Below are 56,702 nucleotides of genomic sequence, written 5' to 3' on the forward strand. Positions count from 1 at the left end.
GTTCCCGAAACAGCTCCGTCACGAAACCGTTCCCGCCGATCCACCCCCATTAGTCTTTTTGGTGGTCGGGCGCTCCGGAAGGACTCACGAGCGGCGGAGCCGCCTTCGGTTTCGGATGGAGTCCAACGACGAAGCGATGATCGCGTCCAGCGGGCGCGGTTTCGCTGTGGTACTTGGCAACAAGGGTCTTGACGGAGTCGCCGAGTTCTTGCGCGAATGCCGCACGGTCGGCGGCGGTGGCGAACCGGATCTCGCTGTCGATCGCGAACGTCGCCAGAGGTTTTTGGGCGGCAGCGGCGCCGGTGATGAGATCGCCGACCTCACGAACAAGTCGGGCGGCGAGTGCGAGCAGCCATCGTGCCGACAACTGGTCGGGTGCGCGGCCGGGGTCGGGTGCGACGGCGGAGAGTGCGGTCGGGGAGATGACGTACGACGCGGCAGTAGCCTGCAGCACCCGCTCGACGACGTTGCCCTTCTTGCGTTCCTCGACAAGCTCGACGAGTCCGTGCGTTTCGAGGGCGCGCAGGTGGTAGTTGACCTTCTGGCGCGTGAGGCCGATCTGGGCGGCAAGTGTTGTTGCAGAACCCGGTTCGGCGAGCGCGGCAAGGAGTTCGGCGCGGATCGGATCGAGCGTGACCTCGGCGGCAGCCGGGTCGTTGATCACTTCGATGTCGTGCATGCGAATACGATCGCACCGAAAGTATTAGTTGTCAAGAAAAGAAAAGTTGTCGGAAAGGCGGCAAGGCTCGTGAGTCTTTTCGGAGGGTGGGCCCTCCGAAAAGACTCACGAGCGACGAAGTCGCCTAGCCTTTTCCGTGCAGCAGCGATGCGAGGGTGACCACTGCCTTGTCGTTCTTCGCCGTCCTCGAGAAGCTCATCAGATTCATCAGACCCGGCATCCTGCGGCTCGCAACCGCTTTCGCATAGGTGAACTCACGCAGGCCGTCGGCGCCATGGATGCGGCCGAAGCCCGAATCTCCTATGCCACCGAACGGCAGCGTCGGGATCGCGGCGAACGAGATGACCGAGTTGACGGCCGTCATGCCCGACCTGATGCGGTGCGCGATCGCCTTGCCGTTCTTCTTCGCGAACACCGTCGAGCCGAGTCCGTACTTGGACGCATTCGTCAGCGCAACCGCCTCGTCCATGTCGCGAACCTTCGCGACAGTCATTGTGGGACCGAAGGTTTCCTCCGTGTTGGCAAGCGAGTCCTCTGGCACGTCGACGAGGATCGTCGGTTGCACGAAACGCTCGCCGACCGCTCCGAGTCCGCCAACGACCGCACGGCCACCGCGCGCCAGTGCATCGGCGATATGGCTGCGGACCACACCGGGCTGCGACGGCATCGTCATCGGTCCGAGCTTGGCCTCGGAATCCGCGCCCGACCGCAGTCCGCTCGCGAGTTCGGTTACAGCACTGACAAATTCGTCGTAGACCTGCTCGTGCACGTAGACCCGCTCGACGCCGACGCACGTCTGACCGGCGTTTGCCAGACCGCCCCAGACCGCGGCGTCCGCAGCCTTCGCAACATCGGCATCGGCGTCGACGATCAGTGCATCCTTGCCGCCACCCTCGATGACGACGGGGGTCAGGGTGTCGGCGCAGGCATGCATGACGCGGCGGCCGGTGCCCGGCGAACCCGTGAACGCGATCTTGTCGACGCCGGACCGGCAGAGTGCTTCACCGGTAGCGCCGAGCCCGGTGACCAGTTGCAGCACAGACGCTTCGGGAACGACCTGAGCGAACGCGTCGACGAGCCACGCGCCGACGCCGGGGGTGTACTCACTCGGCTTGAAGACGACGGTGTTGCCGGCGGCGAGGGCGTAGGTGATCGACCCGAGCGGGGTGAACACGGGGTAGTTCCACGGTCCGATCACGCCGACCACACCCATCGGCAGGTACTCGAGGGTGGCCGAATGGTCGGACATGACGAGACCGGTCGAAACGCCCTTGCGACCGAGGACCTTCTTGGCATTCTTTGCGGCCCAGGCGATATGGTCGAGAACGAGGGCGACCTCCAGCGTCGCGTCGGAGGTCGGCTTGCCTGTCTCGGCGTGCACGACTTCGGCGAGCTGAGCGATGCGGCGGGTGAGGACGCCACCCCACGCCTTCAGTCGGTCGCCGCGCTCGTTGAACGTCAGGCCCGACCACCATTCGGCCGCGACCTTGGCTTTCGCCACGGCCTCGTTGACCTGCTCGGCGGTGTGGATGGGGTAGGTGCCGAGCACGTCGCCGGTGGCGGGATCGAGCGAATCGAACGTCTCGGTGGTCGTGACGTCGCTTGTTGTGGTCATGTCGTACTCCTGAATCGGGTGTCGAGGTCTAGGCGGTCGGTGCGGTGCGGGCAAGGATCAGGTCGGCGGCCTTCTCCGCGACCATGACGGTCGGAGCGTTGGTGTTGCCGCGTGGAACTTCGGGCATGACGGACGCGTCGACGACGCGAAGCGAGTCGACCCCGCGGACCCGTAGCTGGGGATCGACGACGGAGTCTTCGCTGTCGCCCATCGCGCAGGTCCCGACGGGGTGGTACAGCGTCTGCGACCAGGTGCGGACGTGCTCGGCGAGTTCTGTGTCGGTGACGCCGTCGACCTTCGCGGGAATGAACGGCTTGTCGAGAAAGCGCCCGATCGCTGATTCTTTCGCGATGTCGAACGTCCTGCGAATGCCTGCCACGGCCGCGTCCATGTCGATCGGATCGGCGAAGTAGGCGGGATCCATGTCCGGCTTCCACGCCGGATTCGCCGACCGCAGGCGCAGGCGACCTCGGCTGGCCACGTTGACCAAAGTAACTCCGGCGGTGAACATCTGACCGATCGGCTCGCGGAAACCGTTGTCGTAGAAGCCGGTCGGCGCGACGTGGATCTGGATGTCGGGTGCGTCGAGACCCTCCTTGGACGCGAAGAAGGCGCCGCCCTCGCCGACGTTGCTCGCGAGGGGCCCACGGCCGGTGACCTGCCACTGGATCAATCGCTTCGGATTGACGAAGTCGCTGAGGTCGCTGGTGCCCTTCGTGTAGGTCAGGACCGGAACCACCGGATGGTCGTGCAGGTTTTCGCCGACACCGGCGGAGTCGACGACGACGTCGATGCCGTGCTCGCGCAGATGAGCGGCCGGACCGATGCCGGAGAGCATCAGCAGCTGGGGCGAGTTGATGGCGCCACCGGAAAGGATGACCTCCTTGCCTGCATGTGCGACGAGATCGTTGCCGCCGCGCGAATACGCGACGCCGGTCGCTCGGGTGCCGTCGAGGACGACCTTCGTGACCATCGCATTCGTGCGCACGGTCAGGTTCGGCCGATCGAGCGCGGACCGCAGGTAGCCGTCCGCAGTGGACCAACGATGGCCCTTCTTGCAGGTGACCTGATAGAGCCCAGCGCCTTCTTGGCTCTCGCCGTTGAAGTCGTCGTTTCGCTTCAGCCCGTTGGCTACGGCGGCGTCGACCCAGGCGTTGGTGAGCTCGTGGGTGTAGCGCCTGTCCTCGACGTGGAGCGGGCCCGAGGATCCGTGGTACTTGTCGTGCACGCCGGTATTCGTCTCTGCGCGGGCGAAATACGGCAGGACGTCGGAGTAACCCCAACCGGTTGCGCCGTGATGATCGCGCCAGTCGTCGTAGTCGAGGGCGTTGCCGCGGATGTAGATCATCGCGTTCATCGACGAGCAGCCGCCGAGGCCCTTCATACGCGGCCAGTAGGCCTTGCGTCCGCCCATGTGCTTCTGTTCGGACGTCTCGTAGTTCCAGTCCCACTTGGTCTTGAACAGCGACGAAAACGCGGCCGGAATGTGGATTTCGTCGGCGTCGTCCTCTCCGCCTGCCTCGAGTAGGAGCACCGACGTACTCGCATCTTCGGTCAATCGATTCGCCAGCACGCAACCCGCGCTGCCTGCACCGACAATCACGTAGTCGAATGAATCCTGCTCGGTCAACTGCACTCCTCGTCGAATGGTTCACCCGTGACCTGCATCACGTGCCTACTACCAACCTACGAGCTTCCGACGCGAAACCACAGGCGGTTGGCGGACAAAAAATTGATAGATTTGGCCAAACCTGACAGTTTGCGCCCCGGCCTGCGGAGAGGAGCCTCGTGACATCTGCGACAGCCGCTGTGACGGGCACCCGTCGGGCGCCGAGTCTGCGCCTGATCGTCGAGTTCGCCGCCACGCGCGGCATCGCGATCGACGTTTGTCTTCGCGGATCGGGGATCGATACCGAAGACCTGGCCGCGCCCGACCTCCACGTCACCCCCGAGCAAGAGCTTGTCGTCGTTGCCAACATCGTGTCGGCGATCGGTGACGAACCTGGCCTCGGCATCGCCGCCGGAGTTCGCTATCACGTCACGACGCACGGCATCTGGGGTTATGCGCTGATGAGCAGCCCGACGCTGCGCCACGCGATCGACCTCGGTCTGCGCTATCTGGACCTGACGTTCTCCTACTGCGACATCGTCGCGCACGAGGAAGGTGGCCTGCTAACTCTGGTCGTCGACCCGATGCCCGCACCGCTGGCACTGCGGCGGTTCATCGCCGAGCGCGACATCGGCATCATCGATGCACTGCAACGGGAGTTGGTGGGAACGCCGCGCCCCCTTCGTGCGGTGCAGTTGCCCTACGCCGAGCCCTCGCCACAGATACGGACCGAGCTGCGACGCCTACTCGGGGTGGCACCGGAATTCGACGCGGATCGCTACGCGGTCTGCTTCGACCTGTCCAGGGTCAACGATCCATTGCCGCTCGCCGAGCCTCTCACTGCTGCCATGGCCGAGGAGCAGTGTCGCGAGCTGCTCGAACGTAGCGTCCCAACGGGGTTGTCCGGGCAAGTGCGAAGCCTGCTGCTCGGCAACCCGGCCAGACCGCTGACATCGGAGCAGGTTTCCGCTGCGCTGTTCATGACGCCACGGACGCTGCGTCGCCGCTTGTTGGAGGAAGGTGCGACGTACCGGAGTCTGCTGGAGAACGTGCGAAGGCAGGTCGCCGAAGAACTGCTCGGTGAGACCGCGCTGTCGGTTGCCGAGATCGCGCAGCGGCTCGGCTATTCCGAAACGGCGAGCTTTACCCACGCCTTTCGGCGGTGGACGGGATCGTCACCACGCTCGCATCGAGTTCGCGGCGGCTCTCGAAGCGGCGGCGCACACCGCTGATCGGATCGTCGAACTCGATCGATTTGGCAAGAAGGCGAAGAGGATTCGAGTAATCGTCCGAGGCGACCTCGTACAGGTCCGGATAGAAGTTATCGCCGACGATCGGGATGCCGAGCGCGCTCAGGTGCACACGAAGTTGATGCATCTTCCCCGTTCGGGGGAGGAGCCGGTAGCGGGCGTGGTCGCCGAGTATTTCGAGCAGTTCGATCCGAGTCTCCGCATTGGGTTCGCCCGCGACCTCCTGAGCTTGTAATACATTGCGATCCTTGTGTATTCGACTGCTCCGAACGTGGGGTAGCGGCAGCGCGGGATCGAACCCGGCAATCGCTTCGTAGGTCTTGGTCACGGTGCGCTCCGCGAACATCGTCTGGTACGCGCGCCGTAATTCGGGTCGAATCGTGAAAACGAGGACCCCCGCGGTGCCGCGGTCGAGGCGGTGCGCGGGACTCAGTTCCGGCAGATCGAACTGTCGTCGCAGCCGAACGAGTGCCGACTCGACGATGTAGGCACCGCGTGGTGTGCTTGCCAGGAAGTGTGGCTTGTCGACGACAAGTAGATCGTCGTCGTGATGGATGATCTCGATCTCGAACGGCACCCGGGTCTCGACGGGTGGGTCGCGGTAGAGAAACACGAAACGGTTTGGCGCATAATCGGTTTCCGGGGTGATGGGTTCGCCGCGGTCGTCGACGACCTCTCCCGCGGTGACCTTCTCCTCCAGTCGGACGGCGTCGTGGGGAAACCTGGCAAGCAGGTAGGACAGCACGGTCGGCCAGTCGCCGACCGGCATGCGTAAACGCGTGGGGTTGAGCCCGTTTCGTACAGGAAGCACGCGTCAGGCCCGAGGCCAGTCGACAAGTGTGTCGAGGAACAACTGCCTGACGGCGGCGACGCGATCGTTCAAATCGTCTGCGGACCAGTCGCTCACGTCGATCGGATCGAGCACGGCGACCTCGACGGTCCCTGATCGAATTGCGGTGCCGTTGCGCCACCTGAGTTCGCCCGCGTTGCGGATCACGACGGGGATGATCGGTACGCCTGCTTGCATCGCGATGTGGAACGCACCCTTCTTGAACTCGCCGAGCGACGGTGTGATCGAACGTGTGCCCTCTGGAGCGATGACTATCGAAAGGCCGCCACGGAGCGTATCGACGACAGGGCGGAGGGCTTCCTTCGCGGCTGCCGTGTTGCTGCGATCGACGAATGTCGCTCCCATATAACGCAATACAGGTCCGAGTAGCGGATTGCTTGCCAACTCCTTCTTCGTGATCCCGGTGAATCCGTCGCGCAACACTTTCGCAAGGACGAACATGTCGAGTTCGCTTTGATGATTGAACGCGAATACGGCCGGTCGTGGCTCGCGCGCGTTGTGTTCGCCGACGACCCGTACATCGATACCCGCCATGGCTAAGGTGTAGTCCCCGGTATGGGCGATGACGCGGTCGCGGCCACGGGTCGAATCGCGGCTGATCACACCGGTTCCAGCCCCGACTATGACTGCTCCGGCGAACCCGCCGATCGCGCCTATCGTTCGCGCTGCCGTCACCGGTCCCGGGGATCGGCGCGGTTTGAATCGCAGAATCGGCCACCCGCGCATCTTGGCTTCGCCTGCCAGGTTCGAGTCCGGATTGACTGCGACGGGGCGATCGACAAGCGACAGGAATTCCACGTCTTCGCCACCGTTGGAGTAGGTGTGGCTCCGGGGGAGGTCGATACCGTGAGCCTCGGCGAATTCTTTTGTCGCGACAGCCTTTCCATGGCGCCACAGGGCGCTACCATCGACCTTGCCGGTGAGTACGCCGTCGACGACTTCCAGTGGGGTGCAAAGGATCTTGGCGATGCCGAGCGCACGAGCCGCCGGTTCGATCTGGAATCGTGTCGCCGACGACGCGATGACGAGGGTGTGACCTGCTGCCTCGTGCGCACGGATCAGTCGCCACGCTTCCGGGTAGAGGTGACCGGCGATCCGCTTCTGGAACAGCTGATTACCGATGGTCTCCAACTCGGCTTCCGTGTGGCCTGCCCAGCCCGAGAGCGCGAGATCGATGAAGCGAGCGAAGTCCTGTTCCGACTTGCCGCCGCGGATGCCCGACAGCATCGTGCCGGCGATCTCGCGAGGCGTCAGCCTGCCCGCGCGCACGAAATGCCGGAAGAACGGTACACCCGAAAAACCATGGACGAGGGTGCCGTCGAAGTCGAAGAACGCACCGATCTTCGGTCCGCTCGGCCCTGTGCGGATCGTGTCGACGACTTCGTCGAGATCCATCAGGGCAGCAACTTCCTGTTGGATGCGTCGAGCTGTTCGGCCCGATCGATCCGATCGCCGAGCGCTCGCAACTCGGTGGCGAAATCCTCTCGCTCCTTGCGCAACTCGGGACCTCCCGGACCGATCAGATTGCGGTTGTCGGCCAGCTTGTACGCCGAGGCGAACAGTTCCGACGACACCGATTCCGGGCTGTGCAGACGGGTTTGCAGCAGCATCTGCTGGCCCACTCGGACGCACTCGCTCAGCAGCTGATCGCGGTCGACCTTCGACTCGGGGTCGCGCAGGGCCAGCCGTTCGGCGACGACGAGCTGGGCGCCGAGGAACGACCGCAACGTGCGGTGCGCCATCATAAATCCGCTGCCTGCGAGCTTGTCGAGAAGTTCGGTCGGGGTCGGTTTACGGGTGCGCCATTCCGGATCGACAAGCAGCACTTCGGCTTCCATTTCCGTCTCGAAGCCGCGCCGATCGGGGAAGAAGAACTCGAACTTGAGCAGATCTCGCAACCGCATCGCTTCGGCCCACCCCGCTTCGAGGGGGTTCGCGGAGTGACTGTCGAATGCGGTGAGTGCCGCGAGTTCGAGCAGTGACCGATTGACGAACCAGTGAATTGCGCTGTTGCGGTAGAACGCGGCGACCAGGTGCTGGCCGGGTTCGATCGAGTAGACGGGCTCCTCGCCTGCGGTGTAGCCGGTGACCACCTTGGCGTCGGACAACCGATCGAGCACGCCCGCAAGGCCCTTTCGTTCGCGAAGCACCTGCAGTTCGCCCTGCGGAATCTTGCGTTCGTCGATGTAGGCGAGCACCGGGTCGAGGATCGACTGGATCTCCGGAATCGTCAGCGCGCGACCACGAACACCGAGCAGTGCCAGCGTGACGAGGGCGTTGGTTGCGATCGGCGTGATTCGATTGATTCCGACCGCAACCTCGAACGCGAGCTTCTGCACTGCGAGGCGGGCTCTGGCCTCGTCCGGTGGTGCATCGGCACCCATGACGTCGCCGTGTGCGGTGAGCCGATCGCGAGCCGAGAGTGGATCGCCGAACCGGATGTAGACGTGACCGGCCGAATTCTGTTGGCTACGAATGTAGTTGGCCATCCAAGCGAGACCTTCGGCCTTCTTCTTGCCGCCGAGTTGTTCGTCGGAGATGGCACCGAGTTCGTTGAGGCGCTCGTAGGTGATGGACACCGGAATGAGCAGGGCGTCCTCCGCCCTGCCGGTGCGCACCGCCATCGCGAGATAGTTGAGCAGGCCGTAGCGCGGCGGCCGAAGCTTGCCGGTCCGCGTGCGACCGCCCTCGAAATACCACTCCATGTTGAAGCGCTTGGCGAGCAGGTAGCCGAAATACTCCTCGACGACGGCCTTGTAGATTTCGTCTTCGCCGAAGCTGCGCCGGATGAAGACGGTTCCGGTGCGTCGAGCGATCGGTCCGATGGGCCAGAAGTTCAAGTTGGCCCCGCCGATCAGGTGATTCGGCGGAAAGTCGTTCTGCGCGAGTACATCTCCGAGAACGAAGGCGTCGGCGTAGGAACGATGCGACGGCAGGAACACAAGCGGATAGCGACGGTTGTACTTTCGTAGCTCCGCCATACCCGTCTCGTCGGCGTGAACGGTCCACGCGCGCTTGTGAATCGGTGCCATCGCCTGGCTGAAGAGGTCGGAGACCAAGCGACTCTGCGCTGCGACGAGCTCACGGAGCGCGGCGTCTGCACGTTCGAACGCTTCCTCGCGAGGTATGCCGGTTCGCGCGGCGATATCGTCGAGTTGCCTGCGAAAGCGGGGGTCGTCGAGGATCTCCTCGGCGACGAGCCGGGGCACCTTGTAGCGGTCGCCGATCACGGTTCGCTCGGCGCGAGCCAACGTGACGACTGCGCTGCGCACGATGTATCTGGCGAGCGAACGAGGGGTGTCGTTGCCCGTGGATTCCGTGTGGCGGGTGCGCAACTCGCTCAACAATGCCGGTTCGCCCGTGAGGACGCGATGGCGGTCCGGTGCGTTGCGAACGATCCACTTCTGCGCGAGGCGGTGCGGATTTCGTGGGTTGGAGAAGGTGGCGATGTCGGAGACATGTGCGCGTCGTGATCCGTCCCGCTCCTTCGGCAGCCACAGCACTCGAACCGGGACGACCATCGGGTCGTCACCGCGCGCGAGCAGTTTGTTCACGATCTGTTCGGTGTCGAGGGCGATCTGAATCGGCGACGGTGCGCTCGATCCGCGCTCGAGTCCGTCTGCCGCCACCCATCGCGATATGACGTCGCGTTCGACAGCCGTTGCGGCCTCGACGAGGACTACGGCTGCTGTGGCTGCTGTCGGCTTGCTGTCGCTCATGGCGTCCCTTCACATGCGGTGCTCGACCGTCGATCCCGGTGGGGACCTGTTCGAACTGTCTCGACGACAGTGTCGACGAAGATTCCTGCGGAGTGCTCATTCTCCCGTCGCGTCGCCGTTCGTGCCGAGGGTTTGTCATATCCGACGTTAGGCTTCGATGATGGATTGGGCACTGCGCTCGTGCGCGTGGCGTGGTCACGAAACCTACGCGCCCGACGAGGAGTCGTTGCGGGCACGGCTGGCTGTCGACACTGCCGTTGGCCAGGCCTGGCGATGTCTGCGGTGTGGCAATTTCGTACCGGGCGAGCCGCGTCGTAGCGGTCCGGCTGATCAGGCTCCCGAGGTTCCGCACGGCAGGTTGTTGCGCGACCGCATGCTGATGCGGCTGCTTGCTGCCGAACGGGTTGTTCGGGCACTTGTGCTGTTGATCGTTGCCGTCGCCATCTTCAAGTTCCGCGGTGCCAAAGGCACGGTAAGGGAGGCGTTCGACGCGGAGCTGCCGCTGCTGAGACCGTTGGCCGATCAGATCGGCTGGAACATCGACGATTCGAAGATCGTGCACGGGATCGATCGTGCGTTCTCGTTGTCGGACACGACGCTGTTCTGGTTAGGCGTCGGAGTCTGCGTCTACGCGGGTTTGCAAATCGCTGAGGCCGTCGGTCTGTGGCTGGTGAAACGCTGGGGCGAATACCTCGCGGTGATCGCGACGAGCATTTTCCTGCCCATCGAGATCTACGAATTGCTCGAGCGGGTAACGGTCCTGCGGCTCGGCGCGCTGTTGATCAACATTGCGGCGATCGTCTGGTTGGTCTGGAGCAAGCGGCTCTTCGGTCTTCGTGGCGGTGGCGCTGCTTATCACGCGGAGCACTCGGCCGAAAGTCTGCTCACCGTGGAACGGGCTGCAGCGGCGAAGGCTGCCTGACCGGCCTGCAGGTCCACATTGCGTGACGAGAGCCATACCGCGGTATGTAAAGGCAATGCTAACCTTCCTTCAGTTAATTAGGTGAGCCTTTCCAAACTGGAGGAACGTTGTCGACCACCGATGAGTACGTGCGCATCGACGCCGCAGTCGACCCCCTCGCCGCAGTCACACGCTTGGCCGCGTCCGGCCGTTTCGAAGAGTACGTGGTCTACGAGCGCCCGGGTGAATGGATTTTCGCAGGCGAAAGCCTTGGCAAAATCGAGCTCGATACTCACGAACTTCGCGTCACCTGGGACGGAGCGACCCGCACAGGTGAGTGGAGCGGTCGACCGATGGCTGTGCTCGAGGAAGCTCTGCAGTCGCTGCCACTCGGTCCAAGACGGGCTTTCGGCTGGGTCGGCTTCGAGTGCTGTGCCTATACCTTCGGTGCGGAGGCACACCTGCAGGGTGGGATCGAACTCGCGCATCTGATGATCCCGCGCGTCGAGGTCACGGTGTCGGAGTCCGGTGCGACGATCGTCGGCGGCGACAGTTCCGATCACGACGCCATCCGTGACCTGCTGACCGCTCCGGATGCTGCGGTCCGCACCGCAGCCCCGACCGATATCGGCACCGATGCGACGGGCTATCGCGATCGTGTCGCTGCGGCTGTCGACGAAATCAAGCAGGGTCGGTATCAGAAGGTCATCCTGTCGCGGAAGGTCGAGCTGGGATTCGAGGTAGACGTTCCCGAGTCGTATCGGCTCGGTCGCGAAAACAACACGCCAGCAAGGTCTTTCCTGCTACGGCTCGGCGGTCTCGAAGCCGCGGGTTTCAGTCCCGAGTTGGTCGCATCGGTCGACGAGCTCGGTGTCGTCACCACGGAACCGCTGGCAGGCACGCGAGCGTTCGGCCGCGGTGACGCCGAGGACCTCGCGGCTCGGATGGACCTCGAGTCCGATCCCAAAGAAATTGTCGAACATGCAGTTTCGGTACGGACGTCGATGGCCGAGATCGAATCGGTTGCCGAGGCTGGCACCTCGCACGTCTCGGACTTCATGTCGGTCCGTGAGCGCGGCAGTGTTCAGCATCTGGCATCCACGGTCCGTGGTCAGCTCGCATCGAACCACTCGCACTGGGATGCTCTGGAAGCTCTGTCCCCGTCTGTGACCGCGTCGGGAATCCCGAAGGACGCGAGTATCGACACGATCTTCAGGCTCGATGGTGCTCCCCGCGGGCTGTATTCGGGTGCAGTGCTTGTGGTTTCGCCCGGCGGGAATCTCGAAGCGACGCTCGTACTTCGCGCGGTCTACCAGGCGGGCGGCCAGGCTTGGCTGCGCGCGGGCGCCGGGGTCATCGGGCAGTCCTCACCGGACCGGGAATTCGAAGAGACGTGTGAAAAGCTCGGCAGCGTCGCGCCATACGTGGTGGCGGCTGCGAGGAGCTGAATCGATCTACGCGCGACCGACGCGCGCTCAGCCGGCAATCTGTGCGGCGAGCGCGCGTTTGTCGATTTTGCCGACTGCGGTGATCGGTAGGGATTCCAGCCGGTACAGGCTGTCGGGAAGTTTGTAAGGCGCAAGTCCGCGATCGGTCAGGAAGGACTTGAACTCGGCGAGTGACGGCATGGCATCCACGACAACCAATGCGGCACAGACTTTTTCACCAAGCGAGTCGTCCGGAATCCCGACCGCCGCGGCGTGCCGGACGGCCGGGTGAGCGAGCAGGTGCTCTTCGAGTTCGTCGCACGACACGTTCTCGCCGCCGCGATTGATGACGTCCTTGATCCGGCCGGTCACCATCAGGTGTCCGCTCGGCAGTTGGGTTACGAGGTCGCCACTGCGGTAGAAGCCGTCGGAGGTGATCGCTCTGACGTTGTGTTCCTCGGCGCGGTAGTAACCGCGAATCGTGTACGGACCGCGTGTCGTCAACTCACCCTCGGTGCCTGCCGGAACGGGGTTTCCGTCCGCATCGACGACCCGAACCTCGTCGCCGGGGGAGAGTGGACGACCCTGCGTGGTCGCAACGACGTCATCGGAGTCGTCGAGTCGGGTGTAGTTGAGCAGCCCCTCGGCCATACCGAAAACCTGCTGCAACGTCGCACCCAACTGCGGCCGGACTTCCCGCGCGTTCGACTCGGCCAACTTCGCGCCACCCACCTGCAGCAGGCGTAGCGTCTCGAGGTTCGCGTCCTCCCAATCCGTTGCCGCACACCACAGTTGCGCAAGCGGAGGGACGACAGCCGTCACTGTGACGCCGTGCCGCTCGATGGCGGCAAAGGCACTTTCCGGGCTGGGATCGGCCACGAACGTGACGGCACCACCCACGCTCAGGGTGCCGAGGATGCCCGGGCAGGCGAGTGGGAAGTTGTGTGCCGCAGGAAGAGTGACGAGGTAGACGTCGTCGTTCGTCAACTCGCACACCCCTGCGCTTGCCGTTGCGTTGTAGACGTAGTCGTCGTGCGTGCGTGGGATCAGCTTGGGAACACCGGTCGTCCCACCCGAAACCAGCAGCAGCGCAATGTCGGACGGGTCCAGGTCCGGCAGCGTGGTCGGTTCGCGGTGGACCGTGTCGAGTGCGGTGAACGGTCCGGGCTCGCCGAGGACGAGGACGTGCGCTAGCGAGGGCACTCGCGCGCGAACGGTCTCGGCCAGTTCTCGGTAGTCGAATCCTGCTGCTGAGTCTGGAATTACGTAGCCGACCGCACCCGAAAGCTCGGCGAGGTGGCCGATTTCGAGCGCTCTGTGCGCAGGTAGGCACAGGACGGGTATGGCACCGGCGCGCAACAGTCCGAAGAGTGTCGGAACGAACTCCGTGGTGTTCGGTAGCTGAACGACGACGCGGTCGCCGGGTTCGATGCCGAGTGCGATCAGACCCGATGCCATCCGGTCGGCGGCCTCGTCGACCTCGCGGTAGGTGAGGTCGACGTCGTCGGACTTGATCGCGGTGCTCGCCGGCCACTGTGCGGCGGCATCGCGCAGGACGGCACCGAGGGTCCGGCCCTGCCAGAAGCCGGCTTTTCGGTAGGTCGCCGCCAGGTCGTCACTGAAACCGACGAAGCCGTCTTTGTGGTTCATGTCATCCTTCGATCTGAAACCAAGGTAAGGCAACCCTACGACATTCGGTTAGGATTGCCGCTGGTGCCCTGTGGTCGTGGTGCCGGACCGGTCCTCTACGGACCAGGATTGTCGAGGAGTGTGTGGTGGCTGAATCAGGCAGAGCCGGGATCGATCGAGAAAGCATTCGCGACGAGGTCGCCAAGCAACTCGGCGAACCGGCGCACACCATCGCCACTGCGGACGACCTCATCCAGCTCGGGCTCGACTCGATCCGCATGATGAAACTCGCAGGTGGGTGGCGCAAGCGTGGGCTCGACGTCAACTTTGCCCAGCTCGCGGCCGCACCGACCGTCGATGCGTGGTACGCACTTCTTGCCGGTGACGTAGCCGAACCGGTGAGCGAGCCGGAAGCGGTCGAGCCGGTCGTCGCCCCCGAAGCCGACGCCGAGCCGTTCGCGCTGGCGCAGATGCAACACGCCTTCTGGATCGGCAGAACCGACAGCCAAGCGCTCGGTGGTGTGGCCGCCCATCTCTACGTCGAGTTCGACGGCGGCGGTGTGGACGCGGCTGCCTTGGAGCGAGCGGTATCCGAGTTGGTCGCACTCCATCCGATGCTGCGGGCTCAGTTCCTTCCCAACGGCACGCAACAGATCCTCGCGGTGCCCGGTCGACCCGTGTTCGCCGTCGTCGATCTGCGCGACCTCGCGGCCGACGAGGTTGCCGCGCAGCTCGCGGAGCTTCGCGACGAGAAGTCGCATCAACGGCTCGCCGTCGAGGACGGCCAGGTGCTCGACTTGACGCTTACCCTGCTCCCGGACGGCAAGACTCGCCTGCACCTCGACGTCGACATGCTTGCAGCCGACGCGATGAGCTACCGCCTACTCGTTGCGGACCTCGCCGAGCTGTATGCCGGCCGCCAGGTTGCGGCAAGTGGATACACGTATCGGCAGTACCTCGCAGCAAAGGCCGAGAATCCGGCGCCCGCTCGCGAGCGGGACAGGCAGTGGTGGCAGAGCAGACTTTCCGAACTGCCTGCCGCGCCTGCGCTCCCGGTCGTCCCCGAGGCCGACCGGACCGACCCGAACAAGACGGTCCGCTACCACCATTGGTTGGCACCCGAGGCCAAGCATGCCCTGTTGGCCGCAGCGCACGATCGCGGCGTCACACCCGCGATGGCGCTGGCATCGGTCTTCGCCGAAACGATCGGTCGCTGGTCTGCCGAACCGCGATTCCTGCTCAATCTTCCACTCTTCCAACGTGAGTCGCTGCATCCCGATGTCGACAGAATCGTCGGCGACTTCACCTCGTCGATCATGGTCGACGTCGATGTTTCCGCCGAATGCAGTGTGCTCGAGCGGGCCCGCGAACTGCAGAAGACGATGCATACCAACGGTTCCCACGCTGCCTACTCAGGCCTCGACGTATTGCGGGATCTCGGCAGACATCGCGGCGAACAGGTGCTCGCTCCGATCGTCTACACCAGTGCGCTGAATCTCGGTGAACTGTTCGCGGATTCGGTCGCCGACACTTTCGGTGAGCCGGTCTGGATCGTGTCGCAGGGTCCCCAGGTGCTGCTCGATGCGCAGGTGACGGAGGTCCGCGGTGGGCTGCTGCTCAACTGGGACGTTCGCGAATCCGCCTTCCCCGCAGGTGTTGTCGACTCGATGTTCGCGCAGTACACAACCGCGATCGATCGGCTCGCGAACGGTGCTGCCGGGTGGACCGCGCAAGCGACCCCGTCGTTGCCGCTCGATCAGTTCGCGGTCAGGCGTCGGGTCAACGACACGGCGGCACCGGTAACCGGACGAGCACTGCACGAAGGCTTCTTCGCCAACGCTGCGGCGAATCCCGATGCGCCCGCGCTGCTGTGGGGCGAGACCGGCGGAAAGACCTACGGAGCCCTCGCTGCCGAAGCGCTCGCAATCGCAGGCGCATTGCAGGCCGACGGTGTCGGCGTCGGCGATGCTGTTGCGGTGCAGGTGCCGAAAGGTCCCGGGCAGATCGTCGCGGTACTCGGCGTGCTCGCCTCAGGTGCGGCCTACGTTCCGATCGGTTTCGACCAGCCCGTCGCGCGACGGACCCAGATACTCGAGACGGGTCGCGTCATCGCGGCCATCTGCCACGACAGTGAGCAGTTCCGCGGCGTCGGCATTCCAGCGCTACCCCTCGCGACTGCGGTGACATACCCGGAGCCGTTGGCACAACCGGTAATTCCCGACACCGAGAGCGTCGCCTACGTGCTGTTCACGTCAGGGTCGACGGGCACTCCCAAGGGTGTCGACGTCCCGCACCGCGCGGCGATGAACACGATCGACGACTGCAACCGCCGCTTCGACGTCGGCCCGGCCGATCGTTCACTCGAACTGGCGGCCCTCGAGTTCGACGCTTCGGTCTACGACATCTTCGGATTGCTGTCCGCGGGTGGTGCTGTCGTCGCGATGGATGAGGCGACGCGCGAAAACCCCTACGAATGGGTCGCTCTCGTCAACCGATACCGCGTCAGCATCCTCAACTGCGTACCGAGCATGCTGAACATGCTGCTGACGGTCGGCAGCAGTGCCGGACTCGAACGCGGACTCGGCGATTCGCTTCGTGCGGTGCTGCTCGGCGGCGACTGGGTCGGCGTCGATCTGCCGGGCCGGTTGGAGCAGCAGGTGCCGACCTGCAGGTTCGCCGGTCTGGGTGGTGCGACGGAGACGGCCATTCACTTCTCGGTCTGTGAGGTTGCAGGCGCTGCCGGGGTCGATCCGCACTGGATCGCGGTGCCGTTCGGTACTCCGCTCGACAATGTGGCCTGCCGCGTCGTCGGTCCGACCGGTCACGACTGTCCTGACTGGGTCGCGGGTGAACTGTGGGTCGGTGGCTCGGGCGTCGCGCTCGGATATCGCAACGATCCGGAACGCTCGGCAGCGAAGTTTCTCACCCATCAAGGTCAGAACTGGTATCGCACAGGAGATCTCGCCAGATATCTCCCGGACGGCACCCTCGAATTCCTCGGGCGTGCGGACCATCAGGTCAAGATTCGTGGCTACCGGATCGAACTCGGCGAGATCGAGGGCGCGTTGCGGTCAATCGACGGCGTTGGCCTCGCCGTAGCGGTCGTCGTAGGTAAAGCTGCGCCGAAATTGGCGGCAGCGGTCACAACGGACGGGTCCGTCACTTCGGACGAGATCAGTGCAGCACTCGGAGATCTGCTGCCGCGCTACATGATTCCCGGTCGCATCGAGATTCTCGACGTGTTCCCGTTGACATCGAACGGCAAGCTCGACCGCCGAGCGGTCACGGCTCTCTTCACCGCCGAGGACGATGCCAACAGCTTTGTCGCCCCACGAACCGAGCTGGAGCGTGCGCTCGCAGCAATCGTCAGCGAGGTGCTCGGCGGGACGAAAGTCGGCGTCGACGACGACTTCTTCGCACTCGGCGGCGACTCCGTCCTTGCGACGACTATCATTGCGCGGATCCGGGATTGGCTCGACGCATCTAACGCCGTCGTGTCGGACATCTTCGCCGCCCGAACGGTTGCGGCACTGGCAACCCGACTGATCGCGAGCGACGTGGCGGCAGGGGAAAGCCCAACCAGACTCGAACAGGTCGCGCAGATCTATCTCGAGATCGCGGCCATGGACACTCACGAACTCGAGACCGTCGACGCGGCGGGCGGGCAGCGCTGATGGACACCCTTCTCGTTGTCGGTGCCGGACCGAAAGCGCTTGCGGTAGCGGCGAAGGCGTCGGTTCTCGAGGAGCTCGGTTATCCAGCGCCACGTGTGGTCGCGATCGAGCAACACGCGGTCGGCGGCAACTGGCTGCCGGGCGGTGGGTGGACCGACGGCAACCATCGCCTCGGCACAAGCCCGGAGAAGGACATCGGGTTCCCGTACCGCTCGAATCTCGTTCAGGGCCACAACCGCGAGATCAACGAGAAGATGCTGACGTTCAGCTGGACGTCCTTTCTCGTCGATCACGGCGGCTTCACCGAGTGGATCGACCGCGGCCGACCTAGTCCGCAGCATCACATGTGGGCGAAGTACCTGCAGTGGGTCGCGAAGAAGGCTCAGTTGGAGTTGGTCGTCGGCTCGGTCAGGTCGATGTCGTGCGATACCGGCGAGTGGTCGCTCACGGTCGAGGGACCCAACGGGCAGACCATCCAGTGCGAGGGTGATGCGCTGATGATCACCGGTCCCGGCAGCAGCAAGAGCGCACTCTACAAACATCCTCGGATGCTGAGCGTCGCGGAGTTCTGGGATCTGGCAGGCCGCAGGCAACTGCCGCTCTCGTCGCGCGCAGCCGTCATCGGTGGCGGTGAAACCGCAGGTTCGGTGCTCGACGAACTGGCACGGCACGACGCGATGAGCATCTCGGTTGTCTCGCCGATGGCGACCCTCTATACGCGTGGCGAAAGCTATTTCGAGAACTCGCTGTACAGCGACCCGACGAAGTGGATCGCGCTGACCAACGAAGAGAAACGGGACGTCATCCGGCGGACCGATCGGGGAGTCTTCTCGGTCCGCGTTCAGGAAACGCTGCTAGGCGACAACAGGGTCTCGCATCTGCAGGGCCGGGTCGTACGCGCGAAGTCCGACGGCGACCTGCTCGCGTTGACGTTGAACAACGGCACGCGTGGGGATCGCACGCACACCTTCGATCTGGTGGTCGACGCCACCGGCGGTCAGCCGCTGTGGTTCGTCGACCTCATGGATCAGGACGCCGCCGATGTACTCGAACTGTCGGTCGGCAGCGAGATCACCCAGGAGCGCATCGAGGCGTCCATCGGCTACGACCTTTCCGTCGAGTCCATGACGCCGAAGTTGTTCCTGCCGAACCTCGCCGGTGTGTCCCAAGGTCCGGGATTTCCGAATCTGAGTTGCCTCGGCATGTTGTCGGACCGAGTGCTACGCAGCGATGTCGTCGAAGGGTCGACGCGCTCGCGAAAAGCAGCGCGGGCGCTGCGTGACGCCTGACTATTTGGCGGCGTTGGCCAGGCCGGCTTCGAGACGATCGAGGACGTACGGAATCGACAGCGGCGAAGGCTGATTGAGTCCTGTTCCGGCGGCGACGTCGAGGTAGACGATGCTGTCCTTCTGGACGGACGGCAGTGTGTCGTACCCCGGTAGGGCCTTGAAAAGGTCGGTCATCTCGGGGGTCGACGTGGCGACCAGCAGGTCGGTGTTCAGGTCGACGAGTCGTTCGGGTGGCAACGCTGCGCGACCCGTCGGGCCGACTTGGGTGACAAGCTTTTCGGGCAGCGTCATGCCGAGCCGGGTGAACAGGACGCTCGCGCCGTCTTGCGGGTCCGCGAGAACATCCATCCGCGTTGGCGACGACAGGAACGTCGTGACGAAGGTTTTGCCTTTCAGTCCTGGGTTCTTCGCGGCAATCGCGTCAATGCGGCCGTTGATGTTCGCCGCGACCGACGCGGCTTGGCCCTGCTTGTCGAGGATCTTGCCGAGAATATCGATCTGCTCGCCCCACGAGTCCACCTCGGAGCTCCGAAGTTCGGGGATGGTCGGCGCGATATTGCTCAGCTTGTCGTACTCGTCGGGGCCGAACCTGGTGACGAGGATCAGATCGGGATCGAGAGCCTCGACCTGGGCGACCACGTCGCCTGCTGGATCGATCGCTGTCGCACTTTGCAGCGAAGGAGGCTCCCACGGCGAGTTGGTTGCACCGGCCGCTCTGCCCACGTTGTCGATATAGCCGATCGGAGTCACACCGAGAACCTGTGCAGCGTCGAGCCATTGGGTCCCGAGCGTCACGATCTTCTTCGGAATGCCGTTGACGCTGGTCTTGCCTTTGGAGTGCCCGATCGTGACGGTGCGGTCGGAGTTGCCGTCCGCGTCGGAACCACCGTCGCTCGAATGCGTGTCGCACGCGGTAGCCAGCACAAGCAACAGTGCAGCGAGTACAACGCCGCGCAGTCGCAGAACACGCGATCCTGGTACGCGGGTACCCAAAAGAACTCCTCAGCGACGTCAGCTCGGTGGTTGCCGGTATGTGCCACTGGTGACGATACAAGCGCGGCGACCGTACCTTCGTCGGATCGAGCAAGACGAAGCGGTCGCCGCGCGTGTCGGAGAAAAGCGTGAATCAGTCTTCGGCAACCGTCACGGTGACGGGAATGTTGCCGCGGGTGGCGTTCGAGTACGGGCACACCTGGTGTGCCTTGTCGGCGAGGGCCTGTGCCTCGTCCTTCGACAGGTGGGGCAGCGAGATTTCGAGGGTTACTTCGAGCCCGAAGCCGCCCGAATCATTGGGGCCGATGCCAACTTTCGCGCCGACTGCCGAATCCGCGATGTTCGCCTTCTCACGACCGCCGACCAAGCGGAGCGCGCCGTGGAAGCATGCTGCGTAGCCTGCCGCGAACAACTGCTCCGGGTTGGTGCCTTCGCCGTTGCCGCCCATTTCCTTCGGTGCGGACAGGGCGACGTCGACCTTGCCGTCGGTGGTGCGGGCGTGGCCGTTGCGGCCGTCGCCGGTTGCGAGCGCTTCTGCGGTGTACAGGATTGCCATAATTCTTTCCTCTTCCTTTGTGGGGTTATCGGTCGTTCCGTGCGGGGGTTCAGGTTGCTGCCGTGGTGAGCGAATTCGTCAGTCGTACAAGCGTTTCGCGAAGCTCGTCGGCGTCGCGAGCAGTCATGCCCATCGACTCGCCGAGCCGCTTAGGGATGTCGCAAGCGCGAGCTTCGAGCGCGCGGCCCTTGGCGGTCAGGGTGATCTGCACCCGGCGCTCGTCGGTGGAGAGGCGCTGCCGCTCGACCAGTCCGAGCATGCCCAAACGCTTGAGCAGCGGCGAGAGAGTGCCGGTGTCCAGTTTCAGGTCGTCGCACAGTTCGCTGACGCCACGGCCGTCACGTTCCCACAGTGCAAGCAACACGAGGTATTGCGGATACGTGACGCCGAGGGATTCCAAGATAGGTCGATACGTCGCCGTCACGGCCCGTGAGGCCGAGTACAGCGCGAAGCACAACTGCCTGTCGAGAGCGAGGTCGTTGGCCATGTCAAAACTGTAGACCACAATTAGATTGTGCGCAATAGAGTTGGGTGCAGTAAAACTGGTCGGCACCGACACACTTCCGATGTGTCGGCTGGTACAGTCCAATTTATGTCGCGCGGATATTTTTGGTTTCTCGAACCGGCCCTTGGTGGGTCGGTCGGCGAAACCGCTTTGCGACGCTGACACCTCCACCTCGAGCCGGACGACAGACCGGCTCGCTTGGTAGCGAATCTTCCTTCGGGTCGGTCCTGAGAACAGGAACCCGAAATGACAATCGCACTCGATCCGACACGTGATCTCGATGATCAGCGCACCATCAGCATCAGCCCGTTGGTGTCGCCTGACGAGATTCGTCGAGCCCATGCCGTCGACGACGCAGCCGTGGCTACCGTGCGCGCCGGACGTAACGCAACCGTCGACGTACTGAACGGCGACGATGACCGACTGATGGTGATCGTCGGACCGTGCTCGGTACACGACCCGGCAGCCGCACTCGACTACGCACAGCGCCTCGCCTGCAAAGCCGCCGACCTCGACGACCGTCTTCATGTCGTCATGCGCGTGTACTTCGAGAAGCCACGGACCACGCTGGGGTGGAAGGGCCTGATCAACGACCCGCACCTCGACGGCAGCTTCGACGTCAATACCGGCTTGGGCATCGGCAGGCAGTTGCTCGTCGACATCTCGTCTCTCGGATTGCCGGTTGCCTGCGAATTCCTCGACCCGATCACGCCGCAATACATCGCGGACCTGGTCAGCTACGGCGCGATCGGCGCGCGAACTGCCGCAAGTCAGGTGCATCGACAGTTGAGCAGCGCGTTGTCGATGCCGGTCGGCATCAAAAACGGCACCGACGGCGACGTCCAGGTTGCCGTCGACGGAACCCGGGCAGCGGCGGCAAGCCACGTGTTCCCTGGAATGGACCGGAACGGACACGCGGCGTTGATCCAGACGACCGGCAACCCCGATTGTCATGTGATTCTGCGTGGTGGCAGCACCGGACCGAACTACGACGAGGCGTCGGTCGATGCCGCGGCTGCCCTGCTGGCCAAGGCGGGCCTGCCCGAACGAATCGTCATCGACGCCAGCCACGGCAACAGCAACAAGGACCACAACAAGCAGGTCGACGTGGTCGACGACGTCGCGCGCCGGATTGCGGCGGGGGAGCGTCGCGTCGTCGGGATGATGCTCGAAAGCTTCATCGAAGCAGGCAGGCAAGACCTGACACTCGGCCGAGCCGACGACCTCGTCTACGGCAAATCGATCACCGATGCCTGCCTCGATTGGGCGACCACCGCACGGCAACTCGACACCCTCGCAGCTGCCGTCACCGCACGTCGTGGGGCCGAAACTGCACGCTGATCCGTGGTCCGACAGCGCGATTGGTCTTCGGCACGGCGTGCTCCCAGGTCCGCTGACACGATCCGCCCATAACGAGCAGGTCGCCGTGGCCGAGTTGGAAACGAAGCGTCGCACCGCCCGCTCGCGGTCGCAGTAGGAGCGGGCGGGCATCGCCGAGCGACACGATCGCCACCATCGTGTCCGCTGTGCGGCTGCGCCCGATCGTGTCGCCGTGCCACGCGACGCTGTCGGACCCGTCGCGGTACAGGCAGAGACCGGCCGTTGTGAACGGCTCGCCGAGTTCGTTGGCGTAGTGCTCGCTGAGCAGTGAACGGGCCTGTGCGAGAAGCGGATTTGGAAGTGGGTCCCCGGCATCGTAGAAACAGAGCAGGCGGGGCACGTCTACGACCCTGTCGTACATGGGCCTGCGATCCGACCGCCAGGCGACGTTGTGGACCAGATCGGAGAACAGGTCCTCGGATCCGGCCACCCAGCCGGGCGCGTGATCGACCCACGCGCCCGCACTCAACTGGGTGCGGGTGATTGCGCAGGCAAGGTCGCCGATCGTCGGGCCGGACGGCTCGACATCGAACAGCGACGCTTGATGCGTTACGAACATGTGTTCGATGATACCGCGCGTGAAGCTGTCAGATAAGACTTGTCCAATAGTCCTCGAACCGCACGAACACCATGACCGCAACGATCGCGAACCAGACCGCGGCGATCGTCCAGCGCCACTCGTCGATCACTTTCACAACGCCGCCGCGGCCTTCGGCGACTCGATGAAACGCGACGGTCTGGATCGGCAACGTCACCAGCCAGACCGCCATGCAGTAAGGGCACAGAGCGCCGATTCGGTAGAGGCTTTGAAAGATCAGCCAGCAGACGAATACGGTGCCCAGCAGGCTGCCGATCCAGAGCCCCACCCAGTGCCAGCGTGGCAGTGTCACGCCGGTGAGGGTGAGCGCTCCCATCGCGACGACGAGGGTGAAGCCGACGATGCCGATCAGCGAATTGGGAAAGCCGAACACCGATGCCTGTGGCGTCGTCATCACCGTGCCGCACGACAGCACCGGGTTGATGCTGCACGACGGTATGTAACCCGGGTCCGCGGTGATCTTCCAGCGCTCGTAGGTCAGTGTGGCCGCGGCCGTCAGGCCTACGAGCCCACCGATCGTGAGCAGCCACCCCGAACCTGATCGAACGCTTGTCACTGTTGGGCCGCGGTGACGGCTGCACGCAACGCGTCCGGGGTCGGGTTGCGAAGCGCAACGCCGTTGACGCGAACGGTCGGTGTGCTGGTGACGCCGCTTGCTAGAACAGTCTGGGTATTGGTACCGACGAAGGTTCCGTAGCGAATCGACGTTATGCACTGCGCGACGTCAGGATCGGATGCTCCTGCTGCCGTTGCGAGTTCGACGAGGCGTTCGTCGGTCAGGCCGGAGCCACCCTCCTCGGGCTGTGCCTCGAACATCGCCTGGTGCCACGCCGGCCAGGCCGTCTTGTCTGCCTCGACTACGCAGAAGCCGGCATTCGCGGCGCGAGTCGAATAGTTTGTCGACGACATACGATCCAGTATGGCAATGGGCGAATAGTCGACCGCAACAGTTCCCGATGCGACGAGATCCGACAACGTCGGGCCGGTCATCGATTCGAACTGCTTGCAGGCAGGGCACTGGAAGTCCTCGATTGCCGACACGACCACCTTGGCGGCTGGATCGCCGATTCTGATGGCACCGTCAGGCGTGAGAACCGAGGGTGCAGCGGTCGACTCGGTGGTTGTCGGCGCCGCGGTCTGTTCTGCCTTGTTGTCGGAACTCTTGCGAGAGACCGAAATTCCGATCGCGACGACGAGGGCGACGAGGACAAGGGCAATCGCGGCCTGTATCGCGATCTTGCGGTTGCGATCTTTGCGCGCCGCAACTGCCAACGGGCCGCGCTTGCCGGAACTGGTGTTCATGGTGTGCCTTTCGATGAAAACTATTGGTAGGTAAAACGTTTCGAGTGTGCAGACGGGCATCGCGGTGGGGGCTCGTCGAGCAGCGGGTGACCCATGGCGCACGGCAGTGGCGCGCCGAAAGGGTCGAAGCAGAGAACGCGTCGCGGCATAGCGCTGCAACGGCGTGATCCGGTCGCATCGAGTTGGACCGGACGAAGAAGTAGCCCGCCTCAGGCGGAAAGTGCTCGCGAGGTCGGCGGCCCGCGGGTGCCGGCTCCGGCGCTGACCAGCAGCCGTAGGACAACCGAGGGGCGATACAGCGGGGGACTAGTGCGCAGCGGGCCGACGACGGGGACCGGAGCCGACGTCGCGACGATCAACTGGTCGAGGGTGGATGCGGCGACGCAGTACAGGCGCTCGGCGCTGCAGATCAGCGCCGCGCAGGCAGCGGCAGCGACGACGTGGGATGCCAGCATCAGCAGCGAGAAGTTGCCGCCGTGGGCGTGGCTTTCGGTGAGAACGAGTGCGAAGTGACCGACCAGCTGGCCGGCGCACAGAGCGACGACAAGGACGAGGTACCTACGCCCGCTCGATACTGCCGCACCTACCGCGGTACCGATCGCGGCGCAGGCAAGGATCAACGCGACGATCGAGCTTCGCCAGGGATTCCGCCACCTGCGAAGCCGTGAGCTGCGACAGCCATAGCCGCCGACCAAGCCCCGACGGCGGCGCCACGCAAGCGCGCAGCGTCGACCTCGGGGTTATTCACCCCATTCACGATACAGCGATCGCTACTACACGAATTAGTAGTCTCGTGAACGAGGAGGATCGTCGCAGTGGGCCGTCGGCCTTCGACGCATGGCCACTACCTTGCAACTGGACTGCGACAAAGGGTCCAGCGGCTGGAACGCTTGGCCTCATGCTGACAACGACTGCAGTACTCGGTGTTGGAGCCGTTGCACTCGGAATGGTGCTGACGCCGGGACCCAACATGATGTACCTGGTATCGCGCAGCATCACCCAGGGGCGGCGCGCTGGCCTGGTCTCGCTGTGCGGTGTGGCTGTCGGATTTCTCGTGTACATGACCGCGACCGCGGTTGGTATCGCAGCGGTGTTCATCGCTGTGCCCGAGTTGTACCTAGCGGTGAAGTTCGCCGGCGCGGCATATCTGCTCTGGCTCGCCTGGCAGGCGTTGCGGCCGGGCGGGACCTCGGTGTTCGCTCCGCAGGCCATGCCGATCGATTCGGATCGAAAGCTGTTTGCAATGGGGCTGCTGACCAATCTGCTGAATCCGAAGATCGCGATCATGTACCTTGCCCTGATCCCGCAGTTCGTCGATCTCGACGCAGGCAAGGTGTGGTTGCAGAGTCTGGCGCTCGGAAGTGTGCAAATCTGCGTAGCCCTGACGGTGAACGCGCTGATAGTGCTTGCTGCAGCGACCATCTCGGGTTTCCTCACCCGTCGACCCTCGTGGTTGCGGGTGCAGCGCTTCGCCATGGGGACCGTGCTCGGCGGTCTCGCGATCACACTTGCGACGGACCGCGCTCGACCCGCCGCTATGTGAGCCTGGTCAGCCGCTCGATCCCGGCGTCGAGGGTCTCGTCCTTTTTGCAGAAGGTGAAGCGCACGAGCCGATTCCACTTGTCGAAGTCCTCGGCGAAGGCACTCACCGGCACAGCGGCTACGCCTATCCGATCGGGAAGCTCTCGGCAGAATGCCAGTGCGTCCCCGACTCCGAGTGGGGTGACGTCGGCGCAGACGAAGTAGCCACCCTCGCTGCGTTTCACATCGAAACCGGTGTCGGTCAATGCTTTCGACAGGCGATCACGCTTGATCTGGAGTTCGTCGCGTAGCCCGCGGACCCACGCCTGCTCGTGTTCGAGGGCGTAGGCAACAGCAGGCTGAAACGGTCCGCCTCCGACGAATGTCAGGAACTGCTTCGCGGCTCGGACGCCGTCGATGAGATCCGCGGGTCCGCATGCCCAACCGATCTTCCAGCCCGTACAGCTGAAAGATTTTGCCGCACTGGACACTACGATCGTCCGCTCGTACATGCCGGGCAGTGTCGAGATCGAGATGTGAGACCGGTCGTCGAACGCGAGGTGTTCGTAGACTTCGTCCGTCAGAACAAGGAGGTCGTGCTCGCAGGCCACCTCGGCAATGGCGGCAAGGTCGTCGCGACTCAGCACCGCGCCGGTCGGGTTGTGCGGTGAGTTGACGATGATCATCCGCGTGTTCGGTGTGATCGCCGCACGCAGTGCATCCGCATCGAGTGTGAAACCCGCACCGTCGCTCACGAGCGACACGCTGCGTCGAACCGCGCCCGCCAGCGCAACTGCCGCGGCATAGGAGTCGTAGAACGGCTCGATCAAGACGACCTCTTCGCCGGGTTCGACCAAGCCGAGTACCGAGGCGCTGATCGCCTCGGTTGCGCCGACAGTCACGAGCACCTGGTCCGCCGGGTCGTAGGAAGTGCCGTAGCGGGTGGCTCGATCCGCCGCGATTGCGTTGCGCAGCATAGGCATACCGCGACCGGGCGGGTACTGGTTGAGACCGTCCGCGATCGATTGCCGCGCGACCGCCAGCATGGCTGCCGGACCGTCGGAGTCGGGAAACCCCTGACCGAGGTTGACCGCCGCGTGCCGCACTGCGAGTTCGGTCATCTCAGCGAAGATCGTCGACGAGAACGGCTGCAATCGTGCGACCGTTCGAGAGGTGGACCCCGACGCTTGCGACATGGCTCGAGCCTAGCCGGGTGGACCGCTGCGACCGCTCAGAGTCGCACGCCGGACAACTTCTCCGGGTTCGCCATGTCGTAGGTCGCGGCGACGAGACCGTCGCGGACGGTGAACCCCATCACTCGCGATGGGATGGGCGGATGAGCGGCGTCGCCCGCTGTCCCCGGTTGATACATGCCGAGTTCGCCGTTGACCATGACCGGCGTATAGGACAGCAGTGGGTCGCGCCCGAACTTCTCGGCGAGCCCCATGAAGAACCTGGCAATCTTGACGGCACCCGTGACGATGTTGATCGCGGTACTCGTCGTCCCGTTCGCGTCGCCGGTCGTCCTGGCGTCCGGATGCAGAGCCGCGATCACTGCAGCCATGTCTCCGCTCGCCATCGCTGCGAGAAACCGTTCCACCGCAGCTGCGTGCTCTTCGCGTGGAACGGCTGGTGGGGTCGCCGAGACGGCCTTGCGTGCGCGGGAAGCGAGTTTGCGTGCTGTTTCGATGGTCACTCCGAGGATGTCGGCGATCTCGTCGAACGGCACCGAAAACGCATCGTGCAATACGAAAGCGACCCGTTGGGCGGGTGTGAGCGTGTCGAGTACGACGAGGGCCGCGAGGCGGTTGTCCTCGTCGGCGACGACGACCTGCAGTGGGTCCGGTTCGTAGGAGGACGAGAGGGGAGCGACGACGGGTTCCGGAAGCCATTGCCCGACATAGCTTTCCCGACGGATTGCGGCAGAGCGTAAGCGGTCGAGGCAGATTCGCCCGACCACGGTTGTCAGCCAGCCACGTAGGTCTCGAATCTGGTCCTGCTCGACGGTCACGAGACGGAGCCAGCTTTCCTGGACCGCGTCCTCGGCGTCGGTGACACTGCCGGTGAGTCGATAGCCGACTGCGAGTAGATGGCCGCGGTGGGATTCGAAAGTTTGCGCCAAGGCGAGAGCTGCTGCCACAGGGCGATACTACGGACAAGCAGTAGGGTGAATTTATCCGCTTCGGAATGTTCGTACCGCAAGGCTGGCGCCTCGACCTCGTCGGCATAGACCCTGCCAACCAGTGGGCGGTGATGCGAGATCTGGCGCAACGCGCTGACGCCAACCCGGATTGGGAGTCGATCTGGGTGTACGACCACTTCCATACGGTGCCGATGCCGACGGACGAAGCGACCCACGAGGCGTGGACGCTGATGTCTGCGTTCGCTGCGTCGACGTCGCGGGTCCGCCTCGGTCAGATGTGTACCGCGATGAGCTATCGCAATCCGGCCTATCTCGCGAAGGTGGCCGCGACGATCGACCTGATCTCGGGTGGACGCGTCGAGATGGGTATCGGCGGCGGCTGGTACGAGCACGAGTGGCGTGCCTACGGCTACGGGTTCCCCTCTGCCGGTGAGCGTTTGGGCCGCCTCGACGAGGGTGTGCAGATTTTTCGGCAAGCATGGACCACGGGTTCGGCGACGCTGGACGGCAAGTACTACCAGGTCGATGGCGCAATCGTCAGACCACTTCCTTTGCAGGAGGGCGGTATTCCGATCTGGGTCGCGGGTGGCGGCGAGAAGGTGACGCTGAAGATCGCAGCAAAGTACGCGCAGTACACGAACTTCGCCGGAAACCCCGAAGAATTCACGCACAAGTCCGACAATCTGCGAGAGCACTGCGCGACCGTCGGCACCGACTTCGACGCCATCGTCCGCTCGGCCAACTACAACGTAGCCATCGGGTCCACCGAAGCCGAAGTGGCCGAGCGGTTGTCGGCGTTCAAGGCACGCGTCGAGCCGATCATCGGCCGGGAAGCCGCTGCCGGCGCAGCAGGCGCCTTCGATGGTTCGGCAGCCGTCGGCACGCCCGAGCAGATTGTCGAGAAGCTGAGCGAGATGCGCGATCTTGGTCTCGGCTACGCGATCTTCAACTTTCCCGAAGCGGCGTTCGACACCTCGGGTATCGAGCTGTTCGAACGAGAGGTGCTGCCGGCACTGCGCTGATCGGCGCCGAACTTGCGCAGTAGTCGACGGCATTGGTGACAGGATGGCTCTGTGGACATCGACGACGTCGCCAACGAGCTGTACGGCGGTGACCCGGCCGATTTCATCGAAGTTCGGAAAGCCAGGGCAGCGCAGGCTCGCAAAGAAGGCGACCGCGAGCTGGCGACCGAAATCGGGAAGTTCCGCAAGCCGACAACTGTCGGGTGGCTGGTGAATCTGCTCGCCTGGGAAACCCCGGACGACATCGACGCAGTGCTACAACTCGGCGCTGCCCTTCGTGAGGCGCAACGGCATCTCTCGGGTGCGGAACTTCGCAGGCTCACGACTCAGCGTCAGCAGATCGTTCGAAAGCTGGCACGCAAAGCAGGCGAGTTGGCCCAGGAACGTGGCCGTGATGTGGGCGAAGATGCGCTTCGCGAGGTCGGGCAGACGTTGCACGCGGCGATGGCCGACGACGATATCGCCGAGCAGGTGCGTCTCGGTCGGATCGTGACGGCCGCGAACTACGAAGGATTCGGCCCCGCCGGGTTGACCGTAGTCGGCGGCAAAGCTCCCGAAAGAGTTGCGCCCAAGCCGAAACGGGATCGGAGCGCCCTACTCGAGGCGACCCGCGCCGAACTCGACGAGGCCACCGCCGCACTGACCGACGCGACGACCGCCGCGGCATCGGCACAGGAGGAAGCTGCCGAGGCGAGCGCCGCCGTCGAAGACGTCGAACAGCGAATCGCGGAGTTGAAGGACGAACTAGAGCGTGCGGAGCAAGAGCGGCAGTTCGCACGTAGCGCCGAGAAGGTCGCCACCGACACGGCCAAGCGTGCGGACCGCGATCTGGAACGGGCTCAGCAGTGGGAGACGAAAGTGCGCAGGATGTTCGACGACCTCAGCGCCGACGACAGTGGTTCGGACGACGACGGCTCGGACGACGACTAGCTCTTCGCTCCCGACGCAGCGAGCGTGGCGCCGACTCCGATGATGAGTACGCCGCCCGCGGCGCCGACCGCTTCGAGCCGTTTGGGGGACTTCGCGAACCACGTTCGAACCGTTCCTGCCAGGAGCGCCCACGCGCCGTCGGAGACGAAGCCGATCAGGATGAACATGGTGCCGAGGACCAGTAGTTGCACCGACAACATGGGTGAATCCGGGTCGGCGAACTGCGGTAGGACCGCGGCGAAAAACACGATCGTTTTCGGGTTCGTCATCCCGACGACGACGCCTTGGGTGAACACCCGGCCGTTCGCTACGGGATCGACTTGCGTGCCGAAGGCGGCTGCCAACGATTTGCGATCTCGGAATGCGTGTATGCCCAGGTAGATCAGGTACGCGGCACCGGCAAGCTTGACGATCGTCAGCGCGATCGCCGAGGCCGCGACGATCGCTCCGAGGCCGACGGCTACGGCGATCAGTGGGACCGCTGATCCGACGCCGTTTCCGATCACGGTGAGCAACGCGGCACGGCGACCGAGCGCCAACGCCCGGCCGACTGTGAACAGCACGCTCGGGCCGGGGATCACGATGATCACGAAGGCCGCGGCGAGAAAGGCGAGTAGGTGTGCGGTCGGAACCATCGGGTCAGAGTAGCGGCGGCGGCGTACCGGTCGCGACAGGATTTCAGCGCAGTTCCGGGGGGAGATCCTTCGGGTTGACGAAGAGGTGATTGTGCTCGGCCCGGCGGACCTTATCGCTGACCGAGAGATTGTCTGCAAGCAGTTGCCACTCGGCGTCGTCGATCGCGGCAATCGCCCGCGCGATGACCTCGCCGTCGCGAGTACCCCACGCGATCGGCATCGGCCGTACCTGCTGCCAGGTGTCGCCGGTGGGCAGAACCGTCCGGTCGGCCAGAACCGATACCGACGGCACGCGTTCACCCGGCGTCGCGTTGTGGCCGGGTAGCGAGCGCACGCTACGCGTGACGAATGCGTAGCGAGCGCCTGCCGCGTCCGGCAGTCCGACGTCGACGAGGGCGAGCAGCGTGAGTCCGTCGGAACGGGTTTCGGACACCACCGCCGCGACCAAAGGACCTTCCGCATAGAGCTTTTCGATGCTACCGACGCGGCGAGGTGCCCAGATCGCGACCCACAGCGAGGTGGCGGCGCCGATCGCGAACACCACCGAGAGAATGTAGGACCACGGATGATCGAGCGAGATCAGAACGGCAGTTGCAGCACCGAGTACGACCGCGAGCACGATCGCGGCCATGCGTAAACGACGAACGTCCGCGATGGTTTCGTTGACTGCCTTCGCATGACCCCGGTCGACTGCAAACTCGAAGCGTCGCACCTTTCATTCCTAGCACGAGCAGCCGTCACCGACGCAGGCCTTTATTGTGCGGGCACGGTTGTTCGGGTCAGGCGTCGGTCGATCCGATCGTCGGGCCGAGCAGGTCGTCGGCATCCATGATCCGGTACGCATAACCCTGTTCGGCAAGGAACCGCTGGCGATGCGCCGCGTACTCCGCGTCGAGCGTGTCCCGAGCAACGACCGAATAGAAGTGCGCCTGACCACCGTCGTGTTTGGGTCGCAACAGTCGCCCTAGGCGTTGCGCCTCTTCCTGACGCGACCCGAAAGTACCCGAAACCTGCACTGCAACAGATGCTTCCGGCAGGTCGATGGAGAAGTTCGCAACCTTGCTCACGACCAGAACGGGTATCTCGCCGCGCCGGAAGGCATCGTAGAGTTCCTCGCGTTCCTTCGTCTTCGTCGAGCCCTGGATGATCGGCGCGTTCAGTGCCTCGCCCAATTCGTCGAGTTGGTCGAGATAGGCGCCGATGACGAGTGCGGGCGCGTCGGGGTGGCGCGCCAGAATCGACTGGACGACAGGGATTTTCGTTCGTGCCGTCGAACAGAGTTTGTAGCGCTCCTCAGGCTCGGCGACCGCGTAGGACATTCTTTCGGCGTCGGTGAGGGTCACGCGAACTTCGGTGCACTCGGCGGGCGCAATCCAGCCCTGGGCCTCGATGTCCTTCCACGGCGCGTCGTATCGTTTCGGGCCTATCAACGAGAAGACGTCACCTTCGCGCCCGTCTTCGCGGACCAACGTGGCCGTCAGCCCGAGCCGGCGACGAGATTGCAGATCTGCCGTCATCCGAAACACGGGCGCGGGCAGCAGGTGCACCTCGTCGTAGATGACCAATCCCCAGTCGCGCGAATCGAAGAGCTCGAGGTGCCGATACTCGCCCTTCGTCTTGCGTGTGATCACCTGATATGTGGCGATTGTCACTGGGCGAATCTCTTTGCGCTCGCCCGAATACTCGCCGATCTCCTCTTCGGTGAGCGATGTGCGTGCGATCAACTCACGTTTCCACTGTCTGCCTGCCACTGTGTTGGTGACCAGAATGAGCGTCGTCGCTTTCGCCTTTGCCATCGCTGCGGCGCCGACCATCGTCTTGCCCGCACCGCACGGAAGAACGACGACACCGGATCCGCCTGCCCAGAACGAATCGGCGGCCATTTCCTGATAGTCGCGAAGGTGCCAGCCGTCAGTTCCGAAGTCCAGCTCGATCGGATGGGCCTCGCCATCGACGTACCCTGCGAGATCTTCTGCGGGCCAGCCGATCTTGAGCAGCATCTGCTTGAGTCTGCCGCGCTCGCTCGCGTGCACGACGACAGTGTCGGAGTCGATCCTTGCGCCGATCATCGGCGCGATCTTCTTGTGCCGCAGCACTTCTTCGAGCACAGCCCGATCGAGGCTGATCAAGACCAGGCCGTGAACGGGGCTCTTGGCGAGTTGCAGCCTGCCGTAGCGGCCCATCGTGTCGACGATATCGACGAGCAGTGGCTGCGGAACTGCGTAGCGCGAGTAGGTGACCAGCGCATCGACCACCTGTTCGGCGTCGTGGCCTGCCGCGCGCGCGTTCCACAGCGCCAGCGGCGTCACCCGATAGGTATGGACGTGCTCGGGCGCGCGTTCGAGTTCGGCGAACGGCGCGATCGCCGCTCGCGCGGCGCCGGACAACTCGTGGTCGATCTCCAGGAGCAGTGTCTTGTCGGACTGGACGATCAACGGTCCGTCGGTCACGTGGAGTCTCCTAAATAGGCGGTAATCGTTCCATTGTCCAGGTCCAAACGAGGTTGCGCTATGCGCGAACTACGTCACCACGCTATTCTGCGCCGAGCGTTAAGACACTCGTCCAACTCCGAGAAAGGCCTACATTGGCAAACAAGGGATCCGGGCTGCTCAGGCGGCTCGTTGTTGCGACTCTAGCTTTGCTGGCGGTCGGATTTTTTGTGATCGGCTGTTCATCGAAGTCAGAGACCGCCAAAGCCGAGGCGGGCACCTGTATCGAGATCAAGAAGGCTTCCGCAACCGACGCAGAGACCGAGCCCCTCGACTGCGCCGACAACAAGGCGACCTACAAGATCTTCTCGACGAACGAGACAGAGACCGCGTGCCCGTCGGACGCGTACACGACCTACACCGAGACGCGCGGTTCGGACACCACCGCCTACCTCTGCCTTTACGAGAACCTGAAGGAAGGTAGCTGCTACTCGCAGGACACCTTGACCAACATTCTCGGATATGCGGAGTGCTCCGATCCGTCGGCCAAGTTCAAGGTCACGACGAAGGAAGAGGGCACCGAAGACGAGTCCATCTGTGCAGCGGACGACGTCCAGTACCTGAAGTTCCCCGACCCGAAGCTCACCTACTGCCTGGGTGACGCTGCGGCGTAAGTACATCCGGATCGAGGGCCCCGAGTGTCTCGGGGTACGCAGGGGCCCTCGATCGATCGGTTCGAGCGAAAGAGATTTCAGTGCAGCGACGACGTAGGTCCACCGTTCTCGTGACGGCCGCAACTGCACTGTGCCTGTTCGTGTTTGCCCTGCTGACCGGGTGTCAGAAAGTAGACCCGAAGCCTGTTGCCGAAAAGAGTTCGGCCGAGCAGACATCGACGCGGGCATCCTCCGCGCCGCCGTCGGGGAAGGCGAGCACTCCCAAGTCTTCTTCGCGCACAACAACTTCCGCGGAGGCGCCACCGTCCGAGGTCGGTTCCTGCATCCGAATCAACAAAGCCTCGTCGACCGAGGCCGATACCGAACCGCGAGACTGCTCGGCCGACGACGCGACGTACAAGATCTACTCGTCGAACTCGACCGAAGTGGCATGTCCCTCGGACGCGTACACGACCTACACCGAAACGTCAGGGTCGACGACGACCTTCTTCCTCTGCCTGTACGAGAATCTGCGGGAAGGCAACTGCTACGAGGAGGACGCGCTCACGAATGTCCTTACCTACGTTGCCTGTTCGGACCCTGCCGCCACCTACAGGGTGACCACGAAGGCCGAAGGTGTCGAGGACGAGAGTGTGTGCGGACCCGACGACGTCCAGTTCCTCGCGTTCCCTGACCCGCAACTCACCTACTGCCTCGCATACGCCTAGCGGGCGCGTCGGCTCAATCGACCAGCGCGACCGACGAGATCCGGTGCAGCGTGAAATGCCGGACCGCACCCGTTGCCGGATCGATCGCATCCAATTGGCCGCCACCGACTTTCACCGGTTCGACGATCCGGTTGGTCGCGATGCCCTGCGCGTCGACGTAGCCGATGCTCACGCTGCGGCGCACCCGAACCGCCAATTGCAGTAGCGCCATCGTCGCCGCACCGGACGCGCGCGAGCCGTCGGATCGAACACCGTTGCCGCGATTGGCTTTCGCGGCGCGATCGCCGGCTCGAAGTTCGACGACGAGGTTCGCAAGCTGGTCGTCGGTCGGAACCGCAGGAGTACGCAGCTGGGGGCGCAGGCGCTTGCTGACGATCCTGGCGCCACGTTTGCGCACGTCGACGATCACGCCCGAAGAGTCCTCGCCCGCCGGCGCGAAGCCCGCCCGGCGCAGACCTGCCAGCAGCTCGTTCAGCGGGACGGGCGAGATCGCGACGGTCGCGGCGAGGGCTCGAAGCGCGAGTTCTTCGGCAATCGGGGTAGCGAGCACCTGGGCAAGCAGCGCAGGGTCCTCGCAGCGGATGAACGATTCCGCCATCCCTGCCCGCAGTTGGCCGTGTCGACGTGCCATGTCGTCGATCAGGTAGGTCAGCGATTGCGGTATCGGGGTCCGCGACTTGGTTGCGAAGAGGGTGTGCAACTCCGACGCGGTCGCGCCGGCATCGAGTGCTCGTCTGACACTGGTCTCGCCGATGCGGTAGACCGTCGCGCCGCCCGCCGATTCGAGATCGGCGACCAGCGAGATGCGTTCCTGCAGTTCGGGAGTGAGGGGTCCGGGAGCGACGACGGTCAGGTCGGCCTGCACGAGGACATAGTCGACCGGTGGCGGAAGTGCCGATTCCATCTCTGCTTCGGCGTCGCCGCCGTGGAGCAGGGCGCGACCTGGCGAGGTGAGTGCGCCGCGACCGATCACACCGAGTGCGGTCGCCTCGGTGAGGGTCTTGTCGACGGCGCCGACGGTGAACCGGTTTGCCCAGCGCGGTCTGCGCCACGCGAGTGCACGAGCTACGTCCGCGGCGTCCACACCCTCGCCACGGCCGAGTTCGGCCGTCAGCTCGAGAATGAGCCGCCGATCTCGGGCCGCCATGGCGCTTCGTACCTCGTCGGAGAGCGCGGCGATCGGCTTGTCGTTCGCGTCTCGCATCCCGATCAACCACGGTCGCCTAGCCAGGTCCAGCCACGCCGCTGCGAGGGTGTGCCAGCGTCGCGCGGGTGGTGCGTCGAGCCAGGCGTCGACGGCGGCCGTCGGTGCCCAGAAGTCGTCGCCGTCGCCGGGTGGTGCCGGGTCGGGTCGGCCGCTTGCCATCAGCCCCGCTGCGACGAGCAACTCGACGAGCAGGCTGACCCGATCCTCGTCGACGCCGATTCGCTTGGCGATCCGCCGAAGTTCCCGAACGCCCATGCCACCGGCGCGTAGTGCAGGCGCGGGCAGTTCACCGAGCGCGTCGATGACATCGGCGCAGTGCCGCAGCAGTTCGAGTGCCTCACCACCTGCAACGCCGTTGACCTCGGCGGCCTTGTGCTTGCGGGTGTGCAGCGCAGGCTGCATCAGCGTGCTGAGGTCGGATACCGGCTCACCGCGCAGCACCTGCCCGACCTGCTGCGGCAACTCGACGGTTTGCTCGTCGACCCAGGTCAGCAGGCCGAGAGCGAGCAGTCGCTGCACAGGACGATCACTCGGCGTTCCGGGTGCAGCGTCCTTCGTCCGCCCGATCGGCGCCGTCACCGCCAGACGATCGAGCAGGGCGCGCTCGCCGGGTGAGAGTCCACTCAGGGCGGCGGCGATGTCCTCGGCCGACATCGCGACGACGGGTTCGAGCGACCGGCCGATCGGCCATGGCACGACCTCGACGGCGACCGGAAGCATGCGCAGCGTCTGCTCACCCCACACGAGCGCACGCGATCGAAGCGTCTCGATGGCGGCGTCGATCGCGTTTCTTGGCGCGCGATCGCCGATGGCCTCCGCAACACGAGCTGGATCGACCGCGACGGCCTGGGCGTTCTCGATGGCAAGCGCCTCTATCACTGCCAGCGCGAGCGTATTCAGCTCGTCGGCCGCACGCAGGACCGAGGCGCGCTGTTCGGCGCGGTTGGCGAGCACGGCCATGGAAGCGGGCAACGGAACGGTGAGGTCCGGCCGCAGGCGGAGGAGTTCGATCAGTTCGGCATCGGAACTCCTCGCCAGCCACCCTGCCAAGCTGTCGGTATCTGTAGTGCCTGCGGCACGGTCGGTGGCGGTCATCAGGTACCAGATTAGATACATGTGCTGTGCGTAGCTGTGGCTCGTGTCAAAATAGGCTCGTGGTTAACAACGTGAAGAAGAACTATGTCGATCCGGGGTGGCCTAAGACTCCGAAGGGCGAAGTCGCCGTGACCGAGCTTTCGTCGTCGCGATCCGGTGGTCTGTCACCGTTCGGCGAGGACACGGAATTCCCTCTGCCCGTCGAGGACCTGCCCTACGTTCACCCGCACACTGTCATCAATCGCTGAGTCGGCGAATAGCACAAAATCTGAGCAAGACCGAAAACGGCGGGCCCGCATCTTTCGATGCGGGCCCGCCGTTTCGCTGTGTGCGAGGACTACTGAGGAAGCAGACCCTTGTTGGACTGGTAGAAGTTCACCAGCGCCGGATCCAGATTGATGCCGGAGTTCTTCACGGCGTTGTATGCGTCGAGCAACGGTGAGGGGAGTGGCATCCCGTTGTTCTGAACTGCCTCGATCGTGTTGTCGATGCCGTCGAACACCTGCTCGCTGGCATTGGCGCTGGCGGCGGTGCTCGGAGCGGACGGTGCCCACTGCGGTGCACTCGGGGTCGGAGCGGTCCGCAGCGTCGGGCCGCTGCTCAAGCCGAGGTTCGACGAGCAGGAGGGCCATGCGCCCCAGCCCTGCGTCGCGAGAACCTTCTCGGCGACTGCGATCTGCTCTTCACGCGAAGCCTGGTTGGCCGAGGCGGCGAACTCGCCGCCACCGTGTGCGGTCCAGGTGCTCGGCGAGAACTGCAGGCCACCCTGGTAGCCGTTGCCGGTGTTGATGCCCCAGTTGCCGCCGGACTCACACTGTGCGAGACGGTCCCAGTCGTTGTCGGGTGCCGCATTTGCGGTGCCTGTGAAGGCCACACCTGCTGTGCCCATGATGGCGCCGGTGACGGCAACTTTGGCGACGGTGCGGCCGGTGGTGGTCGGTTTGCGGTGACGTCCACTGCTCATTGGTCTGTCCTCTCCGTCCGCGCCTGCGAGGTCAGCTGTCGGGTTCGGGCTGAGAGGTCGCCCGGCCTCGGCGCTCTTTTCGAGAGCGTTTCTGGCTTCACCCCTAGGAAGGGTTCAAGTTTTCGAACCGTTTTCCAGTTGTCCCTGTGGGGAAGTTGGGTCCCCCGCTCCCGTCCCTCGTAATTCGTCGGGTGTCCGGGGCCCGCGGGACGGGGTTTGGCGCGGCGGGCCGGACTTCGGCCGAACTTCCGGCCGGTCATGACCGTACTTCTATGGGCGGCAAAAATCACTATTTGGTAACCGGTTCGCGCGCATACACAATTTTGGGTAACGGAGTGCGGCATTTTGCCTCTCCGCAGCTAGACACGGCGTGTCCTAACTCGTAACGACTTGGTGTACGACCGTGATGCCGGCGTGATGTGACGAAGATCACAGTTTATCGGTGTCGCGAAACCAATCCTTCGGACGATGGATACCCGACCCGGGTACCCCATCTTCTCAGGCGTCGACGATGTCCTTGCCGAGTGGCATCAGCGAGACCGGGATCATTTTCAGGTTGGCAATGGCGAGCGGGATTCCGATGATGGTGATCGCCATGGCGAACGCCGTCACAAGATGGCCGATCGCCAGCCAGATGCCGGCGACGATGAACCAGATGACGTTGCCGATCAGGGAGGCCACACCGGACGTCGGGCGCTCGACGATCGTCTTGCCGAACGGCCAGAGCGCGTACACACCGATCCGGAACGACGCGAGGCCGAACGGGATCGTGATGATGAGAATGCAGCACAGAATGCCGAAGAAGAAGTACCCGATCGCGAGCCAGAGGCCGCCGAAGAGCAACCAGATGATGTTCAGCAGCATTCGCATAGCCGACTCCTTCGAGTTCGTCTGGTTGTGGCGCCTATTTCTTGTTTCGGGATCGCCGACCGGACTGCAGCGCGTACACAACAGCGAGCAGCAGACCCAGTGGCGCGGCGAGTGTAGCCGCATACAGCGCATCCGGCGGAGCGTCCGAGGTCACCGCCGCAACGACGAACATCGCACCGATCGCGCAGACGCCGACGACGAACAGGATCGTCGCACCGACCAGCAGAACGGGAGGTCTGGTCGAGTCCGGTTCGGTGGCCACGAGTCAACGGTAAATGGGTGTGCCGCTACTCTGCACTGCGGGTAGACTTTGGTATTCGCGTCCTGCGCAACAAGGCGGGGCGCGTTCCTATTTGTGCAGACCTGATTTGTGCAAACCTGACTGTGTCCTCTTAGAAATGAACGGGTGAGCTGCGGTGCCGACCGGCAAGGTGAAGTGGTACGACGTCGAAAAGGGCTTTGGGTTCCTATCGCAGGACGAAGGCGAGGACGTCTATGTCCGTTCCTCGGCGCTGCCGCAGGGAGTCGAGTTGCTCAAGCCCGGACAGCGCGTCGAATTCGGTATGGCCGCAGGCCGCCGCGGACCCCAGGCGCTCAGTTTGAAGGTCCTCGAACCGGCCCCGACGATTCGGCAGGCCAACGGCGGAGTCCGCAAGGAACCCGTCGCGCGCAAGCACACCGCCGACGAATTGCACGGGATGATCGAAGACATGATCACGCTGCTCGAAGCGACCGTGCAGCCTGACCTGCGCAAGGGCAAGTACCCGGATCGCAAGACCGCACAGCGGATCTCCGAAGTCGTCCGCGGCGTCGCCCGCGAACTCGACAGCTGAGGCTCGCTCCGACGCGCTCACGCAGTCTCGATCAACCACACCGCCCGCTGGAACGGATCACCGTTCTCGTCGACGACAGACGACGGCAGGCGGATCTCCACGCCGAGTAGCTTCGCCTCCGGCGTTGTCTTCGATCGAACGGATACCGCCGTCGCCTGGCCGGGGCGGTAGCCCTGTTCGACGATTTCGAGACCGTTCGGGCCGTCGTAGGTCGCGTACAGCCGCCACGGAGCGTCCGACAGTTCCTTCGGCAGCGAAAGCTGCAACGGATAACCGACCGGGACCTGCAGCTTCGCGATCGAACCTTCCTCGCTGCACTCGGTCAGGTCCAATTCGCAGTACCTGGTCGGTTCGACCGTGATCGCTTCGCCGTAGGCGTAGGCGGTCACGGCAGGCAGGCGTGGATCGGAGTCCTTGACGAGGACAAAGAGCACGGCGAAGAACGCCACGGCAACCACAAGAACACCGGTGCCGAGCAGCGCGAGAATTTTGACAGTCTTGGGCTGGAGCCTCACCAGTGCGCGTTTCCTGTCGGTGGTTGGGTCGAGGGTTGGGTCGATGTTCGAGTCGAAGGTTGCGGAGATTGTCGCGCTGTGCCTGCCGCGGCAGCCGACGGGGTGGCGGAACGTTTGAACGATCGACCGCTGACCCGGCTGCCGAAGCCTTTCTTGACCTCTTGCTTGGCTCGGTCCGGCCTGTTGCCGCCGAGTCCGGGCAGCAGGGAATGACCGGTGTAGCTGACGATGGTCTGCACGGTTCCCAGTGCGAGCAATACCGAGATGACGGTGAAACCGAGCCAGAACTTGGTCGGGAGCAGTACGCCGAGCGCACCGCCGACCACCCAACTCAACTGCAGCGTGGTCTCCGAACGGCCGAACGCGGACGCGATCGATTCCGGCGGTAGGTCGTCCTGGATGGCCGCGTCGAGGGAGACCTTGGCAAGTGCGCTTGCCGCAGACGCCACAAGGGCCACCACTGCCGCCGCCACCAAGCTGTCCACGAAGGCCGCGACGATGGTGATCACGGTTACCGCAATCGTGCATCGAACGACGAGCAACGCGGGTCGGCCGAGGGAGAGTCGAGCTCCGATCGCGTTGCCGGAGAAGTTGCCGAGACCGGCCGCGACGCCGACGAGACCGAGCATCGCCGCCTGAACGAGCGCCTCGTGCTCCGAGCGGGACCTGGCAACGAAGGCGACGAACAGCGTGAGGAATCCGGTGAGAACGCGGATCGTGCTGTTACCCCACAGCCCGGTGACCACGGCACGCCCGAGCGGTTGCCGTCGCTTGCTCGGCTTGATCGAATCGCGGCGGTCGGGGTCGTCGATCGGCGCCGAGTACTCGCTGTCGCCGTGGTAGGTCAGCGTCGCAGGGACCTCGCCTTCGGTGACCTCGACCCACGCCGGAATACGCATGCTCAGGTACGCGCCGGCGACGCTCAGTACGAACGCGAACCACAGAGCGCCTGCCGAGTCGGCGACGATTGCGGCGATACCTGCGAGTGCGCCCGCGCCGATGGTGCCACCGAGTAGGCCGAACACCGTGAGCCTGGAATTGACCCGCACAAGGTCGATTTCGGGCGGTAGGACACGTGGAGTGACGGCACTCTTCAACACCGAGAACGATTTGCTGAGCACAAGAATGCCGAGGGCGGCGGGGTAGAGCAGCCAACTGTCGAAGTTGAAGACAAGCACGACGGCGAGCACGGCACGCAAGCCGAACGACGATGCGAGAGCGACTCTGCGTCCATGCTGCAGACGGTCGAGCATCGGCCCGATGAGCGGTGCGATGACTGCGAACGGGGCGATCGTAATGGCCAGGTACAGCGCGACTTTGAGCTGGCTTTCACCTTGTGCAGCGGAGAAGAACAGAGTGTTCGCCAAAGCGATCGCAATGGCGGCGTCGGTCGCGAAATTTGCCATCGTCGCGTAGGTCAGCGCTGTGAGACCCGACTTCTCGGCACCGTCGGCCTTGGCTGCGCGCTGAAAGGTGGCGAAACCGCGACCAGTGAGTTCTCGTCCCCGCATCGCGGCGACGCGCGTCACCGTCAGCTTGCGCGGCTGCCGCATCCCGCGGGTCGGTGTCGGGTCGGGGGGCGGCTGCGAATCGTCGTCGTACGCAGGCTCACCGCCGCGGTCGGGCTGGCGGGGCGGATCGACTGGATGCAGAGGTGGCAGAGGCTGGCGCCTGGTCGGTACATGCCGCGGTGGATAGTTGTCGAATCCGGGGTGCTGTGAAGCGGCGCTCGGCCATCCCCCGGTGGGATCATTCGGCTCGCGTCGGTCGGTCACACGTCAATTCTGTCCTACCGAGGCGACAAACAACTACCTCGGCGAGTCGCCAAAGCGGCCCACCAGCGAACGGTATTGCATCGATGCGGCAAAATGGAGTGGTGAGCGTTGCTTCTTCTCCGGAACTGACCGAGATACACGAGATCCTGGTACAGGCAGTCGACCTGGCGCGTAGTGCTCTGAGCGACCTCGGCGAGGACGGCGTGGGGGCCTATGTCGGCGTCAGCGCCGACGGCGAATCCGCTGCGACACATCGCTTCGAAGCGACTCTGCCCGGCTACCGAGGTTGGCAGTGGGCCGTCGTCGTCGCTACCGATCCCGAGTTCGATCACCCCACCGTCAGCGAATCTGCGTTGCTACCCGGACCCGACGCACTCATCGCGCCGAACTGGGTGCCGTGGGACCAGCGCATTCGGCCAGGCGATCTGGCACCTGGCGATCTGCTCGCTCCGCCTGCCGACGATCCGCGCCTCGTGCCCGGCTACGTCGCGAACGGCGATCCCGAAGTCGATGACGTCGCACTCGAGCTCGGCTTCGGTCGCCTGTCGACGATGAGTCGCGACGGGCGCGAAGATGCGGCGCAGCGGTGGCACGAAGGTGACTACGGTCCCGAGTCCGAGATGGCCAAGGCTGCTCCCTCCTCCTGTGGCCTGTGCGGCTTCTATCTACCGCTCGCCGGATCGTTGCATGCCGCATTCGGCGTCTGCGGCAACGAGTTGGCCGCAGACGGTCACGTCGTGCACGTCGGCTACGGATGCGGCGCACATTCGGACACACGACTGCCGACCGGCGCGGGTTCGCCGCAGTACGAGGCGTTCGACGACGCCGCCGTCGAAGTTGTGTCCGACTCCGGTCGTGGCGCCGAACGCGCGGATCCCGTATCGGCCGAGCAGGACTGACGCATCGACGACCTGACCGACCCGTTCGGTACCGGAGCTCTACGCGAATCGTTGGTGCTTGCCTGGGGCAGTTCGCCGACCCGGCTGCGCGAGGATGCCGCGACCGAGAACGACTTCGTCCGATCCGGCTACCGTGATCGCCTCCTGACCGAACTTGCCCAGAACGCTGCGGATGCTGCGGCGAAGGCAGGCGTCGCCGGACGCCTGGCGGTGTGGTCGGTCGGCTCGCAATTGCACGTCTCGAACACCGGTGCTCCGCTGGATGTCGCCGGTGTGCAGGCTCTGACTGCACTGCGAGCGTCGGGTAAGCCCGGCGATGTCACGGGAGGAGGCAGTGTCGGCAGGTTCGGTGTCGGTTTCACGGCAACGGTGTCGGTGAGCGACGAGATCGAAATACGTTCCACGACAGGGTCGATCAAGTTCTCGCTCGCTGCGACCGAGGAGCGGTTGGCGGACGACGGTATCGACGTTGCCGTGCGACCGCCGGTGTTGCGCCTGGTCTGGCCGACGACGGCGCAACCCGTCGCCGGGGCGGACACCGAAGTTGTGTTGACGCTGCGCGCCGACGTCGATGCGGCTGCGTTGCTCGCCGGCATGGCCACCGAAGCGGTCGACCTGCTGTTGGAATTGACTGCGCTACAGAGCATTCGGATCGGAGACACGGATTTCGTTCGGAAGTCCCGCGATCTGGCGCACGGCGTCGAGGAGATTGCCGTCGGTCCGCAGCGCTGGTGGCAGTACCGGACCGCGCACGCACGCTGGCTCGCGCCCGTTGTCGACGGTGTGATCCGCCCAAGCTCGGGCGATGTGCTCCGGGCACCGACCCGTTCCGACGAAGAGTTGTCGCTGCCTGCGATCGTGATCGCGGACGTCGGTATGCAGCCGGACAGGCGTCGTGTGCTGCCGGGTGCAAACCTGGCCGACATCGCTACCGGATACGCCGATTTCGTTGCGGCAGTGCCGATATCGCAGCGAGCCGCACTCGTCCCGGTGCCGACCTTCGCTAGGGGCGAGCTCGACACGGCGCTGCGGGAGGCGATATTTCGCGAGCTGCGCGCACACGCGTGGCTGCCCGTTGTCGGCGAGGGCGCCGCGGATGGCAGCGCTCGTGTCGTAGCGCCGTCACGAGCATCCGTATTTCCCGATCTGACAACAGAGCTCGCCGAGCTGCTTGCCGAAGTGATTCCCGCGCTGGTACTTCCGGAACTGTCGGGTACGTCGAATGCCCGCGCGCTCGCCGCCGTCGACGTTCATCGCGTCGGCCTTGCTCGGGTTGCCGAAGCATCGAGCGGCATCGACAGACCGCCCGCGTGGTGGCACAGGCTGTATGCGGCGCTGGAGCCGTTTGTGATCGACACGATCGCGGTCGAGGAACTCGGTGCGTTGCCGGTACCTCTCGCCGACGGACGACTCGTCACCGGACCCCGTACGACGGTCACTGCCGACGACCTCCGATCGACCGGAAACGACTCACCGACAACGATTCCCGTGCATTGGGCGCGCCTCGTGCATCCGGAGGCAGCGCACGAGTTGCTCGGCCGTCTCGGGTCGTCGCACGTCGGAGCGACCGACCTGCTGTCCGATGGTGCCCTCCGCGCTCGGATCGAAGACTTCGGCGACGACTCCGACGTGTCCGACGACGAGGCGACCGAGCTGGCAGCAGCGGTCCTCACGCTGGCTGCTCGGGTCGCCGACCCTGAACGTCTGCCGAGCTGGCTCGGGTTGCTGTTGCTACCCGACGATGGCGGTGAGTTGCGGTCGGCGGACGAACTGCTGCTACCCGATGCGCCGTTGCGTTCGGTGCTCGTGGCGCAGTCGCCTTTCGGAACAGTCGATGCTGAGCTAGTCGCGACCTACGGTGCCGCTGCGTTGCGTGCGGTTGGCGTCGGCTGGGGTTTCACCGTCGTCCGCGACGAACTTCCGACCGGACCCGATCACGATCTGGACGACGAGGCGCAGTGGTGGTCAAGCCTGGCGGAGGATCCCGAAACATTCACGGCTGTCAGGGATCTCGACCTGGTCGACGACGCGAAGTGGGCGACGGCACTGACCCTGCTCGCCGGTGACGCCGTCGTGCGGCCGCTGCTCGCTGACCCCGACAGTTACGTGGCGTGGTGGCTGCGGCGGCATGCGAACGTCGACGGCGCGCCCCTTGGCGCGCTCCGGCACCCAGACGACTCGACTTTTGTGGGCTTGCTCGACCCGTTCGAGCACGTCGACGCGGACGCGCTGCGCGCCGTGCTCGCCGGACCCGATCGTCTGGATCTCGAACTGGTTCAGACCCTGATCGACAGGCTGGCCGCGCCCGAGCGATCGCCGTCCGCCGGTGTCGTCGCCGATACCTACCGCAGACTCGCGAGTGTCGTCGCGGCAGGAAAACTCGACATCGGCGCCGTAGCGCTGTCCGATCGTGTGCGTGTGAGTACCGGTGCTCTCGTCGATCCTGCGAATGCGTTCGTGTTGGACAAGCCATGGTTTGCCGTCGCGGTGACGCCGGATGCGCTCGTGGCAGGAAGTATCGAGACGGCGACGGCACTTGCTCGGCTGCTCGACCTTCCACTCGTCTCCGAATCGGTGCGTGGCGTCGTCGTCGGCACAGGCCGTGCAAGTAGCTGGGATCGCGAACCGACCGCGGTGCTCGCCTGCATCGGACTCGGATTACCGTTGCCGACCGGATCGATCGAGGTGCACGAGCAGTTGCGCGTCACGCTGCGAGGTTCGGTCGAGGCAACCGTCGACGTCCCGATCTGGGTAGCCGACGACGGAATCGTCCACCTTCGGCAGGAAGCTCTCTGACATGGATCGGCTCGTCCTCGACTGGATCGCCGCGCACCGGATCGGTTGGCTGACGACTGCTTTCGAGGCCATCACCACGGTCGGTGGCCTCGTCGGTCTCTTCGTCGTAGCGATGATCGCCACCATCTACCTGCTCACTCGCAAGCATCAGCGCGAAGCGACGCTGATCTTCGGCTCGATGCTGTCCGGTTGGCTGGTGATGTCGCTTGCCAAACTTGCGATCGGACGGGATCGACCGCCTTTTCCGGACCGGCTCGTCGTCGAATCGACACATTCGTTCCCGTCGGGTCATGCGATGTTGTCCGCGATCCTCACGTGCACAGCCGCCGCGGTGATCGTGCGGTTGCGCGGTCGGCCGAGCCGCCTACTCGTCTCGTTGTGTGCGCTCGGTACCTTCCTCGATGGTCTGTCGAGGGTTTATCTCGGTGCGCACTGGCTGACCGATGTACTCGCCGGCTGGATCTTAGGTGTGCTGTGGGCGCTGCTGTGGATCAGGGTGCGTCCGTACGAGGCCATTGTTGCGCGCGCTTCCCGGCGATAGCCGAATGGTTGCGATTGTCGGGATCGAGAGGCGACACGCCGGGAGCGACATGCTGGTAACGAGAGCGAATTGACTGCTCAGCGATGTGCGACTTAACTTCACGCGTGTCGACAAGACTATCCGTCGAGCAGCGCAGAGCTCACTTGATCGAGGCCGCGATCGGCCTCGCCGAACGCAAGGGCGTCGCTGCGGTGACCACCCGTGACGTCGCACAGGCCGCCGGTGTGTCGCTCGGCGTCGTGCACTACTGCTTCGAGAACAAAGACGCGTTGATGACCGAGGTCGTCAAGTGCCTCACGACCGATCTGCGCGACGCGGTCGACGAAGATCAGCAGATGCTCGAATGGACCGAGCAGGGCGTCGACGCTCTGCGTGACCTTCTTCGAGTTGCGTTGAGCGCGATGTGGTTCGACGTCGAACGGACCCGCGACCGGCAGTTGCTGACCTACGAAATCACGACGTATGCGCTGCGTGAAGGCGAGTCGACGCCGGAACGGCTCGGGATCGCGCGCAATCAGTACGCCTTCAACGATGCAACCCTCGTCGACCTTTTGGAAAAGGCGACCACGTTGACCGGAACGACCTGGTCGGTGCCGGTCGGGGTGCTGAGCCGGCTGATGCTCGCGATGATCGACGGTTTGGTCCTGCGCTGGCTCGTCGACGAAGACAGCGAAACAGCGACGCTGCAGTTGGACCGAATCGCGGACATGATCTCGTCGCAGGCCACGGTCCTATCGTAGATCGCTGCAGGTCAGCTTAGGTAAGGCCGGACTGGGCACCCTTGGAGCCGCGCCGCGCCGCGCGTCGCTGAATCCAGAAGATCGTCGTACCGAGAGCGCCGACCGCGAGTCCCGCGATGCACGTCGGCAGTGCCTCGTCGAACCGGTCGCCGCTCGCCCACACGATCAGCGTCGCGATCGCGAACAGTACGGTTCCGGTTGTCAGCACAGGCCGTGGGTCGGTGAGGCGCGCGGGGAGTTGCGGTACCTGCGGTGCGTCCGTCACGTCGACTACCGTACCCGGACTGCCCAGCGGCGCAATCGTGTCCGCTGGCCTGCGGCGTTCCCGTATTGTTTGCCACTGTGACAACCTCCCCCGATCTGCGGACGCTGGCCAGCGACCTCTCCCTGGCCGTTGTGCGTCTCACGCGGCATCTGCGAGGTCGTCGAGCGGATTCGCAGGTATCGCTGACCCAGCTTTCTGCGTTGGCAACGCTCAGTCGCGAAGGCGCGATGACGCCGGGCGCGCTTGCCGGTATGGAACGCGTGCAGCCGCCGTCGATGACGAGGGTCATCGCGTCGTTGTCCGACATCGGACTCGTCGAACGGCGCCCGCATCCGACCGACGGTAGGCAGATCATCGTCTCGCTGTCGGACTCGGGTAGCGCGTTGATTGCCGACGAAGCAAGCGCACGCGAAGCGTGGATGACGGAGAAGCTGTCGACGCTGGCTCCCGAGCAGCTCAAAACGCTCGCGGACGCAGTCGCGATCATCACCGACATCGTCAAAAAGTCGGAGTAGCGCCGAACGAGGCACGATAGAAGACGTGTCCGTTGCTAACGTTTCGATGTTCAGGTCGCTCAAAGCCAGGAACTACCGGCTGTGGGCGTCGGGTCAGATCGTGTCCCTCGTCGGGACCTGGATGCAGCGGGTCGCGCAGGACTGGCTTGTTCTGACCCTGTCCGGTGGCAACGCACTCGCCGTCGGCATCGTGATGGCGTTGCAGTTCGGTCCGACGCTCGTGCTGTCGGTGTGGGGTGGCGTGCTCGCCGATCGGTACGACAAACGCAAGATCCTGATCGCAACACAGGTATCGATGGCGGTCTTTGCTGCGGTGCTTGCCGCGCTCGATCTCGGTGGCGTCGTCGAGCTGTGGCATGTGTACGTGCTTGCTTTCGCCGCGGGTTGCGCGTCGGCGATCGACGCACCGGCTCGGCAGTCGTTCACCATCGAACTGGTTGGCCGAGAACTTCTTTCGAACGCGATCGCGTTGAATTCGATGACGTTCAACCTTGCTCGCATCGTCGGTCCGGCCATATCGGGTGTCCTCATCACACTCGTCGGAACCGGATTGGTTTTCGCGATCAACGTGGTGTCGTTCGGTTGTGTGATCGCTGCGCTGGTGCTGATGGATCAGAGCAAGCTGACCTCCGTCGAGCATGCAACCAAAGCGCGTGGCCAGATTCGCGAAGGGTTCAGCTACGTCTGGGGGAGAACCGATCTGCGGGTTCTACTCCTGACCGTGTTCATGGTGTCGACCTTCGGTATGAACTTCCCGATCAGCCTGGCCGTGTTGGCGCGCAACACCTTCGGGCTCGGCGCCGATGCCTACGGATTTCTGTCGACAGCACTGGCCGTCGGCACCCTCGCCGGTGCGACCCTTGCCGCGCGTCGGACGCGACCTGTGCGGATCAAGATCTTCCTCGTCGCGGCAACGGCGTTCGGCGCTTTGGAGATTGCCGTCGGAGCTATGCCAACGTTCGCGCTCGTCGCCGTTGCCCTTGTGCCGACCGGTGCCGTTGTTCTGACCTTCACGACGTCGGCGATGAATATTCTGCAGATGTCGGTTGCCTCCGATATGCGCGGCCGCGTGATGGGCATCTACATGCTCTGCTTCCTCGGCGGCACTCCGCTGGGCAGTCCGGTGCTCGGCTGGCTTGCGGATGTGACGAGCCCACGGGCGCCGCTGCTCGTCGGCGGTGTGATCTCGCTCGCAGCGGGGTTGGCAGGTGGTGCGTACTTGCTGCTGAAACACAGTGACGACCCGGTCGAGAAGTCGCGCGGGGAGGCGGCAGGCACAGGGCGCGCTGAACTGGAAGGATCCGTGAATCGTATCGACTAGCGATGTTCACGAGAGAAGGTGACGACGACTCCTATGACGAGGTCTGTGACGAGCCCGCGGTTCGGTGCAGCGCATGCACTGGCGATGGGCTACGACCCCGAACGCTACTTTCGCCGTCGCGCGAACGAGGGCGAGACGTTCGCCGTCGGACTACCGGGTCTCGGTGAGGTGTTGTTCGCGTCGACTGCTGCGGGGGTACGCGAGATTTTCGGTGCACCGGCCACGTTGTTCTCCCCACCGACGCCGAATCCCATTGCGCCGCTTGTCGGCGACGGTTCGCTGATCTTGTTGTCGGGCGAGCGGCATCGCCGTGAACGGACGCTGCTGATGCCGTCGTTCCACGGTGAGCGGATGCGCGCGTACGCGGACGTGATGGCTCACGCCGCGGCAGAGGAGATCGAGAGCTGGCGGCCCGGCGCCGACATCGCGGTTCGGGCAGCGGCGCAGTCGATCACGCTGCATATCATCATTCGGACGGTCTTCGGGGTTTCCGACCGGGCCCGACGCGACGAGTACGAGCGGGTGATCACAGCGCTGATGCAGTCCTACATCGCGCCGCTGATGTTCGTCCCAGCGCTGCGGCGCGAGGTCGTGGGTCTCGGGCCGTGGGCGCGATTCGTCAGGCTGCGTGCGCAATTCGACGCGCTGCTGTCCGAACAGATCGCCGAGCGGCGCAGGACGGGGGTGGACGGGTACGACGACGTGCTGAGCCTGTTGCTGTCCGCGACCTACGAGGACGGCACGTCCCTGAGCGATGAGGATCTGCGTCAGGAACTACGGACCCTGCTCGTAGCCGGACACGAAACTACCGCAACGTCTTTGGCGTGGGCGATGTATCACATCCATCACGACGACGGAGTTCGCGAGCGACTCGTCGCGGAGTTGGCAGCGGACCACTCGCCTGCTGACGTTGCAAAATTGCCGTACCTCAACGCAATCTGTCAGGAAACGTTGCGGATGCATCCGACGGTGTCGATCGTGTTGCGACGTCTGAACGGGCCGTTGACAATTCGTGGGGTCCAGCGGTCGGAAGGCGACGTGGTCGGTGTCGCCGTGCCCGCGTTGCACTTCGACCCCAAGGTTTTTCCTGAACCCGACACGTTCGATCCGGATCGGTTTCTGCTCCGCAAACCGACGCCGTTCGAGTTCACGCCGTTCGGTGGTGGTCACCGACGTTGCGTGGGTGCGGCCTTCGCGAACTTCGAACTCGCGGTGGTGCTGGCAACGATCGTGAGAGGTGCCGAGTTGGACATGTCCGCGGCCGAACGGAGAAAAGGCCAACCCCGCTCGGTCCCGAGGGGTATCGCCGTTCTGCCGAGTCGCGAAATCGTCCTCAGGCGGCTCCGCCGCTCGTGAGTCTTTTCGGCGGGCCCGCCCACCGAAAAGACTCACGAGGCGCGGAGCGCCCTACAGTGGTCCGGTGGCAAAAGTAGTCGACATCGACGATCCCGCAGACCCGAGGCTGGACGACTTTCGCGACCTCAACTCCTCCGACCGCCGACCCGACCTGCCCGACGGCAAGGGCCTCGTCATCGCCGAAGGCGTGCTGGTCGCGCAGCGCATGCTTGCTTCGAGATTCGAACCGGTGTCGTTCCTGGGAGTCGAACGGCGCCGGGCGGAACTGGCAACCGACCTGGAGGCCACGGACGCGCCGTTTTATCGAACCACCGCTGACGTGATGGCGGAGGTCGTCGGGTTTCATCTCAATCGCGGAGTCCTCGCCGCCGCGAGCCGACCCGCACCGTTGGACCTGCACGACGTTCTCGCCGGCGCGCGGACCGTCGCGGTGTTGGAGGGCGTCAACGACCACGAGAACATCGGCGCGATCTTCCGCAACGCTGCAGGCCTCGGGGCCGACGCCGTCCTGTTCGGCGACAGCTGTGCCGATCCGCTCTACCGGCGAGCTGTCCGCGTATCGATGGGCCACGTCCTGCGAGTGCCGTTCGCACGCGTGCCGGATTGGCCGCGTGGTCTGAACATATTGCGGGAGCACGGCTTCCAGGTCATAGCGCTCACGCCGGACCCGAATGCTGTTTCGTTGGCAGCGGCTATGACGGGGGAGCAGGTCGCTCTGTTGCTCGGCGCAGAGGGACCCGGACTCGTCGAACACACCATGCGCAGCAGCGACGTTCGTGCCCGGATCCCGATGGCGCCAGGCACCGATTCGCTCAATGTCGCGACGGCCGCCGCGATGGCGTTCTACGAACGCGTCAGAATGACACCGTGAGCACGTCCGAACCGAGCACGCCCGAACCGAGCACGCAGGCTGAACCGACGCCGTGGCAGGCAGGTCTGCTCGTGACAGCATTTGCGGCGATCCTGACAACGTGCGCGCTGTACGGGTTCGGCATAGCGCTCGCGAATGTGCATCCTGCGCTCGCCGTTGTCATCAACCTCGTCGCCGTCGGCGGTACCGCTCCGACCGTCTGGGGCTGGCGCGCCATCCCCGTCGTCCGCTGGGTCGCGCTCGGGATCGGGATCGGCGTCGTTGTGGGGTGGCTCGGCCTACTCATCTCAGCGGTGTGACGCACTCGCCGGCGCTGGGAGCACTGACACCCGCCGCTATCGCCGCTGCTTGCGCCGCCACTTCTTGAAGAACCCGGCTTCGGCGGGCACGGCCTCGACCGGTTGCGACATGGCTGCCACGGGCGCCCGCGGGATCTCTTCGCCCTCGCCGTAGAGCGCGAACCCGCACACGACGATCCCCGCCGGGTCGAGGGCACCCTGCTGCGGCGTGCCGCGGTAGCGAAAGCCGAGGGCGCGTTCGTTCGCGGCGTCGGCGAAATCCTGTGGATCGAACGGCAGCGACTGCGGATCGGGTATCACGCCTGGCGTGTGCTCCATCGGGTGTTCGCCCGCCCAGAACGGCCGCTCCCAGACCAACGGGAGACCGTGGTCCTCGAGGATGTTCGTCTTGGTTGCGCTGAACGAACGTCGAAGTTCCCCTCGCTCCCACGTCGCGAACGCACCCCACTCCCGAACCGGGTCGATCGACACCAGGTAGGTGTACTCGGAGGCCAGCGGACGAATCCACGACGGTGAGATCTTGGCAGGATGGGCGATCTCGAGCTGCGGACCGCAGACGACGGTCAGACCGGGATAACACCCGATGTAGACGCCGTTGCCACCGATGCCCGCGCTGGTCGAGAGCGGGCCGACAGCCAGCGGGACCACAACCGATTCCGGATACAGGTGGCTGGCGAGTGCGTGTGCTGCGTGTTGATCCGGCTCGCGATGATTGCGCAGCGTGGTGGCCGGGTCAGGGGCGTCCACATACCAAATAGTCGATGCTTTGGCCCCCACGGCCGGCACCTCACCTTCGCGCATCGTCGTGAGTTCGAACAGTCGAAACAGAGACTACGACGTCGGCGCGACACGCGCGGTGTTGGCTACCGCTAGTTGATCTTTCGTACCCCGGTGGCAGGGATCGAAGAAGTCCGGTTCAGTGCCCCGAGCTGCGGATGCCGAGCAGGACGTCCTCCCAGGACGGCATCGCAGGCTTGCCGCGCTTGTCCTTCGGGTTCGGATGCGTCGGTGCCTGTTTGGGTTCGTCGGGCTCGTCGAGCGGTTCGGGAGTCCGCGGTGTCGATTCGTAGTAGTCGTCGAGAGTGTGCTGCGGATCGGGCTCGTGCGTGGCCTCCGCGACCCGGGTGACGGGCGACAGTCCACGCAGTGGGCGGCCGAAGTCGGGATCGACGAGATCGGCCGCGGTGTCGTCCAGCGCTGTCACCGTGCCGCCGTGTGCGTCGCGCTGGAAGCGCCAGTGCGCGGCATTCGAGGTGCGGCCTGCCTGCCACCGGAGTTCGGCGATCCAGTGGCCGTCGTCGTCTTTCCAGGCGTCCCATTCGGCTTCGTCGATGCTGTGCCCGCGTGCTCGAAATGCCAGGCCGACAACTTCGGCGAGAGTGAGCACGGCAGGACCGTTTTCGCGGACGGGGTGCCCCAGCTGTGCGAGGTCTGCGGCGCGGGAACGCTCGAGCAGAACCGGGTAGGCGTAACGCTCGACCCGATGCACGGCCATTCCGGACTGTGCCGCGACCTGTTCGACCGATGCGCCTGCGCGAATCCGTGCCTGGATGTCGCGTGGACGTAGCGTGCTTTCCATCTCGATCTCTATCTGTCCGAATCGAGCGATGTCGCCACGAGCCGCGGCGCGAAGTTTGTCGTTCAGGGGCATACGAAATTTTTCACCGGTCTCCCGGTCGGCGCACACGAGGTGCTTGCCGTCGGGCTGCAGTCCGATCACTTCGAGTTCTCGCACTCCGACCTCCTGATCGCGCCGACTCGCGAATCTGCCCGTACGCCGACAGTAATGCACCTGTGATCTTGCGCAGGGCAGGACACGCTGGGGGAGTAGCTATACCTGACAGCGGGTTCGAGTTACGCTGCCTTGTTCCGCGTTCTCCGGACCCGACGCGACGGCGTCCCACCTGGCAAAGTTCCAGCGTACGTTGACAATTGGGGTCGCGACCTGGGTGTTCGGACCCCCGCTGGATTCAGTTGGCTTGTCCGACAACCCAGTCGATGCATGCGGTGAGCGCGCTCACATCGTCGGGATCGATCGCAGGGAACATGCCGACCCGAAGCTGGTTGCGGCCCAACTTGCGGTAGGGCTCGGTGTCGACGATGCCGTTGGCGCGCAACACCTTTGCCACCGCTGCAGCGTCCACCGATGCGTCGAAGTCGATCGTTCCGACGACCTGTGAGCGGTGTGCCGGATCGGTGACGAACGGCGTCGCGAACTCACTTGCCTCGGCCCAGGAGTACAGCCGCGAGGACGAATCCGCGGTTCGCTGCACCGCCCAGTCCAAGCCGCCGTTGCCGTTGAGCCATTCGATCTGGTTGGCGAATAGCAGCAGGGTTGCCAGCGCAGGCGTGTTGTACGTCTGATCCTTCGTGCTGTTGTCGATTGCGATAGGCAGCGAAAGGAAGTCGGGGGTCCAGCGGCCGGAGGTCTTGATCTCCTCGACGCGGGCGAGCGCCGCAGGGCTCATCAGTGCGACCCACAGTCCGCCGTCGGCGGCGAAGCACTTCTGCGGGGCGAAGTAGTACACGTCCGCGTCGTTGAGATCCACCGGCAGGCCACCCGCGCCCGAGGTCGCGTCGATGGCGATCAGGGCGTTCTCGGAACCGGCGGGACGTACAACGGGGATCGACACACCCGTCGAGGTCTCGTTGTGCGCCCAGCCGATGAGGTCGACAGACGGGTCCGACACCGGTTCGGGCGCGCTGCCCGGCTCGGCCTTCACGACGATCGGGTCGCCGATGAACGGGTTGGCCTTCGCGACCGATGCGAACTTGGAGCTGAACTCGCCGTTGGTCAGGTGCAGCGACCGCTCCCGGATCAGACCGAATGCAGCGGCGTCCCAGAACGCCGTCGTTCCGCCGTTGCCGAGTACCACCTCGTAACCGTCGGGTAGTGCGAACAGATCTCGGAGGCCCGAACGAACGCGCGCGACGACGTCCTTGACCGGCTTCTGCCGGTGACTCGTGCCGAATACCGACGCGCCGACATCGACCAGAGACTGCAACTGCTCCGGACGGACCTTCGACGGTCCACAGCCGAAGCGGCCGTCGGCAGGTTTGAGGTCGGCGGGAATGGTCGGGAGAGCAGATGTCATGTGGGTCAGATTAGTCGGTGGACCACACGAGACCTGACGCGGTGTCTAGCCGTTCGCGACGAGGTCCCAGCCTTCGACACTCTCCGGTGTGCGTGGAGCAGGACCGGTGTAGAGCGCTGCGGGGCGAACGAGCTTGCCGAGACGCTTCTGCTCGAGGATGTGCGCGCACCAGCCTGCGGTACGGCCGCAGGTGAACATCGCGGGCATCATGTGGGCAGGCACCTCGGCGAAGTCGAGGATAACGGCGGCCCAGAATTCGACGTTGGTCTCGATCGCACGATCGGGGCGGCGTTCGCGCAGCTCCGTGAGGGCTGCCTGTTCGAGCGCTGCTGCGACTTCGGAGTTCGGTGCGCCGAGTCGCTTCGCCGTCGCACGAAGCACTCTCGCGCGCGGATCCTCGGCGCGGTAGACGCGGTGGCCGAAGCCCATCAGCTTCTCTTTGCGATCGAGGATGCCCTTGACAAGGGCGCGGGCGTCGCCGGACTTTTCGACCTCTTCGATCATCGGTAGCACCCGCGCCGGTGCGCCACCGTGCAGCGGTCCGGACATGGCACCGATCGCGCCGGACATCGCAGCGGCGACATCGGCGCCCGTCGACGCGATCACCCGTGCGGTGAACGTCGAGGCGTTCATACCGTGCTCGGCGGCCGACACCCAGTAGGCGTCGATCGCCTCGGTGTGGCGCGGATCCGGATCGCCCTTCCAGCGCGTCATGAATCGGGCTGTGACCGTTGGACATTCGTCGATCACGTGCTGCGGCACCGCAGGCTGGTAGATACCGCGCGCGGACTGCGCGACATAGGACAGGGCCATCACCGAGGCACGGGCGAGCTGATCGCGTGCCGTGTCGTCGTCGATGTCGAGCACCGGCTGGTAGCCCCAGATCGGCGCGAGCATGGCGAGACCGGCCTGGACGTCGACGCGAACGTCGCCGGTGTGGACCGGAAGTGGGAACGGCTCGGCGGGCGGCAGGCCACGGCCGAACTTGCCGTCGACCAGCAACGACCACACGTCACCGAACGTCACGCCCTTGCTGACCAGTTCTTCGATATCGACGCCGCGATAACGCAACGCGCCGCCGTCCTTGTCTGGTTCGGCGATATCGGTTGTGAAGGCAAGAACGCCTTCGAGTCCAGGTACGAAATCGTCGGGTACAACCGGAGTCGATGCCATGATCGTGATCTCTCTCTTGTCCGTGCATCCCGATCCGAGTGCACGCTCGTCCCGCGTCGACCGGTGCGTGTGGGATGTACGGCGCAGAGATCGACGATCGATTCACACCATAGCGGGGCGTCGACCGGCCGCGACGCCAGCCCTACCCGGGAGTAGCGTGCGCAACGTGGTGTCCGAGAACCCCCCGTCGACCGGCAATGACCTCGCAGGGATGCGTGTGAACTACACCTCACCGCACGACCTCGACGAGAGTTGGCTCGACGACGGCTGGGAACAACTGATCCTGCGCTGGATCGACGACGCGCTCGCGGGAGGCGTTGCGGAACCGAACGCGATGGTGCTCGCAACGGTCGACGCCGACGGTCGGCCCTCGACGCGGACGGTGCTCTGCAAAGGAATCAGCAGGGCGGGCGTCGTCTTCTACACGAACTACGGGTCGGACAAGGCTCGCCAACTCGGGCTCAACCCGTACGCGTCCGCGACGTTCTCCTGGCCACTGATCGGCAGGCAGATCACGGTGCGAGGCCGCGTCGAACGCGTCGAACGCGAGGTCACGGACGGCTATTGGCGCGGTAGGCCGCGCGGTTCGCAACTCGGGGCCTGGGCATCGGACCAATCGCAACCGGTCGCGTCGCGGGCCGTACTGGAACAACAGTTGGCCGCGGTCGCCGAAAGGTTCCCCGACGAGATTCCAACCCCGCCGAACTGGGGTGGCTTCGAGCTCGCGCCTACCTCCGTCGAATTCTGGCAAGGCCGAGAGAATCGCCTGCACAACAGAATTCGCGTGACAATTGCCGCAGACGGCTCGCCGAGCGCGGTGGAACGCCTCAGCCCGTGAACGCTCGCCGCAAAGTTCTCGCGGACACGACTCCTTTGCAGAATCACGACTTTCGCAGGTTGTGGTTGAGCAGCGTCGTCACGGTGATCGGTGGTCAGCTCTCGATCGTCGCTGTGCCGCAGCAGATCTTCCAGATCACCGGGAGCTCCGGATACGTGGGTCTCGCCGGCCTTTTCGCCCTTGCCCCGCTGATCGTCTTCGGCATCTGGGGTGGCGCGCTCGCTGACGTCATGGATCGGCGGTCCCTGCTGCTGATCACTCGGGCAGGCCTCGCCGTCACGTCGATGCTGTTCTGGATCCAAGCCGCGCTCGACGTGAACAGCGTCTGGCTGGTGCTGCTCCTGCTCGCGTTGCAACAGGCGTTCTTCGCGGTGAACCAGCCGACCAACGGCGCCATCATTCCCCGCCTGCTGCCGCCCGATCAGCTGCCGGCCGCGAACTCGTTGAACATGACCGTCTTTCAGTTCGGGGCGATTGCCGGACCGATGCTTGCCGGCGTGCTGATACCGGTATTCGGGTTGTCGACGCTGTATCTGCTCGATGCGATAGCACTGCTTGCGACGGTATGGGCAGTGTGGCGACTGCCGAAACTGCCGCCGACGGGTGAGGCACGCCGCGCGGGGTTGAAACAGGTGCTCGAAGGGTTCAAATACCTTACTACGCAACGCATTCTGCTTGCATCCTTCGTCATCGACAT

Annotated in this window: 55 protein-coding genes and 1 riboswitch (1 of these 56 running past the window's edge); of the genes, 24 read left to right on the top strand and 31 right to left on the bottom strand. The window is 64.5% G+C overall.

The genetic code is table 11. The features are described 5' to 3' along the window. Positions 1-49 precede the first annotated feature (49 nt). The 3 genes from ACHIRB_RS27280 to ACHIRB_RS27290 form a co-directional block, all read right to left on the bottom strand. Entirely contained in the window at positions 50-679 is a 630-nt protein-coding gene (locus ACHIRB_RS27280; protein ID WP_395125106.1) for an ArsR/SmtB family transcription factor, read from the bottom strand. Between the two features lie 124 nt (positions 680-803). Then, positions 804-2,294 (bottom strand): aldehyde dehydrogenase family protein, encoded by a 1,491-nt coding sequence (locus ACHIRB_RS27285; RefSeq protein WP_395125105.1) that lies wholly within the window; start codon positions 2,292-2,294, stop codon positions 804-806. Between the two features lie 28 nt (positions 2,295-2,322). Then, positions 2,323-3,924 carry a GMC family oxidoreductase gene (locus ACHIRB_RS27290; RefSeq protein ID WP_395125104.1) on the bottom strand — a complete coding sequence of 534 codons (1,602 nt, stop codon included), beginning with the start codon at positions 3,922-3,924 and terminating at the stop codon, positions 2,323-2,325. Between the two features lie 158 nt (positions 3,925-4,082). Between ACHIRB_RS27290 and ACHIRB_RS27295 the strand changes: the two genes are divergently transcribed. Beyond that, a complete protein-coding gene (locus ACHIRB_RS27295; RefSeq protein WP_395125103.1) occupies positions 4,083-5,135 on the top strand; it encodes an AraC family transcriptional regulator in 1,053 nt (350 codons plus the stop codon). Here ACHIRB_RS27295 and ACHIRB_RS27300 read toward each other — a convergent pair. Genes ACHIRB_RS27300 through ACHIRB_RS27310 form a run of 3 tightly spaced genes read right to left on the bottom strand, consistent with a single transcriptional unit; the run spans position 5,047 to position 9,722 of the window. Beyond that, positions 5,047-5,922 (bottom strand): pseudouridine synthase, encoded by an 876-nt coding sequence (locus ACHIRB_RS27300; RefSeq protein ID WP_395125102.1) that lies wholly within the window; start codon positions 5,920-5,922, stop codon positions 5,047-5,049. The genes ACHIRB_RS27295 and ACHIRB_RS27300 overlap by 89 nt on opposite strands. Positions 5,923-5,967: 45 nt before the next feature. After that, positions 5,968-7,398 carry an HAD-IB family hydrolase gene (locus ACHIRB_RS27305; RefSeq protein WP_395125101.1) on the bottom strand — a complete coding sequence of 477 codons (1,431 nt, stop codon included), beginning with the start codon at positions 7,396-7,398 and terminating at the stop codon, positions 5,968-5,970. Further along, positions 7,398-9,722, bottom strand: coding sequence for a glycerol-3-phosphate 1-O-acyltransferase (locus ACHIRB_RS27310; RefSeq protein ID WP_395125100.1), 2,325 nt, complete (start codon positions 9,720-9,722; stop codon positions 7,398-7,400). The genes ACHIRB_RS27305 and ACHIRB_RS27310 overlap by 1 nt, the downstream gene beginning before the upstream one ends. Before the next feature lie 157 nt (positions 9,723-9,879). Between ACHIRB_RS27310 and ACHIRB_RS27315 the strand changes: the two genes are divergently transcribed. Both ACHIRB_RS27315 and ACHIRB_RS27320 read left to right on the top strand, forming a co-directional pair. Continuing rightward, positions 9,880-10,644, top strand: a complete 765-nt coding sequence (locus tag ACHIRB_RS27315; protein WP_395125099.1) for a DUF2127 domain-containing protein — start codon at positions 9,880-9,882, stop codon at positions 10,642-10,644. Positions 10,645-10,751: 107 nt separating this feature from the next. Beyond that, on the top strand, positions 10,752-12,071 hold the full coding sequence (locus tag ACHIRB_RS27320) for a salicylate synthase (protein WP_395125098.1): 1,320 nt from the start codon (positions 10,752-10,754) through the stop codon (positions 12,069-12,071). Between the two features lie 27 nt (positions 12,072-12,098). On the opposite strand, the gene ACHIRB_RS27325 is transcribed toward ACHIRB_RS27320, so the two are convergent. Continuing rightward, a complete protein-coding gene (locus ACHIRB_RS27325; protein ID WP_395125097.1) occupies positions 12,099-13,700 on the bottom strand; it encodes a (2,3-dihydroxybenzoyl)adenylate synthase in 1,602 nt (533 codons plus the stop codon). A 125-nt stretch (positions 13,701-13,825) separates the two neighbouring features. Between ACHIRB_RS27325 and ACHIRB_RS27330 the strand changes: the two genes are divergently transcribed. Together ACHIRB_RS27330 and ACHIRB_RS27335 are read left to right on the top strand one after the other, a co-directional pair. Further along, positions 13,826-17,353: a non-ribosomal peptide synthetase gene (locus ACHIRB_RS27330; RefSeq protein ID WP_395125096.1), complete on the top strand. Its 3,528-nt coding sequence runs from the start codon at positions 13,826-13,828 to the stop codon at positions 17,351-17,353. Continuing rightward, positions 17,353-18,642, top strand: a complete 1,290-nt coding sequence (locus ACHIRB_RS27335; RefSeq protein WP_395125095.1) for a SidA/IucD/PvdA family monooxygenase — start codon at positions 17,353-17,355, stop codon at positions 18,640-18,642. Before ACHIRB_RS27330 ends, ACHIRB_RS27335 begins: the two co-directional genes overlap by 1 nt. Here the strand turns inward: ACHIRB_RS27335 and ACHIRB_RS27340 are convergent, their stop codons facing one another. From ACHIRB_RS27340 to ACHIRB_RS27350, 3 genes are all read right to left on the bottom strand, one after another. Beyond that, positions 18,643-19,635: an ABC transporter substrate-binding protein gene (locus ACHIRB_RS27340; protein WP_395125094.1), complete on the bottom strand. Its 993-nt coding sequence runs from the start codon at positions 19,633-19,635 to the stop codon at positions 18,643-18,645. A gap of 133 nt (positions 19,636-19,768) precedes the next feature. Next, on the bottom strand, positions 19,769-20,191 hold the full coding sequence (locus tag ACHIRB_RS27345) for an organic hydroperoxide resistance protein (RefSeq protein ID WP_199705565.1): 423 nt from the start codon (positions 20,189-20,191) through the stop codon (positions 19,769-19,771). 49 nt (positions 20,192-20,240) lie between these two features. Beyond that, entirely contained in the window at positions 20,241-20,678 is a 438-nt protein-coding gene (locus ACHIRB_RS27350; RefSeq protein WP_395125093.1) for a MarR family winged helix-turn-helix transcriptional regulator, read from the bottom strand. 264 nt (positions 20,679-20,942) lie between these two features. Between ACHIRB_RS27350 and ACHIRB_RS27355 the strand changes: the two genes are divergently transcribed. Further along, the gene (locus tag ACHIRB_RS27355) at positions 20,943-22,037 is read left to right on the top strand and encodes a 3-deoxy-7-phosphoheptulonate synthase (RefSeq protein WP_395125092.1); all 1,095 of its coding nucleotides are present in this window, start codon (positions 20,943-20,945) and stop codon (positions 22,035-22,037) included. On the opposite strand, the gene ACHIRB_RS27360 is transcribed toward ACHIRB_RS27355, so the two are convergent. The 5 genes from ACHIRB_RS27360 to ACHIRB_RS27380 form a co-directional block, all read right to left on the bottom strand. Further along, the gene (locus ACHIRB_RS27360; RefSeq protein ID WP_395125091.1) at positions 22,003-22,635 is read right to left on the bottom strand and encodes an alpha-ketoglutarate-dependent dioxygenase AlkB; all 633 of its coding nucleotides are present in this window, start codon (positions 22,633-22,635) and stop codon (positions 22,003-22,005) included. The two genes, ACHIRB_RS27355 and ACHIRB_RS27360, sit on opposite strands and share 35 nt — an antisense overlap. Positions 22,636-22,663: 28 nt before the next feature. Then, entirely contained in the window at positions 22,664-23,230 is a 567-nt protein-coding gene (locus ACHIRB_RS27365) for a vitamin K epoxide reductase family protein (RefSeq protein ID WP_395125090.1), read from the bottom strand. Next, the gene (locus tag ACHIRB_RS27370) at positions 23,227-23,976 is read right to left on the bottom strand and encodes a DsbA family protein (RefSeq protein WP_395125089.1); all 750 of its coding nucleotides are present in this window, start codon (positions 23,974-23,976) and stop codon (positions 23,227-23,229) included. Before ACHIRB_RS27370 ends, ACHIRB_RS27365 begins: the two co-directional genes overlap by 4 nt. Positions 23,977-24,185: 209 nt before the next feature. Then, complete coding sequence (locus ACHIRB_RS27375; protein ID WP_395125088.1) at positions 24,186-24,596, bottom strand: hypothetical protein; 411 nt, start codon at positions 24,594-24,596, stop codon at positions 24,186-24,188. Beyond that, positions 24,593-24,724 (bottom strand): hypothetical protein, encoded by a 132-nt coding sequence (locus tag ACHIRB_RS27380; RefSeq protein ID WP_395125087.1) that lies wholly within the window; start codon positions 24,722-24,724, stop codon positions 24,593-24,595. Before ACHIRB_RS27380 ends, ACHIRB_RS27375 begins: the two co-directional genes overlap by 4 nt. Positions 24,725-24,874: 150 nt before the next feature. Between ACHIRB_RS27380 and ACHIRB_RS27385 the strand changes: the two genes are divergently transcribed. Beyond that, positions 24,875-25,519, top strand: coding sequence for a LysE family translocator (locus ACHIRB_RS27385; RefSeq protein WP_395125086.1), 645 nt, complete (start codon positions 24,875-24,877; stop codon positions 25,517-25,519). On the opposite strand, the gene ACHIRB_RS27390 is transcribed toward ACHIRB_RS27385, so the two are convergent. Together ACHIRB_RS27390 and ACHIRB_RS27395 are read right to left on the bottom strand one after the other, a co-directional pair. Continuing rightward, on the bottom strand, positions 25,512-26,693 hold the full coding sequence (locus ACHIRB_RS27390; protein WP_395125085.1) for a pyridoxal phosphate-dependent aminotransferase: 1,182 nt from the start codon (positions 26,691-26,693) through the stop codon (positions 25,512-25,514). The genes ACHIRB_RS27385 and ACHIRB_RS27390 overlap by 8 nt on opposite strands. A gap of 35 nt (positions 26,694-26,728) precedes the next feature. Then, positions 26,729-27,637 carry a sigma-70 family RNA polymerase sigma factor gene (locus ACHIRB_RS27395; RefSeq protein WP_307829697.1) on the bottom strand — a complete coding sequence of 303 codons (909 nt, stop codon included), beginning with the start codon at positions 27,635-27,637 and terminating at the stop codon, positions 26,729-26,731. Between the two features lie 35 nt (positions 27,638-27,672). On the opposite strand from ACHIRB_RS27395, the gene ACHIRB_RS27400 reads away from it, so the two are divergent. Both ACHIRB_RS27400 and ACHIRB_RS27405 read left to right on the top strand, forming a co-directional pair. Further along, positions 27,673-28,662: an LLM class F420-dependent oxidoreductase gene (locus tag ACHIRB_RS27400; protein ID WP_395125108.1), complete on the top strand. Its 990-nt coding sequence runs from the start codon at positions 27,673-27,675 to the stop codon at positions 28,660-28,662. A 51-nt stretch (positions 28,663-28,713) separates the two neighbouring features. Next, complete coding sequence (locus ACHIRB_RS27405; protein WP_395118802.1) at positions 28,714-29,592, top strand: hypothetical protein; 879 nt, start codon at positions 28,714-28,716, stop codon at positions 29,590-29,592. Here ACHIRB_RS27405 and ACHIRB_RS27410 read toward each other — a convergent pair. From ACHIRB_RS27410 to ACHIRB_RS27420, 3 genes are all read right to left on the bottom strand, one after another. Next, complete coding sequence (locus ACHIRB_RS27410; RefSeq protein ID WP_395118804.1) at positions 29,589-30,227, bottom strand: LysE family translocator; 639 nt, start codon at positions 30,225-30,227, stop codon at positions 29,589-29,591. The genes ACHIRB_RS27405 and ACHIRB_RS27410 overlap by 4 nt on opposite strands. 43 nt (positions 30,228-30,270) lie before the next feature. Beyond that, complete coding sequence (locus ACHIRB_RS27415) at positions 30,271-30,939, bottom strand: DUF3239 domain-containing protein (RefSeq protein ID WP_395125084.1); 669 nt, start codon at positions 30,937-30,939, stop codon at positions 30,271-30,273. Between the two features lie 67 nt (positions 30,940-31,006). After that, positions 31,007-32,677, bottom strand: coding sequence for a DNA repair helicase XPB (locus ACHIRB_RS27420; protein ID WP_199705550.1), 1,671 nt, complete (start codon positions 32,675-32,677; stop codon positions 31,007-31,009). Between the two features lie 209 nt (positions 32,678-32,886). On the opposite strand from ACHIRB_RS27420, the gene ACHIRB_RS27425 reads away from it, so the two are divergent. Both ACHIRB_RS27425 and ACHIRB_RS27430 read left to right on the top strand, forming a co-directional pair. Then, the gene (locus ACHIRB_RS27425) at positions 32,887-33,330 is read left to right on the top strand and encodes an LppU/SCO3897 family protein (protein ID WP_395125083.1); all 444 of its coding nucleotides are present in this window, start codon (positions 32,887-32,889) and stop codon (positions 33,328-33,330) included. Positions 33,331-33,440: 110 nt separating this feature from the next. Beyond that, positions 33,441-34,037 (top strand): LppU/SCO3897 family protein, encoded by a 597-nt coding sequence (locus tag ACHIRB_RS27430; RefSeq protein ID WP_395127805.1) that lies wholly within the window; start codon positions 33,441-33,443, stop codon positions 34,035-34,037. 13 nt (positions 34,038-34,050) lie between these two features. Here ACHIRB_RS27430 and ACHIRB_RS27435 read toward each other — a convergent pair whose 3' ends face one another. Beyond that, positions 34,051-36,339, bottom strand: coding sequence for a helicase-associated domain-containing protein (locus tag ACHIRB_RS27435; protein WP_395125080.1), 2,289 nt, complete (start codon positions 36,337-36,339; stop codon positions 34,051-34,053). A gap of 59 nt (positions 36,340-36,398) precedes the next feature. Here ACHIRB_RS27435 and ACHIRB_RS27440 point away from each other — a divergent pair, with 59 nt between their 5' ends. After that, positions 36,399-36,587: a hypothetical protein gene (locus ACHIRB_RS27440; protein WP_199705546.1), complete on the top strand. Its 189-nt coding sequence runs from the start codon at positions 36,399-36,401 to the stop codon at positions 36,585-36,587. A gap of 89 nt (positions 36,588-36,676) precedes the next feature. On the opposite strand, the gene ACHIRB_RS27445 is transcribed toward ACHIRB_RS27440, so the two are convergent. The 3 genes from ACHIRB_RS27445 to ACHIRB_RS27455 form a co-directional block, all read right to left on the bottom strand. Further along, positions 36,677-37,303: a resuscitation-promoting factor Rpf1 domain-containing protein gene (locus tag ACHIRB_RS27445; protein ID WP_395125079.1), complete on the bottom strand. Its 627-nt coding sequence runs from the start codon at positions 37,301-37,303 to the stop codon at positions 36,677-36,679. Between the two features lie 4 nt (positions 37,304-37,307). Next, positions 37,308-37,503, bottom strand: a riboswitch (cyclic di-AMP (ydaO/yuaA leader). 298 nt (positions 37,504-37,801) lie between these two features. Next, positions 37,802-38,173 (bottom strand): YccF domain-containing protein, encoded by a 372-nt coding sequence (locus tag ACHIRB_RS27450; RefSeq protein ID WP_395114808.1) that lies wholly within the window; start codon positions 38,171-38,173, stop codon positions 37,802-37,804. A 34-nt stretch (positions 38,174-38,207) separates the two neighbouring features. Then, on the bottom strand, positions 38,208-38,435 hold the full coding sequence (locus tag ACHIRB_RS27455; protein ID WP_395114809.1) for a hypothetical protein: 228 nt from the start codon (positions 38,433-38,435) through the stop codon (positions 38,208-38,210). Positions 38,436-38,589: 154 nt separating this feature from the next. On the opposite strand from ACHIRB_RS27455, the gene ACHIRB_RS27460 reads away from it, so the two are divergent. Next, entirely contained in the window at positions 38,590-39,006 is a 417-nt protein-coding gene (locus ACHIRB_RS27460; protein WP_199705543.1) for a cold-shock protein, read from the top strand. 17 nt (positions 39,007-39,023) lie between these two features. Here the strand turns inward: ACHIRB_RS27460 and ACHIRB_RS27465 are convergent, their stop codons facing one another. Together ACHIRB_RS27465 and ACHIRB_RS27470 are read right to left on the bottom strand one after the other, a co-directional pair. Further along, positions 39,024-39,521, bottom strand: a complete 498-nt coding sequence (locus ACHIRB_RS27465) for a DUF2771 domain-containing protein (protein WP_395114811.1) — start codon at positions 39,519-39,521, stop codon at positions 39,024-39,026. Continuing rightward, a complete protein-coding gene (locus ACHIRB_RS27470; protein ID WP_395125078.1) occupies positions 39,518-41,296 on the bottom strand; it encodes an MFS transporter in 1,779 nt (592 codons plus the stop codon). Before ACHIRB_RS27470 ends, ACHIRB_RS27465 begins: the two co-directional genes overlap by 4 nt. 83 nt (positions 41,297-41,379) lie before the next feature. Between ACHIRB_RS27470 and ACHIRB_RS27475 the strand changes: the two genes are divergently transcribed. The 4 genes from ACHIRB_RS27475 to ACHIRB_RS27490 all read left to right on the top strand — a co-directional run bounded on the left by ACHIRB_RS27475 (position 41,380) and on the right by ACHIRB_RS27490 (position 46,272). Next, the gene (locus tag ACHIRB_RS27475) at positions 41,380-42,195 is read left to right on the top strand and encodes a DUF3027 domain-containing protein (RefSeq protein ID WP_395114814.1); all 816 of its coding nucleotides are present in this window, start codon (positions 41,380-41,382) and stop codon (positions 42,193-42,195) included. Between the two features lie 51 nt (positions 42,196-42,246). Continuing rightward, complete coding sequence (locus ACHIRB_RS27480) at positions 42,247-44,991, top strand: sacsin N-terminal ATP-binding-like domain-containing protein (protein WP_395125077.1); 2,745 nt, start codon at positions 42,247-42,249, stop codon at positions 44,989-44,991. A gap of 1 nt (position 44,992) precedes the next feature. After that, positions 44,993-45,532, top strand: coding sequence for a phosphatase PAP2 family protein (locus tag ACHIRB_RS27485; RefSeq protein ID WP_395114817.1), 540 nt, complete (start codon positions 44,993-44,995; stop codon positions 45,530-45,532). A gap of 104 nt (positions 45,533-45,636) precedes the next feature. Continuing rightward, positions 45,637-46,272 carry a TetR/AcrR family transcriptional regulator gene (locus ACHIRB_RS27490; RefSeq protein WP_199705537.1) on the top strand — a complete coding sequence of 212 codons (636 nt, stop codon included), beginning with the start codon at positions 45,637-45,639 and terminating at the stop codon, positions 46,270-46,272. A gap of 16 nt (positions 46,273-46,288) precedes the next feature. Here ACHIRB_RS27490 and ACHIRB_RS27495 read toward each other — a convergent pair whose 3' ends face one another. After that, positions 46,289-46,537, bottom strand: coding sequence for a DUF2530 domain-containing protein (locus ACHIRB_RS27495; RefSeq protein ID WP_199705536.1), 249 nt, complete (start codon positions 46,535-46,537; stop codon positions 46,289-46,291). Between the two features lie 77 nt (positions 46,538-46,614). Between ACHIRB_RS27495 and ACHIRB_RS27500 the strand changes: the two genes are divergently transcribed. The 5 genes from ACHIRB_RS27500 (at position 46,615) to ACHIRB_RS27520 (ending at position 50,899) form a co-directional block, all read left to right on the top strand. Continuing rightward, on the top strand, positions 46,615-47,052 hold the full coding sequence (locus tag ACHIRB_RS27500) for an Rv0880 family HTH-type transcriptional regulator (protein ID WP_199705535.1): 438 nt from the start codon (positions 46,615-46,617) through the stop codon (positions 47,050-47,052). A 46-nt stretch (positions 47,053-47,098) separates the two neighbouring features. Further along, positions 47,099-48,373, top strand: a complete 1,275-nt coding sequence (locus ACHIRB_RS27505) for an MFS transporter (RefSeq protein ID WP_395115019.1) — start codon at positions 47,099-47,101, stop codon at positions 48,371-48,373. A gap of 33 nt (positions 48,374-48,406) precedes the next feature. Next, positions 48,407-49,729, top strand: a complete 1,323-nt coding sequence (locus tag ACHIRB_RS27510; protein WP_395125076.1) for a cytochrome P450 — start codon at positions 48,407-48,409, stop codon at positions 49,727-49,729. Between the two features lie 64 nt (positions 49,730-49,793). After that, entirely contained in the window at positions 49,794-50,600 is an 807-nt protein-coding gene (locus ACHIRB_RS27515) for a TrmH family RNA methyltransferase (RefSeq protein WP_395125075.1), read from the top strand. Then, on the top strand, positions 50,597-50,899 hold the full coding sequence (locus tag ACHIRB_RS27520; protein ID WP_395114823.1) for a DUF2537 domain-containing protein: 303 nt from the start codon (positions 50,597-50,599) through the stop codon (positions 50,897-50,899). Before ACHIRB_RS27515 ends, ACHIRB_RS27520 begins: the two co-directional genes overlap by 4 nt. Before the next feature lie 36 nt (positions 50,900-50,935). On the opposite strand, the gene ACHIRB_RS27525 is transcribed toward ACHIRB_RS27520, so the two are convergent. The 4 genes from ACHIRB_RS27525 to ACHIRB_RS27540 form a co-directional block, all read right to left on the bottom strand. Then, positions 50,936-51,676, bottom strand: coding sequence for a DUF6928 family protein (locus ACHIRB_RS27525; protein ID WP_395127806.1), 741 nt, complete (start codon positions 51,674-51,676; stop codon positions 50,936-50,938). Positions 51,677-51,815: 139 nt separating this feature from the next. Then, positions 51,816-52,634, bottom strand: coding sequence for a septation protein SepH (gene sepH / locus ACHIRB_RS27530; RefSeq protein ID WP_395125073.1), 819 nt, complete (start codon positions 52,632-52,634; stop codon positions 51,816-51,818). A gap of 235 nt (positions 52,635-52,869) precedes the next feature. Next, positions 52,870-53,994, bottom strand: coding sequence for a phosphoserine transaminase (serC, locus tag ACHIRB_RS27535; protein WP_395125072.1), 1,125 nt, complete (start codon positions 53,992-53,994; stop codon positions 52,870-52,872). Positions 53,995-54,039: 45 nt separating this feature from the next. Continuing rightward, entirely contained in the window at positions 54,040-55,167 is a 1,128-nt protein-coding gene (locus ACHIRB_RS27540; RefSeq protein WP_395125071.1) for a citrate synthase 2, read from the bottom strand. A 211-nt stretch (positions 55,168-55,378) separates the two neighbouring features. Here ACHIRB_RS27540 and pdxH point away from each other — a divergent pair, with 211 nt between their 5' ends. Next, complete coding sequence (gene pdxH / locus ACHIRB_RS27545) at positions 55,379-56,005, top strand: pyridoxamine 5'-phosphate oxidase (protein ID WP_395125107.1); 627 nt, start codon at positions 55,379-55,381, stop codon at positions 56,003-56,005. After that, positions 56,002-56,702 carry the 5' portion of an MFS transporter gene (locus tag ACHIRB_RS27550; RefSeq protein WP_395127807.1) on the top strand. It continues 589 nt past the right edge of the window, so only the first 701 of its 1,290 coding nucleotides appear in the window; it begins with the start codon at positions 56,002-56,004; its stop codon lies beyond the right edge, outside the window. Before pdxH ends, ACHIRB_RS27550 begins: the two co-directional genes overlap by 4 nt.

Source organism: Antrihabitans spumae, from assembly GCF_043944905.1.
Taxonomy (GTDB): domain Bacteria; phylum Actinomycetota; class Actinomycetes; order Mycobacteriales; family Mycobacteriaceae; genus Antrihabitans; species Antrihabitans spumae.

Excerpts from the sequence above, each read along its gene's own strand:
- ACHIRB_RS27305 (WP_395125101.1), bottom strand. The coding sequence starts at position 7,398 with ATGGATCTCGACGAAGTCGTCGACACGATCCGCACAGGGCCGAGCGGA.
- ACHIRB_RS27475 (WP_395114814.1), top strand. The coding sequence starts at position 41,380 with ATGCGGCAAAATGGAGTGGTGAGCGTTGCTTCTTCTCCGGAACTGACC.
- ACHIRB_RS27485 (WP_395114817.1), top strand. The coding sequence starts at position 44,993 with ATGGATCGGCTCGTCCTCGACTGGATCGCCGCGCACCGGATCGGTTGG.
- ACHIRB_RS27445 (WP_395125079.1), bottom strand. The coding sequence starts at position 37,303 with ATGAGCAGTGGACGTCACCGCAAACCGACCACCACCGGCCGCACCGTC.
- ACHIRB_RS27310 (WP_395125100.1), bottom strand. The coding sequence starts at position 9,722 with ATGAGCGACAGCAAGCCGACAGCAGCCACAGCAGCCGTAGTCCTCGTC.
- ACHIRB_RS27315 (WP_395125099.1), top strand. The coding sequence starts at position 9,880 with ATGATGGATTGGGCACTGCGCTCGTGCGCGTGGCGTGGTCACGAAACC.
- ACHIRB_RS27350 (WP_395125093.1), bottom strand. The coding sequence starts at position 20,678 with ATGGCCAACGACCTCGCTCTCGACAGGCAGTTGTGCTTCGCGCTGTAC.
- ACHIRB_RS27435 (WP_395125080.1), bottom strand. The coding sequence starts at position 36,339 with ATGACCGCCACCGACCGTGCCGCAGGCACTACAGATACCGACAGCTTG.
- ACHIRB_RS27510 (WP_395125076.1), top strand. The coding sequence starts at position 48,407 with ATGACGAGGTCTGTGACGAGCCCGCGGTTCGGTGCAGCGCATGCACTG.
- ACHIRB_RS27540 (WP_395125071.1), bottom strand. The coding sequence starts at position 55,167 with ATGGCATCGACTCCGGTTGTACCCGACGATTTCGTACCTGGACTCGAA.
- ACHIRB_RS27505 (WP_395115019.1), top strand. The coding sequence starts at position 47,099 with ATGTTCAGGTCGCTCAAAGCCAGGAACTACCGGCTGTGGGCGTCGGGT.
- serC (WP_395125072.1), bottom strand. The coding sequence starts at position 53,994 with ATGACATCTGCTCTCCCGACCATTCCCGCCGACCTCAAACCTGCCGAC.
- ACHIRB_RS27360 (WP_395125091.1), bottom strand. The coding sequence starts at position 22,635 with ATGTTCGTAACGCATCAAGCGTCGCTGTTCGATGTCGAGCCGTCCGGC.
- ACHIRB_RS27410 (WP_395118804.1), bottom strand. The coding sequence starts at position 30,227 with ATGGTTCCGACCGCACACCTACTCGCCTTTCTCGCCGCGGCCTTCGTG.
- ACHIRB_RS27335 (WP_395125095.1), top strand. The coding sequence starts at position 17,353 with ATGGACACCCTTCTCGTTGTCGGTGCCGGACCGAAAGCGCTTGCGGTA.
- ACHIRB_RS27325 (WP_395125097.1), bottom strand. The coding sequence starts at position 13,700 with ATGAACCACAAAGACGGCTTCGTCGGTTTCAGTGACGACCTGGCGGCG.
- ACHIRB_RS27300 (WP_395125102.1), bottom strand. The coding sequence starts at position 5,922 with ATGCCGGTCGGCGACTGGCCGACCGTGCTGTCCTACCTGCTTGCCAGG.
- ACHIRB_RS27385 (WP_395125086.1), top strand. The coding sequence starts at position 24,875 with ATGCTGACAACGACTGCAGTACTCGGTGTTGGAGCCGTTGCACTCGGA.
- ACHIRB_RS27355 (WP_395125092.1), top strand. The coding sequence starts at position 20,943 with ATGACAATCGCACTCGATCCGACACGTGATCTCGATGATCAGCGCACC.
- ACHIRB_RS27370 (WP_395125089.1), bottom strand. The coding sequence starts at position 23,976 with ATGAACACCAGTTCCGGCAAGCGCGGCCCGTTGGCAGTTGCGGCGCGC.
- ACHIRB_RS27285 (WP_395125105.1), bottom strand. The coding sequence starts at position 2,294 with ATGACCACAACAAGCGACGTCACGACCACCGAGACGTTCGATTCGCTC.
- ACHIRB_RS27390 (WP_395125085.1), bottom strand. The coding sequence starts at position 26,693 with ATGTCGCAAGCGTCGGGGTCCACCTCTCGAACGGTCGCACGATTGCAG.
- ACHIRB_RS27280 (WP_395125106.1), bottom strand. The coding sequence starts at position 679 with ATGCACGACATCGAAGTGATCAACGACCCGGCTGCCGCCGAGGTCACG.
- ACHIRB_RS27450 (WP_395114808.1), bottom strand. The coding sequence starts at position 38,173 with ATGCGAATGCTGCTGAACATCATCTGGTTGCTCTTCGGCGGCCTCTGG.
- pdxH (WP_395125107.1), top strand. The coding sequence starts at position 55,379 with ATGCGTGTGAACTACACCTCACCGCACGACCTCGACGAGAGTTGGCTC.
- ACHIRB_RS27345 (WP_199705565.1), bottom strand. The coding sequence starts at position 20,191 with ATGGCAATCCTGTACACCGCAGAAGCGCTCGCAACCGGCGACGGCCGC.